This window comes from Bartonella silvatica, assembly GCF_040545155.1.
Taxonomy (GTDB): domain Bacteria; phylum Pseudomonadota; class Alphaproteobacteria; order Rhizobiales; family Rhizobiaceae; genus Bartonella; species Bartonella silvatica.
Genome location: NZ_JBEPLI010000009.1, coordinates 1 through 57,671, shown reverse-complemented (window position 1 = coordinate 57,671; position 57,671 = coordinate 1). Strand labels below are relative to the sequence as shown.

46 protein-coding genes and 1 tRNA gene (1 of these 47 running past the window's edge) are annotated in these 57,671 nt (G+C 37.4%); 16 read left to right on the top strand and 31 right to left on the bottom strand.

Annotated features, from left to right (window positions below; translation table 11 throughout):
* Together ABID23_RS04930 and ABID23_RS04925 are read right to left on the bottom strand one after the other, a co-directional pair.
* On the bottom strand, nt 1-195 hold the 5' portion of the coding sequence (locus ABID23_RS04930) for a hypothetical protein (protein ID WP_354189915.1). 138 nt of this gene lie to the left of the window's left edge; only the first 195 of its 333 coding nucleotides appear in the window; its start codon is at nt 193-195; its stop codon lies beyond the left edge, outside the window.
* Entirely contained in the window at nt 161-334 is a 174-nt protein-coding gene (locus ABID23_RS04925) for a hypothetical protein (protein WP_354189913.1), read from the bottom strand. Before ABID23_RS04925 ends, ABID23_RS04930 begins: the two co-directional genes overlap by 35 nt.
* Nucleotides 335-1,001: 667 nt before the next feature.
* Between ABID23_RS04925 and ABID23_RS04920 the strand changes: the two genes are divergently transcribed.
* From ABID23_RS04920 to parE, 5 genes are all read left to right on the top strand, one after another.
* Nucleotides 1,002-1,610, top strand: coding sequence for a fumarylacetoacetate hydrolase family protein (locus tag ABID23_RS04920; RefSeq protein ID WP_354189911.1), 609 nt, complete (start codon nt 1,002-1,004; stop codon nt 1,608-1,610).
* Nucleotides 1,611-2,854: 1,244 nt separating this feature from the next.
* The gene (locus ABID23_RS04915; protein WP_354189909.1) at nt 2,855-3,499 is read left to right on the top strand and encodes a LemA family protein; all 645 of its coding nucleotides are present in this window, start codon (nt 2,855-2,857) and stop codon (nt 3,497-3,499) included.
* Complete coding sequence (locus ABID23_RS04910) at nt 3,499-4,350, top strand: TPM domain-containing protein (RefSeq protein WP_354189907.1); 852 nt, start codon at nt 3,499-3,501, stop codon at nt 4,348-4,350. Before ABID23_RS04915 ends, ABID23_RS04910 begins: the two co-directional genes overlap by 1 nt.
* A 150-nt stretch (nt 4,351-4,500) precedes the next feature.
* Nucleotides 4,501-5,238, top strand: coding sequence for a lipoyl(octanoyl) transferase LipB (lipB, locus tag ABID23_RS04905; protein WP_354189905.1), 738 nt, complete (start codon nt 4,501-4,503; stop codon nt 5,236-5,238).
* A gap of 82 nt (nt 5,239-5,320) precedes the next feature.
* Complete coding sequence (gene parE / locus ABID23_RS04900; protein WP_354189903.1) at nt 5,321-7,387, top strand: DNA topoisomerase IV subunit B; 2,067 nt, start codon at nt 5,321-5,323, stop codon at nt 7,385-7,387.
* Nucleotides 7,388-7,406: 19 nt separating this feature from the next.
* On the opposite strand, the gene recJ is transcribed toward parE, so the two are convergent.
* Nucleotides 7,407-9,191, bottom strand: coding sequence for a single-stranded-DNA-specific exonuclease RecJ (gene recJ, locus ABID23_RS04895; RefSeq protein WP_354189901.1), 1,785 nt, complete (start codon nt 9,189-9,191; stop codon nt 7,407-7,409).
* Nucleotides 9,192-9,481: 290 nt separating this feature from the next.
* On the opposite strand from recJ, the gene rplM reads away from it, so the two are divergent.
* A complete protein-coding gene (gene rplM, locus ABID23_RS04890) occupies nt 9,482-9,946 on the top strand; it encodes a 50S ribosomal protein L13 (protein ID WP_354189899.1) in 465 nt (154 codons plus the stop codon).
* 2 nt (nt 9,947-9,948) lie between these two features.
* A complete protein-coding gene (gene rpsI, locus ABID23_RS04885) occupies nt 9,949-10,434 on the top strand; it encodes a 30S ribosomal protein S9 (protein ID WP_354189897.1) in 486 nt (161 codons plus the stop codon).
* Between the two features lie 300 nt (nt 10,435-10,734).
* Here the strand turns inward: rpsI and ABID23_RS04880 are convergent, their stop codons facing one another.
* Together ABID23_RS04880 and ABID23_RS04875 are read right to left on the bottom strand one after the other, a co-directional pair.
* A complete protein-coding gene (locus ABID23_RS04880; RefSeq protein WP_354189895.1) occupies nt 10,735-11,100 on the bottom strand; it encodes a response regulator in 366 nt (121 codons plus the stop codon).
* Between the two features lie 1,517 nt (nt 11,101-12,617).
* Nucleotides 12,618-15,365, bottom strand: a complete 2,748-nt coding sequence (locus ABID23_RS04875; RefSeq protein WP_354189893.1) for an autotransporter outer membrane beta-barrel domain-containing protein — start codon at nt 15,363-15,365, stop codon at nt 12,618-12,620.
* A 974-nt stretch (nt 15,366-16,339) separates the two neighbouring features.
* Here ABID23_RS04875 and ABID23_RS04870 point away from each other — a divergent pair.
* From ABID23_RS04870 to ABID23_RS04850, 5 genes are all read left to right on the top strand, one after another.
* Nucleotides 16,340-17,092 carry a transporter substrate-binding domain-containing protein gene (locus tag ABID23_RS04870; protein ID WP_354189891.1) on the top strand — a complete coding sequence of 251 codons (753 nt, stop codon included), beginning with the start codon at nt 16,340-16,342 and terminating at the stop codon, nt 17,090-17,092.
* Nucleotides 17,093-17,525: 433 nt separating this feature from the next.
* Nucleotides 17,526-18,275 (top strand): transporter substrate-binding domain-containing protein, encoded by a 750-nt coding sequence (locus tag ABID23_RS04865; RefSeq protein ID WP_354189889.1) that lies wholly within the window; start codon nt 17,526-17,528, stop codon nt 18,273-18,275.
* 76 nt (nt 18,276-18,351) lie between these two features.
* Nucleotides 18,352-19,074, top strand: a complete 723-nt coding sequence (locus ABID23_RS04860) for an ABC transporter permease (protein WP_354189887.1) — start codon at nt 18,352-18,354, stop codon at nt 19,072-19,074.
* Nucleotides 19,071-19,778, top strand: a complete 708-nt coding sequence (locus ABID23_RS04855; protein WP_354189885.1) for an ABC transporter permease — start codon at nt 19,071-19,073, stop codon at nt 19,776-19,778. The genes ABID23_RS04860 and ABID23_RS04855 overlap by 4 nt, the downstream gene beginning before the upstream one ends.
* A gap of 75 nt (nt 19,779-19,853) precedes the next feature.
* Nucleotides 19,854-20,627 (top strand): amino acid ABC transporter ATP-binding protein, encoded by a 774-nt coding sequence (locus tag ABID23_RS04850; RefSeq protein WP_354189883.1) that lies wholly within the window; start codon nt 19,854-19,856, stop codon nt 20,625-20,627.
* 28 nt (nt 20,628-20,655) lie between these two features.
* On the opposite strand, the gene lpxB is transcribed toward ABID23_RS04850, so the two are convergent.
* The 13 genes from lpxB to ABID23_RS04785 form a co-directional block, all read right to left on the bottom strand.
* The gene (lpxB, locus tag ABID23_RS04845) at nt 20,656-21,846 is read right to left on the bottom strand and encodes a lipid-A-disaccharide synthase (RefSeq protein WP_354189881.1); all 1,191 of its coding nucleotides are present in this window, start codon (nt 21,844-21,846) and stop codon (nt 20,656-20,658) included.
* Nucleotides 21,839-22,711, bottom strand: a complete 873-nt coding sequence (locus ABID23_RS04840; RefSeq protein ID WP_354189879.1) for an LpxI family protein — start codon at nt 22,709-22,711, stop codon at nt 21,839-21,841. The genes lpxB and ABID23_RS04840 overlap by 8 nt, the downstream gene beginning before the upstream one ends.
* 2 nt (nt 22,712-22,713) lie before the next feature.
* A complete protein-coding gene (gene lpxA, locus ABID23_RS04835) occupies nt 22,714-23,538 on the bottom strand; it encodes an acyl-ACP--UDP-N-acetylglucosamine O-acyltransferase (protein ID WP_354189877.1) in 825 nt (274 codons plus the stop codon).
* 23 nt (nt 23,539-23,561) lie between these two features.
* Complete coding sequence (gene fabZ / locus ABID23_RS04830) at nt 23,562-24,029, bottom strand: 3-hydroxyacyl-ACP dehydratase FabZ (RefSeq protein WP_354189875.1); 468 nt, start codon at nt 24,027-24,029, stop codon at nt 23,562-23,564.
* 1 nt (nt 24,030) lies between these two features.
* Complete coding sequence (gene lpxD / locus ABID23_RS04825) at nt 24,031-25,077, bottom strand: UDP-3-O-(3-hydroxymyristoyl)glucosamine N-acyltransferase (protein ID WP_354189873.1); 1,047 nt, start codon at nt 25,075-25,077, stop codon at nt 24,031-24,033.
* A gap of 63 nt (nt 25,078-25,140) precedes the next feature.
* Entirely contained in the window at nt 25,141-27,537 is a 2,397-nt protein-coding gene (bamA, locus tag ABID23_RS04820; RefSeq protein WP_354189871.1) for an outer membrane protein assembly factor BamA, read from the bottom strand.
* A 201-nt stretch (nt 27,538-27,738) separates the two neighbouring features.
* On the bottom strand, nt 27,739-28,890 hold the full coding sequence (gene rseP / locus ABID23_RS04815; RefSeq protein ID WP_354189869.1) for an RIP metalloprotease RseP: 1,152 nt from the start codon (nt 28,888-28,890) through the stop codon (nt 27,739-27,741).
* Nucleotides 28,891-28,905: 15 nt separating this feature from the next.
* Nucleotides 28,906-29,715: a phosphatidate cytidylyltransferase gene (locus ABID23_RS04810; RefSeq protein WP_354189867.1), complete on the bottom strand. Its 810-nt coding sequence runs from the start codon at nt 29,713-29,715 to the stop codon at nt 28,906-28,908.
* A 703-nt stretch (nt 29,716-30,418) separates the two neighbouring features.
* Nucleotides 30,419-30,979, bottom strand: coding sequence for a ribosome recycling factor (frr, locus tag ABID23_RS04805; protein WP_354189865.1), 561 nt, complete (start codon nt 30,977-30,979; stop codon nt 30,419-30,421).
* 37 nt (nt 30,980-31,016) lie between these two features.
* Nucleotides 31,017-31,736 carry a UMP kinase gene (gene pyrH / locus ABID23_RS04800; protein WP_354189863.1) on the bottom strand — a complete coding sequence of 240 codons (720 nt, stop codon included), beginning with the start codon at nt 31,734-31,736 and terminating at the stop codon, nt 31,017-31,019.
* 154 nt (nt 31,737-31,890) lie between these two features.
* Nucleotides 31,891-32,814 carry a translation elongation factor Ts gene (gene tsf, locus ABID23_RS04795; RefSeq protein WP_354189861.1) on the bottom strand — a complete coding sequence of 308 codons (924 nt, stop codon included), beginning with the start codon at nt 32,812-32,814 and terminating at the stop codon, nt 31,891-31,893.
* A gap of 106 nt (nt 32,815-32,920) precedes the next feature.
* Nucleotides 32,921-33,694, bottom strand: coding sequence for a 30S ribosomal protein S2 (rpsB, locus tag ABID23_RS04790; RefSeq protein ID WP_354189859.1), 774 nt, complete (start codon nt 33,692-33,694; stop codon nt 32,921-32,923).
* 159 nt (nt 33,695-33,853) lie between these two features.
* On the bottom strand, nt 33,854-34,678 hold the full coding sequence (locus ABID23_RS04785) for a cell envelope integrity EipB family protein (protein WP_354189857.1): 825 nt from the start codon (nt 34,676-34,678) through the stop codon (nt 33,854-33,856).
* A gap of 144 nt (nt 34,679-34,822) precedes the next feature.
* Between ABID23_RS04785 and ABID23_RS04780 the strand changes: the two genes are divergently transcribed.
* Both ABID23_RS04780 and ABID23_RS04775 read left to right on the top strand, forming a co-directional pair.
* Entirely contained in the window at nt 34,823-35,284 is a 462-nt protein-coding gene (locus ABID23_RS04780) for a RidA family protein (RefSeq protein ID WP_354189855.1), read from the top strand.
* 119 nt (nt 35,285-35,403) lie between these two features.
* Complete coding sequence (locus ABID23_RS04775) at nt 35,404-35,826, top strand: HIT family protein (RefSeq protein ID WP_354189853.1); 423 nt, start codon at nt 35,404-35,406, stop codon at nt 35,824-35,826.
* A 7-nt stretch (nt 35,827-35,833) separates the two neighbouring features.
* On the opposite strand, the gene clpA is transcribed toward ABID23_RS04775, so the two are convergent.
* Entirely contained in the window at nt 35,834-38,185 is a 2,352-nt protein-coding gene (clpA, locus tag ABID23_RS04770) for an ATP-dependent Clp protease ATP-binding subunit ClpA (RefSeq protein ID WP_354189851.1), read from the bottom strand.
* Between the two features lie 590 nt (nt 38,186-38,775).
* Here clpA and ABID23_RS04765 point away from each other — a divergent pair.
* A complete protein-coding gene (locus ABID23_RS04765) occupies nt 38,776-40,122 on the top strand; it encodes a D-alanyl-D-alanine carboxypeptidase (protein ID WP_354189849.1) in 1,347 nt (448 codons plus the stop codon).
* A gap of 31 nt (nt 40,123-40,153) precedes the next feature.
* On the top strand, nt 40,154-40,432 hold the full coding sequence (locus ABID23_RS04760) for a hypothetical protein (protein WP_354189847.1): 279 nt from the start codon (nt 40,154-40,156) through the stop codon (nt 40,430-40,432).
* Between the two features lie 1,035 nt (nt 40,433-41,467).
* On the opposite strand, the gene ABID23_RS04755 is transcribed toward ABID23_RS04760, so the two are convergent.
* The 12 genes from ABID23_RS04755 to ABID23_RS04700 all read right to left on the bottom strand — a co-directional run.
* Nucleotides 41,468-42,865: an L-serine ammonia-lyase gene (locus tag ABID23_RS04755; RefSeq protein ID WP_354189845.1), complete on the bottom strand. Its 1,398-nt coding sequence runs from the start codon at nt 42,863-42,865 to the stop codon at nt 41,468-41,470.
* Between the two features lie 351 nt (nt 42,866-43,216).
* On the bottom strand, nt 43,217-43,891 hold the full coding sequence (locus ABID23_RS04750) for a nitroreductase (protein WP_354189843.1): 675 nt from the start codon (nt 43,889-43,891) through the stop codon (nt 43,217-43,219).
* A gap of 1,122 nt (nt 43,892-45,013) precedes the next feature.
* Nucleotides 45,014-49,225, bottom strand: a complete 4,212-nt coding sequence (gene rpoC / locus ABID23_RS04745; protein ID WP_354189841.1) for a DNA-directed RNA polymerase subunit beta' — start codon at nt 49,223-49,225, stop codon at nt 45,014-45,016.
* Between the two features lie 176 nt (nt 49,226-49,401).
* Complete coding sequence (gene rpoB / locus ABID23_RS04740) at nt 49,402-53,550, bottom strand: DNA-directed RNA polymerase subunit beta (RefSeq protein ID WP_354189839.1); 4,149 nt, start codon at nt 53,548-53,550, stop codon at nt 49,402-49,404.
* A gap of 288 nt (nt 53,551-53,838) precedes the next feature.
* Nucleotides 53,839-54,210: a 50S ribosomal protein L7/L12 gene (rplL, locus tag ABID23_RS04735; protein ID WP_354189837.1), complete on the bottom strand. Its 372-nt coding sequence runs from the start codon at nt 54,208-54,210 to the stop codon at nt 53,839-53,841.
* 111 nt (nt 54,211-54,321) lie between these two features.
* On the bottom strand, nt 54,322-54,840 hold the full coding sequence (gene rplJ, locus ABID23_RS04730; protein WP_354189835.1) for a 50S ribosomal protein L10: 519 nt from the start codon (nt 54,838-54,840) through the stop codon (nt 54,322-54,324).
* 359 nt (nt 54,841-55,199) lie between these two features.
* A complete protein-coding gene (gene rplA / locus ABID23_RS04725; RefSeq protein WP_354189833.1) occupies nt 55,200-55,904 on the bottom strand; it encodes a 50S ribosomal protein L1 in 705 nt (234 codons plus the stop codon).
* A gap of 4 nt (nt 55,905-55,908) precedes the next feature.
* Nucleotides 55,909-56,337, bottom strand: a complete 429-nt coding sequence (gene rplK / locus ABID23_RS04720; RefSeq protein WP_354189831.1) for a 50S ribosomal protein L11 — start codon at nt 56,335-56,337, stop codon at nt 55,909-55,911.
* A 149-nt stretch (nt 56,338-56,486) separates the two neighbouring features.
* On the bottom strand, nt 56,487-57,017 hold the full coding sequence (gene nusG, locus ABID23_RS04715; RefSeq protein ID WP_354189829.1) for a transcription termination/antitermination protein NusG: 531 nt from the start codon (nt 57,015-57,017) through the stop codon (nt 56,487-56,489).
* A 20-nt stretch (nt 57,018-57,037) separates the two neighbouring features.
* A complete protein-coding gene (secE, locus tag ABID23_RS04710) occupies nt 57,038-57,250 on the bottom strand; it encodes a preprotein translocase subunit SecE (RefSeq protein WP_354189827.1) in 213 nt (70 codons plus the stop codon).
* A 212-nt stretch (nt 57,251-57,462) separates the two neighbouring features.
* Nucleotides 57,463-57,538, bottom strand: a tRNA-Trp gene (locus ABID23_RS04705).
* A 47-nt stretch (nt 57,539-57,585) separates the two neighbouring features.
* Nucleotides 57,586-57,671: EF-Tu C-terminal domain-related protein (locus ABID23_RS04700; protein WP_483416251.1), on the bottom strand; the 86-nt coding region annotated here is incomplete at its 5' end.

Sequence of the window (57,671 nt, the reverse complement as noted above, 5' to 3'; positions counted from 1 at the left end):
ATTATCCGCAAGAAAATTGCTAATAAAATTATTCATCTGAGTGGAAGGGATTTGCGGCAGCCACCCCTGTGTCTGTTTTAAAGCAGCAAGGTGATCAACCAAATCACTATAGCAAATTTCCTTACCCTCTAAAATACAAGCCTTTTTCCAATGATTCAGCCTAATACCATTGCCCCGATTTATCGCGCAACGCACCAAATTTCTTTTCAACATTCTCCTGTAGAAAAGATTTTGTTTCTTTATCACTAAGATAATTTATCGCTTGTGTCTCTAAAGCCAATCTATCACGAGTTCCGTTATTTTGTCTATTAGAAACAGCGGCTGGTAGCAGCATTGCAAAGCCAAACAAATGAGCTTTAATACGCTGCTCAAGTTCTTTTCTTCAAACTACCTACACGAATGCCTAATGATTTAGCGATCTCTCTAAGTTCTGTAGTATAAAAACATGTCCCATCAAACTCTTCTATCGTCATCTACTTATGAAATTTTTTCATCCCCTGCTCCTTATTGCTAATGATAAATAACAAGGATATCTAGCTAACAATAATACGAAGATGCCACCTCTTTTTTAAGAATCTTCCTATTAAAAAGTTATAAATACATGCGCGACACAAGATAATCATGAGAATAGTTCTTCAACTGTTCACAAATATATTATATTAATTTCTAGATAGATATTGAGCAATACTTGTCTCACAAAACAAAAACCCTTAAGCTTTATCATGCAATAATACGCGCAAGATGAAAGCTCTTTAATATACTCATTGATTTGAATTCCAATATGACATCCTCGTATACTCAGAAATATCTTTACGCTCACACAACCAACCAACATTATCTCTCTAAATTTTAATAAGAAGAGAGCTATCATCAAGGTTGATTATTAATCCACATAATGCAATTCTTTTCACCAAGCTTTCATATTGATACAAATATAGATACTATTTCAAACGTTATATTTTGCCTATACAAAAAGAAAATAAAAAATTGAGGGTTTCTCTATGATTAATAATATTTACTGCGTTGGGCGCAATTATGTGGAACATGCGCATGAACTTGGCAATATTGTTGAAAACGAGCCCATTATATTTAGCAAGCCGAACAGTTCGCTCATATTAGGAAGTCAAATCTATCTTCCCAATTTTTCCAAAGATATACATTTTGAAACTGAAATTGTGCTCAAAATATCAAAGGATACTTTTATGGTTAGTGAAGTGGAGGCTGTAGGATGCTACGATGCAGTAGCAATAGGTCTCGATCTAACAGCTAGAGATTTGCAAACAAAACTGAAAGAAAAAAAGCTTCCTTGGCTTTTATCTAAAGGATTTAAAGGAGCTGCATACGTTTCTGACTTCATAAACAAAGAAAAAGTAAATGATCCTATAACCTTTGAAATGAGACTGAATGGAAAAACGAGGCAACTTGGCAGTACGAGAGATATGATTTTTAGCTTTGGAAAAATAATATCATTCTTGAGCCGCTACATTCAGTTAAAAGTTGATGATATCATATATACGGGCACTCCACAGGGAGTAGGTAAACTTGCTCCATTGGATGAAATAGAATTATACATCGAAGATAAGTTAATTTCAAAAATAGAGATAAAATAAATCACGAACTACCCACCTTTTTGATAGTCTCATTGTTTTAATTATATCACTTTGATCAAACAGAGATCTTTACCATTGATATAAAAAGAGACTTAAAAAGAGTGTGCTTGCTAGTGTTCCATAGGTGTATGTACCGAAACAGATGCACATGGAGTATTTTCTATATGAGATGTATCAGCGGTTATTCTCAACAATAAAACGTTCTTTTTTAGTAAAACTTATGGGCGGTTGCTATTTATTATATATGGGAGTTAAATTACTTAAATCTGGTATCAATAGCTTAAATTTAAAAGAACACCGTATCAAAGAATGAAAATAATGCTAAGGGTCAATTAAAGATTTTAATCAGCGACATGACCGATTTGATGACATAAATACGAAATTTAAAAATATCGATATTTTATAAACAGCATTCCCTAAATTCTTATTTTTTTCGATGGCATTAAAAAGGAAATTGGATTTATAATAATACATTTTCTCAACATACTTACGTGGTTCACTTGGACGAATATTTATACATATTTTGTGAGCACCCTTTATATAAAAGGTAATGTTTAAAAAAATTATATTAATATAGAAAGAAGAACAATTTTATTTTTGGGGAGAATAAATTATACGATGAACAGAAAAATCCTTTAAGTGGGCTTCTCTGTTTCATCACTATTAATAACAATGCTTTCTCTTATACTAGAATCTATATTCTTACCAATACTTCCCCGTTTTTCTTTGTCGTTAAACTATGAGCTAAGCTCATATCTTTTAAAGCCTCATAAATTAAAATAAAATGCAGAAATCCCGCTTACTTATGCTATTCTTTCATAAAGATGATCATAACAAATTCTTCAATATCATCAGTCTAACACTGTCATAAAAAAGAGCTTTCACAGCTTTATAAGAAAAGTTCTTAAGAAGCCTAATATAGCATAATAATCTATAAATAAAATTTTAAGAAAAAATATATTCCTAAAAACTTTATATCTATCTCTAAAAATAAATAATATCCAAATTAAAAAGTGAAAAAAGAAACATTTATAAAAACAATAGTTAATATGAGTGTTTTATAAGTTTGCATGATAGTGCTAATAATATTTTAATATCAATTAGTCATTGAATAAGCATGATTTAAAAATTCAATATAGGTAATAATTTTTCTCACAAAGCATCTTTTTTATAAAATGAAAAATACCTTTAACAAAAAAGATAAATCCTATATAACATATAAAAACAGCTGTGGAGATATTTTTATGTTAAGTGTACGAACTGCTTCAATTAATCTCACTTATCCTATGGTTAAAATCTTGAGACAATTTTCATTCATTCTTTTCTTAGCATTTTTAATACCGTTTTTAAGTGGATGCGGGTTTAATACCATACCAACAAATGAGGAAAAAGCACAAGCGACATGGAGTGAAGTACTGAACCAATATCAACGTCGCGCAGATCTCATTCCTAACCTCGTGGAAACTGTCAAAGCCTATGCAGCCCATGAACAATCTGTTTTTACGAATGTCATTGAAGCACGCGCTAAAGCAACACAAATCAATATCAATGCAGATATGTTGAATAACCCAGAAATAATGAAACAATATCTCAACAATCAAGCAAATTTATCAAGTGCGCTTTCGCGTCTTATGGCTGTTGTCGAAAACTATCCTGATCTTAAAGCAAATCAGAATTTCCTTGCTCTACAATCGCAGTTAGAAGGAACTGAAAATCGTATCTCTGTTGCACGCCGTGATTATATTGAAGCAGTCCGTATCTACAATACTGCTCTCAAAACAATGCCAACCATGATTTGGGCAAAATTATGGTTTCGTGATGCGAAGCCTATGCCTACTTTTACCATCGATACAAACAGCCAACAAACACCAAAGGTTAATTTTAATTAATGAAATCGTTTCGGCATTTTATACAGCGTAGTGTTTTTCCATTCTTATGGGTCTTTTTGAACACTCTATATCTGATCATTGCGTTGGAAAATGCCACTTACGCGCAGACCAAATTCCCTCCCTTAACTGGTTATGTTAACGATGTAGCCTGCCTGCTTGATAATGAAACAAAGCAGAATCTAACAGAAAAACTGGCTAAACTCGAAGAGAAAGCTGGGGATCAAATTGTTATTGTAACTCTCCCTACTCTTTCAGGAAACGATATAGAGACATATAGCAATTCTCTTTTCCGCAGATGGAGATTAGGTCAAAAACAAATCAATAATGGTGTATTATTTATCATTGCACCCAATGAACGTGAAACACGCATTGAGGTAGGCTATGGTTTGGAAGGAGTATTAACAGACGCTCTTTCCGCAGTTATCGTTAATACTTTTGCTCTTCCTAATTTTCATGAAGGCAACTATCAAAAAGGGATTGTTGAAACAGTTCATGCAATTATCAAAATCATAACAGAAAGTGATTCTGATTTTTCTTTTAGAATCAGACAAAAAGCTAAGCTTGTTGAAGCACAGCGTCACCAAGCTGAAAAAGAAGAAATGATAGCCAATGCAATTATATTTTTAATCCTTTTTATAATGTTTGGTTTGCCTCTTCTCGCCATGATTTTTGGAAAAAAAGTAGGACCGCAGAAATATCTCTGGATGGGTATCATCTTTACACCTTGGTTTTTAAGTTTAAATGCGAGTAGCAGACATTCCGGCAGAATTTTTAGAAATAATTCTAAAGGAGGAGGATTTAGAGGCGGTGGTGGTTCATCTGGTGGTGGTGGTGCTACAGGAAGATGGTAAAATAAATGAAACTTTTTAAGTATAACAACTTCTCTTAAGAAAAAATCCGACAGCTATATTATCTTAATTTTAATAAACAAGTCCATATCTTTTTTGGTAGTTTTTTACTGAATTACAATAAAATCCAATTAAAAAATATAAATATAACGCATGACATCTGAAGTAAAACATATTGATCATAATCACACTCCCCATCAGTTTAAAACAGTTCTTGGGAGTTCCCCTGTTGAATGGAAAATAAGCAACAACTTAATTGAATACCCTGAAGCTCTACGTTATATGCAAGAGCATGTAGAAAAGATTCTAACAGAAAATGCACGTGAACAAGTTTGGCTTCTTGAACATCCTTCCCTTTATACAGCCGGAACAAGCGCAAATAAAAAAGATCTTTTAGATCCTCATTTATTTCCTGTTTATGAAGCAGGTCGTGGTGGTGAATTTACTTATCATGGTCCAGGGCAACGTATTGCTTATATTATGCTTGATCTAAAACGCCGAAAACAAGATATCCGTGCTTTTATTAGAGCATTAGAAGAATGGATCATACAAATGCTTGCAAAGTTTAATATTAAAGGTGAACGCCGTGTTGGTCGTGTTGGTGTCTGGATTAAAAGATCTCATAACGCATCAATACAAAATAATCTTTCTTCAGAAGATAAAATAGCAGCTATAGGCATTCGAGTCCGTAAATGGGTCAGTTTTCACGGAATCTCTATCAATGTTAATCCTAATTTAGCTCATTATTCAGGGATTATCCCCTGTGGAATTGCAAATCACGGTGTAACAAGTTTTTTTGATTTAGGTGTTCCTGTAAAAATGCATGATATTGATATTGCCCTAAAGCAAACATTTGAACAAATCTTTGGTCCAACAATTACTGTTTCCTGAATGCATTGATTTTTAAATAAAAAAAAGGCATAAAATCTATCTTTATTGAGATTTTATTTTATGATGTGGATTATAAAACGCTATGAGCGATAACAGCAAAGATCTTTTTAGTATTTTAAATAATGCTCAATCTCGGATAAACATAAAAGAAAAAAATACGCCATCCCCTGTGAGTTCAAAAGCAATAACTTCGGAAAAAAATACAAAAAGTACCCAAGAGGATGATTATAATGCTCTTTCTATTCGCGTACTTGAAGGCTTAGAGCCTGTGCGTTTGCGTCCAGGGATGTATATTGGTGGAACAGATAGCAAAGCACTTCACCATTTGTTTGCTGAAATTATTGACAATGCTATGGATGAAGCCGTTGCTGGCTACGCAGATTTAATCGACGTATCATTAGATAAGAACGGTTATTTAACAGTAACAGATAACGGACGTGGTATCCCTGTCGAAAATCATCCCAAAATGCCTGATAAATCTACTCTTGAAGTCATTATGACACAACTCCACTCAGGTGGAAAGTTTGATGGAAAAGCTTATCAAACCGCAGGGGGACTTCATGGAGTAGGTATTTCTGTTGTTAATGCTCTTTCTGATGATATGGAAGTCGAAGTAGCACGAGAAAGAAAGCTTTATAGACAACGCTTCTCACGTGGTGTCCCTCAATCTGGATTAGAGGATTTGGGTGATGTTTATAATCGTCGTGGTACACGTGTTCGCTTTCATCCTGATCATAAAATTTTTGGTGAAAAAGCAGCTTTTGATCCAGAAAAAGTTTATAAGATGACACGTTCCAAAGCCTATCTTTTTGGTGGTGTAAAAATTCGTTGGAATTGTGATCCTATCATACTCGAAGGAATCAAAAATATTCCTGAAAAAGCTGTTTTTCATTTCCCTGATGGTCTCAAAGATTATTTGCTTTCATCACTGAAGGATGAATATCAAGTGACGTCAGAGATTTTTTCCGGAAAAGTAAAAAACCATAATGGCCATGGCTCTGTTGAATGGGCTATTGCTTGGCATGGTGGTGATGCATATGTACAGTCTTACTGTAATACTATTCCTACCGGAGAAGGGGGAACACATGAACAAGGACTGCGTCAAGCTCTTTTACGGGGACTGAAGTCTTATGCTGAGTTAATAGGAAATAAACGTGCAACGATCATAACAACCGATGATGTTATGATTTCCACAGCCGCAATACTTTCGGTTTTCATCAAAAATCCTGAATTTGTTGGACAAACGAAAGATCGATTATCCACAATTGAAGCACAACGTATTGTTGAAAATGCAATACGTGATCCTTTCGATCACTGGTTAACGAATTCTCCACAAGAAGCAACAAAACTTCTTGATTGGGTTATTGAGCGTGCTGAAGAACGTATTAAACGACGCCAAAACAAAGAAATAAATCGAAAAACCGCCGTACGTAAATTACGTCTTCCTGGTAAGTTAGCAGACTGCAGCCAAAATTGTGCTGCTGGCGCTGAATTGTTTATTGTTGAAGGTGATTCTGCTGGTGGCTCCGCTAAACAGGCACGCAATAGAGAAAACCAAGCAATTTTACCTCTTCGGGGAAAAATTTTAAATGTAGCCAGTGCTGCATACGAAAAGATGAACTCCAGCCAAACAATTGGCGATCTTATACTTGCACTTGGATGTGGAACACGTTCTAAATACCGTGAAAAAGATCTCAGATATGAGCGTATTATCATTATGACTGATGCAGATGTTGATGGTGCTCATATTGCCTCACTGCTCATTACTTTCTTTTTTCAAGAAATGCCTGACCTTATTCGTCAAGGACATTTATACCTTGCAGTCCCTCCCCTTTACAGAATATCACAAGGAGGAAAAGTTGCTTATGCACGTGATGATACCCACAAAGATGAACTCCTAAAGACTGAATTCACCGGAAAGGCTAAAATTGAAATTGGGCGTTTTAAAGGGCTTGGTGAGATGCGTGCTGAACAGCTTAAAGAAACGACGATGCATCCTCAAAAACGCACATTGTTACGCATTTCTATTGATGCAATGGAAATGCAGGAAACGAAAAATATAGTAGAAAATCTTATGGGAACAAAACCAGAAGCACGATTTCGTTTCATACAAGAAAATTCTACTTTTGCTTCTCATCTCGATATCTAGTTCTCAAGAAATATTCCTCTCAAATCACCGCCGCTGCATCAATCACCCGCAATTGTGGAGTGATTGTTCCATTCCAATAATTCAAATTAAGATGTCCAGCCACATGGATCATTTCACCAACATTATGAGAAAGAAAATCACCAAGCGCTGTTCCCACAACGCGAAAAGCGATTGCTTGCAACTTTTTTCCTTCAATATCAGACATAACAAGTCGCAGATGCCCTTTTCCAACCTCATATAAATTCATTAACCGATGAGAAGGGAGAACAAAAACAGGTGTTGCATTGCCTGAACCAAAGGGCCCTGCTTTTTCAATCATATCAAAAAGCGCTTGATTAGCACCAGAAGCAGAAAGGCAACCATCTATACTAAGAGACTTTTTAGCACGCAGCTGTGACACCACTAAAGAGACTTTTTTTTCAAGCCACTCTCGAAAAGCTTCGATTTGTGTCGGATGAATTGTCATTCCTGCTGCCATACTGTGCCCTCCCCCTTTTTCTAATAAACCTAGTGTCACTGCCTCACGAACGAGTGCTCCTAAGTCTATACCACTAATTGAGCGTCCTGACCCGACACCACTTCCATCTTCTTTCAAAGCAATAGCAAAAACAGGACAAAAAAAACGCTCTTTTAAGCGGGATGCCAAAATACCAATAATTCCCGGATGCCACTCTTGATGAGCAATCACAAGTGATAAGGGGTTTTCTCGATCTTGATCAAGAGAATCAATATAAAATTCTGCTTGCGCTAATTGAATGCCTTCCATCTCTTGGCGTTCTTGATTCAGTTGATTCAATTGCTCTGCGATTCTGCTCGCTTCATCTTTATCCTCACAACTAAGCAAACGCGCACCCAAAGCCTGATCACCAATACGCCCTCCCGCATTAATTCTAGGGCCTAAAAGAAAACCTAAATGAAAACTATTAAGGGGCTCACCTAGCCGTGCGACCTTTGTTAAAGCGACCATCCCAGGATTATGCATAGCACGGGCAACTTGAAGCCCTTTAATCACAAAAGCACGATTAACACCTTGTAACGGAACAACATCACATATGGTCGCCAATGCAACAAGATCGAGCATACTGAGAAGATCAGGAAGTTTTCCTCCAAAACTTTTCTTCCGCAACAAATGATGAACCCATGCTAATGTGACAAAAACCACACCAGCTGCACATAAATGCCCTTGCCCAGAAAAGTCATCAGGGCGATTAGGATTAACAAGAGCAATAGCCTCTTGATGAACTTCTGACATTTGATGATGATCCAAAATCACAACATCAGCACCTGCAAGCCTAGCTGCTTTTACTGCATCTGGACTATTTGCACCACAATCGACCGTGATAATCAAACGGGCGCCTTCTTGTACTAACATCTTCATTGCTGGTTCATTTGGACCATATCCCTCAACAATACGATCGGGAATATAAATTTTTACTTCAACACCAAAATGACGGAGAAAACGCGCTATAAGCGCTGATGAACAAGCCCCATCAACATCATAATCACCAAAAACTGCAACCTTCTCTTGATTTAGAATAGCTTGAATAATGCGTTCTGCTGCGCATTGCATATCCATAAAACTTTTAGGATCCGGCATAAGCGTGCGCAATGTTGGATTAATAAAAGCAACAGCTTCAGATTCATCCACCTCTCGTGCTGAAAGAACGCGCGCTAACTGATCTGGAAAACCAAATCTTTGCGAAATAGCACGCGCATTATTCACCCCTTGAGCATTAAGAGCGTCCAACCACGCCTGACCACAAGCTGAAGATTCAATATTGAGAAAATAACGGGACCGCTGCATTAGCGTTTACCTTATAATGAAAACTGATAAAAGACAATCAAGAATTAAAGAAACCATATTCTTTTGCAGCATCACTTTTCACTTAAATTGTATATAGAAAACTTCTGATAAGGTATTATAACACCTCAATAATAAAGCACTGTTTTATAAGTTTTTATTTTCTCTTGACGTAAGTCACAAGACATTATATCAGAATAAATACGCGTTAAATATTTCGCTATAATAACAGTTTTCAAGGTAAAACAACAAAAATGTCCTCGTGTTTAAGAGGCTCAATAAAGGATACTTCTATGGCAACCTTTTCGCAAAAGCCAACTGAAGTGGTGAAAAAATGGGTTATTATCGACGCAGAAAACCTCGTTTTAGGTCGTCTTGCCACATTTGTTGCGAACCGCTTACGTGGTAAACATAAAGCTACATTTACGCCACATGTTGATGATGGTGATAATGTTATTGTGATCAATGCAGATAAAATATCTCTTACTGGTAAGAAATATACTGATAAAAAATATTATTGGCATACTGGATATATCGGTGGAATCAAAGAACGTACAGCGCGCCAAATTCTTGAAGGTCGTTTTCCTGAACGCGTTGTTGAAAAAGCTGTAGAACGTATGATTCCTCGTGGGCCTCTTGGACGTCGTCAACTAAAGAATCTACGTGTGTATACTGGAAGCCAACACCCGCATGCAGCGCAACAGCCCGAAGCTCTTGACGTCGGTGCCTTAAACCGCAAAAATAAAAGGATTGCTTAATTATGGCTGAAATTAATTCTCTTTCTGAGCTTAGTGTTGTGGTCGATATTACTGAAGCAAATGAAAATGCCGCTCCTGTTCACGTGCAAAAGCTTGATTCACAGGGGCGTGCATACGCGACAGGAAAACGTAAAGATGCTGTTGCTCGTGTATGGCTCAAACCAGGATCTGGGAAAATTACCATTAACAATAAAGAATTTGACAAGTATTTTGCTCGTCCTGTTCTTAGAATGATTCTTCGTCAACCAATCGTGGCAACAAACAGAGATACCCAATTTGACATTATTGCAACCGTTGCAGGTGGGGGGCTTTCTGGACAAGCTGGTGCAGTGCGTCATGGTATTTCCAAAGCTTTAACCTATTACGAACCAGAACTTCGCTCAATCTTGAAAAAGGGTGGGTTTCTTACCCGTGATAGCCGTGTTGTTGAACGTAAAAAATACGGTAAAGCAAAGGCACGTCGTTCTTTTCAATTCTCAAAGCGTTAATTTTTATGGAATATGGAAAGTCCCGTTTTCAACGGGGCTTTTTTGTCTTCTAAAACGGATTTTTAGAAAAACAAACATCTCGTTTATATCTTCTGGATAAGAACATAAAATCGTATATTTTTTAGATAAGCGCTAAGAAAAAATTAACTTGAGAACTCTGAAGTTTCGATTTTAATTTTTAAAGTCTCTACTCTGGTAATGTAAATATACCTTTATGCTGCCGCATAAAAATATTTGGGCATATTTTCAGTTATCTCGTTCATTTTTTTATTATTTTTTCCATAACCATTGAATAAAATTTCAGTCTAAAAAATGTTTTACCATTGTAATAAAACGAGGAACAGAGATAGGCTTTGACATGTATTCTTCGCATCCGCTTGCACGAATTCTTTCTTCATCCCCTTTCATAGCAAAAGCTGTTACGGCAACAATAGGGATAGATTTTAGTTCCTCATCCTCTTTTAATTGTTTAATGACATCGATCCCTGAAACCTCGGGTAGTTGTATATCCACAAGGATAAGAGAAGGCATTGATGAGCGAGCTAAATCCAATGCAACGAGACCATTACGTGTTTCAACCGTTTTATAGCCACTTGCCTCGATAAGATCACGGAATAATTTCATATTAAGTTCATTATCTTCCACGATCATGACTGTTTTTGACATTAATATGACTCCATCTTTTCAAAATATATAGATTCATGGAAATTACAGAACACTCCCTTTACTTAAAATAAAATGATAAAAAAAATTGTAAACAATAAAGGAACCAAATACCCTTTAATAGAAGCGTTTTTTACAAATATGTGGAGTGCTAATTGACTTATTCTTAAGTTTATAAGGAATAAAACCCATAATAGCTGTAAGTTTATGTTATTGCACACTTTTTATTATCGAGTAAAATGTCAATCGGGAAAATGAGACCAAATGTATATTTCTAAGACAAAAAATTTAAATAACTTTGATATGCATAGATTGTTTGCTAGCAAATAATGAGTGTTTTCTCTTTTAAATCAGATTATGCACTATTGTGATATTTTATTCGCTTAAACACTTTTATTATGCATCAGTATAACGCTATTCATTAAAAAATAAGATAAAGACCATTGATGGATTCAAAAATTCTGGAATATTATACTTGCAGTTAATTCATTTAAAAGTGCCAAGGCGTTCATTATAAATGTTCAATATCTCTTCCCCACTCATTTTTTCTGTTTTATTTTTGAAGCTTCGTAATAAAGATATAAATCGTATGCAAAAATTTTTCAGTCTTTCATGACCTCTATATCATAAATCGCATTCGTTTGATCACCGAGAAGCAATAATATATGTTGGATAGTGTCGATTTATTGTACAATATCAGATTAAAGTATCATTTTTGTTTATTGAAAAAAGACATGAAACCTTATGTTTCTCTTTGTTCTCTCATCTAAAATTGAAAAATAAGCTTATTAGTATTTATTATTCTATTGAACCTGTTCTTGTCGCTATTTGTTTTGTGTTTCCTTAATTTGGTAAAACCGTTTATTTTCAGGAGGCCATTGATCTCACCTTACTGTTTTAGCATATGCAGACAGCCTCTTTGTTTATTGCTGTTTAGCACAACTCTTATTGCACTATCGAGCATTTTGGAGATTTTTTAGATAATTGACTTATAATAAAATTTGAATGTCCCACTGCCTTACCGTTTTTAAAATTTTTTATGACCTATCTTACAACATGGGCAAGTAGAGAAATTACTTATATATGTTGTAAAAAGTTGATACAATTCATTAGGTTTTAAATGCATCAAAGTTCACGATTACCCTTAATTTACTGTATGAAAAATAATTTATATTGCAATATATTGATACAGCTTTCCCTCTACACTTCGAAAAGCCAGAAGAGTTCTAACATATGATTACTCTTCAAATACAAAACCAAAAATATCAACGATATGCTTTATCAGACTAGTTCCGTGGTTGTTTTGTAAAAAATAAAAATTCAATTATAAGTTAACGACTAAAAATTGATAAATATTCAAACAACACATTGATTATATTGAATATTATATAATAACTTAACCCGTAAAACAATATTATTGTAAAAACTCTTCAAAATAATCAACTAAAGAATATCCTTTTATGTGAGAATAATTCTTCCACCTTTTATCTTTTCCGTAACAGATCTTTTCTGAATCAATTTTAAAAACGATAACGCACCCCACCAGAAAAACGAATGCCAGAAAAACCAGCTTTTTTAAACTTATGCTGATAATTTAGATCACCGTGAAGTATAACTTTGGAAGACAATTGTGAATGAATACCCAAACCAGTTTCCAAGAAAGACCCAAAAGAACCTAACTGGAAAGTATCTTTAAAATATGCAACTTGCTTTTCTCCAAAACAATGAACAAAATGCATCTTACCATAAAAAGAAATGATACGATCTTTTTCAAATGCCTCAAAAGTCTTGGTTAAATGCCCTCCCACACGCATTACCCACTGATCAATTTTTCCTATATCAATATCAAATCCATTAATATCACGGCTTTTATAAAACTGAAGGTTTTGATAAATAAGATGAATTTGCGGATCAACAACAAGACCTTTATATTCAGTTACAAAGACTTTACCAGAAGACAATGAAACATTAAAAGGATTTCCTTTTAATGTTGCTGTTTTTCCCCGTGCATAGGTAAAAACATCACCCTTAAATAAACCATAGGATAAAAGACCATTTAAATAAAAACCAGTATTGTATCCTATACGACCGTAGGCTGAAATTGACCATTGATTAAATGTACTTTTTTGACTTTTCTCAACGCCTTGAGGTTGTAAAAAAAATTTTCCATAAGTTCCCGTAACCCCAAACGACATTCTATGATATACATTCTCTATTATTTCGAGAAAAAGAGCTGCCTCTAAAGCGTTATATTCAAGGTCACCTCCATATCCATACTCAAATTTAGAAAGATCTGAAACATAATGATAACTTCCGCCATAACCACTCATAGATAAAACTGGACTGTTATCAACGCTTGATAATCTATGAGAACCATTTCTCAATATTTTTGACTGTTGATTTTGATTGCTAATATTCACCAATCCAACTTGGAATAAGGCGTTTGGTAAAAGAAGATAAGTCGGAACTTGCGGAACAACATCTTTTACTTTGATCATAGAGTAATCCAAAGTAGTTTCATTCTGGATAGGTTGAATGTATTTACTTTCAAGGCGAAAATCCCAAAAGTCTCCATCACCTTTTATTAATCTTTGAGAAATCTTTGCGTTCCCACGCAGAGAACTTGGACCATATGCATGGAGATAATATTGGTAAGGTAAGCCTTCTAGTGCAATATAAGGAGTACTTAATTGAAAAGAATCTTCCGCCGCTTTCCCTGAAACTTGAATAAGTGAAATCCCTTGGGCTTTTATTTTATCTATTGTTTCCTTCTCGTTTCCCATAACAAGTTGTACATGAACTATCGTTTTTCCAAAAACATCACCATCTATTAAAATTCTATCCGTTTTTTGAGGATAAAACGAACCATCACTATTGAGATGTGTATTAAAATAAATATGTGCATGTCCCTGTGCGTCGTAAACTTTTTGTTTACCCTTCCCAACATAAAGGGTCTGATATTCTTGAAGTGTTGGGGGCACAAAAATAACAGAACTATCAGAAAGTTTTAAAAATGAAATTGATGAAATTAAACGATTCAGACTTTGCGAATTTGCCTCTTTCCTTTTGGTCAAAACCCATTGCGATCCTTCTGTTAAATAAAGTTCAGCAATAGAATCACGACTGACATGTGCGCCCCCTACAAGTGAAGAAGAAGCAGATAAAATTGCTACGGAGGCTTCATTTTCAGCTGTTAATAACAAATCACCAGAGATCTTTGTACTTTCCGTTACTCCAATATAAGAATGACTCCTACGACTATGAATAGCAGTGCCTTGAGGAACCTCAAAAGTTGTGTTTTTCAAAAAAATCATTGCTTGTCGGTTGCCCACATCCCCTTTCTCTATCTTCAATTGCATACCGTGTTTTTTACCTGTTACTATAATTTTTGAATCTTCTATATTAACCCGTGAAAGCACAATACCTTCTTCTTGCCCCACTCTTGGCTGCACGTTAGTCTCTAATCCAACCCCAAAACCGTGAGTATCAGTTACCGTAGCATTGGTCTTTTTTAAATAAATAGAGCCGTTCTGACTTACATTGAAGGCCACAAAGTTTCCTTCTTCACCTATACCCTTTCCCTCTGTTGTTCTCTGGTTTTTCGTAGTAATTATAACATCATCTAAAGTTATATTTCCCCTAACGCCTACACGGAGTGCAGCTGCATCTGTCACATCAATTGATCCACCCGTCATTTTAATAACCGCATCAGCCACACTAAAAAGTGCTGACTTTTGACCAGGATCTTGTCCCTCTATCTTAATTTTTGTATCCGCTAAAATAACAGATGTTGCTTGACTTTCAGCATGAATACCTACCTGAATTGCCTCAACTGATCCACGATGAACTTCCATTGTTCCACTATCCACCATGAAACCTGTTGACACATCTTTAAAGCTTGAATCAGTTAAGATAATTTTTCCCCCTTTCGATGCAACAGCACCATAAACACCTTTTACACCATCAATACCCTTAACTTGTACGCGCACTCCCTCAATAACCGTATTTTCCTCTTGTGCTCCTATGACAGAAGACGATATGAGAGAATACTCTTTTTTGCTCTCTTCTCCAGAGAGGTTAATAATTTGATACATTTTGTCATTAATGATATGCGTTGTGCCATCACTACATCTATAATACGATTTGTTTTTTTCACTGCATAATGTCAACGAACGAGAGCGTGCCTCAACATTTACACTCGACAAAAAGGGGAAAATAGCAGCTGTAAAAACGCACGAATATAAGCTGTTCTTAGATACTCTAATCATTATTCCTCTTTAAACTTTCTTTTTTCAGTAAAAAATGCAGAAAAAAAACAAACGACAGGATAAAATACATTAAGTACAAAATATATAAGAAGAATCTTGCAAAATTTTAATAAGTCATTTTAATATAATTTGTTATGAGTTTTATGTAAAGCATGAACAAAAATAATGAGTCATAACTCACATGCATGCCCTAAAAAATAAAATGAAAAAACTCAAAATAATAATACAATCTACCACCCCAAATGCTTTTAATAAACTCATAATCATAAAAAGCTTATAAAGCTGGCTCTTAAAACATAGAGTCTTAAAATAATTTTCAGGAGAATAAAAAAATCAAAATATATTTTTATATATAAATTCTTTATTACTATTAAAAATAATAACTTAAAATTTAATAATATATTTTTATTGTAACAAATTTAAGTAAATTACCAAGTAAAGTATTAAACTAAAATCCAAATAAACTTCCTTATATAATACTATGAGCATTTAGAAAGAAATCAAGATACCGTGATATATTCGTATTCTAAAAACAATGGAAGCTATAAAAATAGATATTTCTTATATTATATTAAGAATAATGCAATAGAAATCGCTGAATACCAATTCGAATTGAGACGAGAAATAATATAGCGTAAGTCTGAACTCTGACAGATTTCATTTCTTACAGGCAAAACATCCGTACTTATCAAAAAATTATGAATGTGTTGTATTTATAAATACATCAACCTATCACAATATGAATAATAATCTTCTTCCCTTATCTTTCTAAGAGAAAAAATCTTTTTATATTTATTTTAAGTAGTCTTTTATAAAAAATAAATTCTGTATTTTTTGAGTTAAATGATCAAAAAACATTTCGTAAAAGAGTAAAGTAAACACGCATAAATTTTTGCATTGCCTTAAAAAAGCTTACAGATTATAAAAACATATAAAGTTTTCGTATTTTTCCGCTTATCCAATAGGAGAACACAATGAAATTATTCGCGAGAGCTCTTATAATAAGCGCAACGCTATTCACTCAATTTTCCAATGCCCAAACGCTAAAAATTGCGAGTGATCCTTCCTATCCACCCTTTAGTTATATTGACTCAAATAATGAGCTTAAAGGCTTTGATATCGATATATCTTACGCTCTTTGTAAAAAGATGAATGTCGAGTGTACAATTATCACCCAAGATTTTGAGGGAATGATTCCAGGACTTCTTGCCCAAAAATACGACGCAATCATTTCTTCTTTAGCTCCTACACCAGAACGCCTAAAAAAGATTGATTTTACAGACCCCTATTACAACACAGCTCTTGCTATAATTGTTACAAAAGATTCAGAAATTAAAGAAATATCAGCAGAAGCTTTTAAAGGAAAAAGTCTTGGTGTGCAATCAAATACAACACAAGCTGCCTACGCAGAAGATCATTATACTCTCAAAGGCGTTAATATTAAGCTATACCCTACAGTTGTAGAAGTTCATCGTGATCTTTTAAGTCATCGACTTGATTTGGTAATCAGTGATAAAATACAAGCTCTAAACTGGCTTGAAAATGATGGGAAAAACTGCTGCAAATTGCTAGGAATTCTTGCTGAAATAAAATTTCCTATTGCTATTGCACTCCGTCAAAATAACAATGACCTTAAAAATAAATTCAATGAAGCATTAAAAGGAATTCGTCTAGACGGAACTTATGATAAAATTGTGAAAAAATATTTTACATTTGATATTTATTGAGTCTTAGTCTGAAGCTAAAATAGAAATAATTTTTTATTTCTCATAATAAGCACCTGCATTTATAAAAAGGTTGTTTTTTCTATGTTTTCAATATCGAAATATCTTTCTAATTGCTAAGAAAAAACAATGCTTTATGTTTTTCTTGATTTTTAAATTAACAATTCAATAAGATAGTTCTCTTCACAATTGAGCTTTGTATAAAATAATGAAGAAATAATTTTATTGTCAATCATCACCAATATAAATAAGCAATGAGATAGTGATGCTTTTTGTATGCATATCGAATAAAGTGAAACATTTTTTCATTGATATTACTTAGAATAATGCTAACAAATGAAAAGAAATAAAATTTTGCATTGCACCTTGAAAAGCTTACAGATTATAAAATACATAATGACCTCATATTTTCCCGCTTATTCAACAGGAGAACATAATGAAATTATTAGCAGTCGCTCTTATAATAAGCACAACACTATTCACGCTATTAGCCAATGCTCAAACATTAAAAATTGCAAGTGAGGGGTCTTATCCTCCGTTTAGTTATGTTGATTCAAATAATAAACTTCAAGGATTTGATATTGATATATCTTATGCACTTTGTAAAAAAATGAATGTTGAGTGTATTGTGAGTATTCAAGACTTTGAGGGAATGATTCCGGGGCTTCTTGCAAAAAAGTACGATGCTCTCATTGCTTCCCTTGCTATCACACAAGAGCGCCTACAAAAGGTTGACTTTACAGACCCTTACTATGATACAGAGCTCGTTGTAATTGTGAACAAAGATTCAGGCATTCAAGAACTCTCAACAGAATCCCTGAAAGGTAAGACTTTTGGTGCACAATCAAATACAATACAAGCTACCTATACAGAAGATTACTATGTCTCTGGGGGTAATATTAAACTCTACCCTACAATCATAGAAGTTCGTCGCGACCTTTTAAACCATCGTATTGATGCTGCTATCTTTGATAAACTGCAAGCGTTAAACTGGCTTAAAAATGAAGGAAAAGATTGCTGCAAACTTTTAAGAACTCTGAAAAAAACAAATTTTCCTATTGCAATTGCACTACGCAAAAATAATAATGACCTTAAAAATAAGTTCAACAAAGCGCTAAAAGAAATTCGTCTAGATGGAACTTATGAAAAAATTATGAAAAAATATTTTACATCTGATATTTATTAAATATCAATCTGAACTAAAATTGGACAAATTGTTTATTTCTAACAACATTATCTAACTCTTTATGAGGAATGCAGTGATGATTGAAAACTTAGCGTTGCTATCATTTAGCAATGGTGGATGGGGTGTGGTTATATTCTCAAGTGCAGTGATGACATTATCATTGGCTCTGTGCTGTGGACTTATAGGACTTCCTTTAGGTCTTTTTACTGCTTTGATGATTCGATCTGATATTAAAGTAGCAAGAGCCATAGCAACCCTCTTTTCATCTGTGTTCCGTGCATTACCAGAGCTTTTAACCTTATTTCTAGTTTACTATGGTTTACAAAATATTATCCAAATTATTCTTGATTATCTTAATATTGATATAATATTTAATATTAATGCTTTTGTTGCTGGCATTCTTGCACTCAGTGTGGTTCTTGCAGCCTTTTCTTGCGAAGTTTGGCTTGGAGCATTCAATGTCTTTGATAAAGGTCAGTATGAAGCAGCTAAGGTTTTAGGGCTTTCACGATTTACTACATTTTTTCGTGTTGTCTTTCCTCAGCTCATTCAAAATGCTTTGCCAGGGCTTTCTAATAATTGGCTTACCTTACTTAAAGATACCTCCCTTGTATCAACCATTTCACTTGTTGATCTTATGCGACAAACAAATCTGGCAGTTGCGGCTACAAATAAACCTATGCTGTTTTATCTTGTGGCTTGCTTACTCTATTTGTTATTCTCAGCGTTCTTTTCTGTAATACTAAATTATCTGCAAACATACACTCAAATGGAATATCGAAAGGTATTAAACTCATGATTCCTGAGTGGCTTTATTTTCTTTTTGATCCTACTCTTTTAGACCGTTATGGACCTAAATTTATTGAAGGCCTTATCATAACTATTGAGCTTGTTTCTATTGCATGCTCTGTTGGTTTTTTTCTTGGGATGCTTATTGCATTTGCACGTTTGTCAAATAATAGGTTCTTACAATCTTTGGCGTGTATGTATGTCTATTTTTTCCGCGGATCTCCTTTATTAGCACAACTTTTTCTTTTTTATTATGGACTTGGTTCCATGAACAACTTCTGGCAACAAATTGGCTTATGGTGGTTTTTTCAAAATGCATGGTATTGTTGCCTTTTTATTTTTTCACTTAATTCTGCTGCCTATCAATCGGAAATTTTTAAAGGGAGCTTTTTATCTGTAAAAACTGGTCAACGTGAAGCTTCAAAAGCACTTGGATTAAGCAATTCTATCACATTTTTTAGAATAATTCTTCCACAAGCAATGGTTGTCGCATTACGCCCCTTAGGAAATGAAGTCATTTTAATGATTAAGTCTAGTGCCATTGCCTCACTTATTACTGTTTATGATTTAATGGGGATTGCTAAACTGACTTATTCACGAACATTTAATTTTCAAGTTTACGTTTGGGCTGTTCTTATTTATCTTATTATGGTTGAGCTTATTCATCGTTTTATTATTTTTATTGAATATCGTTTCACCCGATATTTACGCTAAATAAAGTAAATAAAAAAACCACCAAATCAAAATGTTAAGTGAATGAACCTATTTATCAATGAGAGAATATAAAAGATGAATTTGAAAAATAATAAATTTATTCATACAGATCAAAATTCAGTGGTTTCTATTCGGAATTTGAATAAATGGTATGGAGATTTTCAGGTGCTCCATGATATTAACTTCGATGTTAAAGCTGGTGAACGAGTCGTTATCTGTGGACCTTCAGGATCAGGAAAATCAACTTTAATTCGTTGTATTAATCAATTGGAAAAAGCACAAAATGGTTCAATTTGCATTCACAATGTTGATATCCATACCGCTCCTCCACAACAGCAAAAAAGTGTTCTCCGTAAAATAGGGATGGTTTTTCAAAATTTTAATTTGTTTCCCCATATGAACGTTATGCAAAATTGTATTTTAGCACCTATGGCGGTCCAAGGACTTTCTAAACAAAAAGCGAAGGAACGAGCAATTCGTTATCTTACAGATGTTGGGATTGAAAAACACTGTAACAAATATCCTTTGCAACTTTCTGGTGGGCAGCAACAGCGTGTCGCAATTGCTCGTGCACTTTGTATGGAACCTGAAGTGATGCTTTTTGATGAACCAACATCAGCGCTTGATCCAGAAAGTGTAGGAGAAGTTTTGGAAGTGATGGTTCAATTGGCAAATACAGGGATTACAATGCTCTGCGTAACCCATGAAATGGGTTTTGCACGTGAAGTTTCAGAAAGAATACTCTTCCTAGAAAGTGGAAAAATCATTGAAGACACAACATCTGAAACATTTTTTACTAACCCTAAAAGCCAACGTGCCCGTGATTTTCTTACTAAAATAAAACATTAATCATCAATATTGTTGTATTGTACAATTCTTAGCATTCTCTTTTTTCAAGAAGATTCATAAGCGTTTGGGCACCAATAACTCCTGCTGGTACGTTCATTTTCATTTTCTCTTCAACCACTTCAAAAGAATCAATTTGTGCTTGTCGTAATAAAGGGTTATACAGGAGTTGTTCTATCTTTCTTGCTAACATACCAGGACGTAAAAACTCATTAAAATACTCTGGCACGATAGGCATATCAGAAATAATATTGGGAAGAGCAGCACTCCATAACATCACTTTAGAAAAAATGAATAATTTAGAGAAATAATCAAGCTTATAACAAAGAACCATGGGAATTTTTGCTAATGCTAATTCAAGTGAAACTGTCCCATGTGCCGCAAGAGCAACATCTGCTTGTGCAAAAGCACGCCACTTTTCATCCTCACCAATAACAATCTCCACTTTGCTCTTCCATCCTTGTACAAAATTACGAACTTCATCCACCAAATGTGGCAAGGTGGGTAAAATAATCTGTAAATGAGGAATTCGTTGTGTAAGAATTTCTACTGTCTCTTTAAAAATAGGCATTAAATAGCGAATTTCTAAATTGCGTGACCCTGGCAAAATCACCAATGTAGAGGGTGATGCCTTTTTAGTATGTAAAGCTTCTTTTTTTAATTGACCTTTCTTTTCTAACTGAACAGCCAAAAGCGGAGGATATGTTGAAAGGCGATGCCCAACATAAGTGGTCGCTGGACCTTCCAAATCCTGCATGACCTGTTGTTCAAAAGGAAAAACAGCAAAAACGTGGTCAATAAATTCGCACATAGCTTTTGCGCGCTCCGGCCGCCACGCCCAAACGGTCGGTGCAATATATTTAATAATTGGAATAGAAGGCGCTAAAATACGTACCTTTTTTGCAACACGATGGGTAAAATCAGGGCTATCGATAATAATTAAACAATCGGGGCGTTCCTGTGCGATAAATTTAGACAATTTGCGAATATGCATGAACAGTAACGGTAGTTTTCTTAAAACTGCACCTAAACCTATAAGTGAAATATCGTGAAAATCAAAAAAGCTTTTTAAACCAAGTGCCTTTAAGTGTCTTCCCCCCACACCAATTAAATGAATACTGCGCTCTGTCTGCTGTGATAAGCAAGAAATCAAGTCTGCTCCAAGAGAATCACCTGATTCTTCGCCTGCAACAACAGCAATTTTTAAAGGGTTATCATTCATTATCAAACCTTTCAAAGGTTTCTATAAACAGGGAATATTTATTAGCGCTCTCTATTGTTTTCTTCATTGATAATATAAGGGTTTTATTTGCCTCCACTGCAATACCAGACAATCCACTTTTTGCAACATTCGTAATTGTTGTAGGTCCAATTGATGGCAAATCAACACGATGATCCTGTTGTGGTTTCACGCATTTAACAAGAACACCACCTTTAGGCGGAATTTGTCCTCTTTCTCGCATTTCACAAACTCGCCATAGCATATTATCGGTTCCCTCTGCTCCCTCAACAGCAACCACTCTTCCATTAACAGCTACAGCTGCCTGCCCAATATCTAATTGACCTAAAAGCTTTACCGCTCCTGCAGCTAAAAAAATATCTTTTTTCTCTTTTTGAGTCGCGCGCCGTGATGTTAAATTAAACTCTATTGGTGCTAAAAGGTCTGGCACGATTTCATGGGAACCAATAACACAGAAGCCATATGCCTCGATAACACTTATAAAAGCTTTTAATAATGCATCATCCCCTCGTCCCAAAGCCCCGATTAATTTAGGTAGTGCTAAAAATGTTGTCCAATCAAAGCGTAATTGCATCAGAGAGGGACGTTTTGTTACACCACCTGCCAAAACAATATTACAAATTTTAGCCGTTTTTAAAATTTTAACAAGTCGAGCCAACTCCACAATCGATAACTCGCAATTCTCATAGCGGGAAAGCACAGCGTCTGCCTCGCCACGCAAAAGCACAAGAAAAGGATTTTCTCCATTTCTCTCAAGCTCTTGAGCAACAGTGACTGGTAGAACACCATTTCCTGCTATAATAGCAGTACGGCCCGAAAAAAGACTTCTGGCACAAGAGACAGGCATTTTTAATCCTTATTTTCTTTTATTCCATCACCTTCAAATTTGGGTGTACAATAAAAACGTTTTCCTTGTTCTTTAATAAAATTAATAACATCAAGAACAGATTGAGACGTAGAATAGAAAGAGGCCACATCATTGACGCGCTCCTTAAATGGTTTACTATGATCAAAAAGCATAGAAACCGCATGACGTAATGCATGAATGTCTTTACGCTCAAGGCCTGCACGCTTCATACCAATAATGTTTAATCCAGCAAGTTTTGCCTGCACACCAACAGCTGTTCCGTAAGGAATAAGATCACCAACCAATGCAGAAACACCGCCAATAAATGCATGATGTCCAACACGAACAAACTGATGAACAGCAGCTCCACCACCAATAATAACATAATCACCAACGCTTACATGGCCAGCGATCATAACATTATTTGCAAATGTTACATGATCCCCCACATGACAATCATGAGCAACATGCGCATAACAAAAGAATTGGCAATTATTGCCAATAACCGTCATTCCCGTACTCGAATCAGAGCCTCTATGCATTGTTACGCCTTCACGAATCGTACAATTTTTACCAATAGAAAGAGTCGTACTCCCCCCTTTATGCCTATTATTTTGCGGTTCTGCCCCTAAAATGACATGTGAAAATACCTTACTATTGGCTCCTAATGTTGTTTTCCCCATTACCACAACGTGACTCATCAAATCACATTCATCGCCAATAACAACCTCTGAACCAATATGACAAAACGGCCCAATTCGTACATTCTCACCAAGCTGCGCTCCTTTCTCTACAAGAGCAGTTGGATGGATTTGTGTACCGGACATTTTTTAATCCCCATTAATATCGTTTACTCTTCTTCGATAATCATCGCAGCAATGTCTGCTTCAGCAACGCGAACATCCTCTACTTTTGCAATACATGAAAAACGCCTCATACCAGATCTCTTTTTCAAAAGCTGTACATAAATTTTCAGCTGATCACCAGGCATAACAGGCTTACGAAATTTAGCATTATCAACAGTCATAAGATAAACTAAATTTGTTTTCTTATTTCCTAAACTTAAAAGCGAAATCGCTCCTGCTGTTTGTGCCATAGCCTCTAAAATCAATACCCCAGGCATAACCGGTTTTGCAGGAAAATGTCCCATAAAATGTGGCTCATTAACCGTGACATTTTTAATACCGGTAGCTTCTTGCTCACCATTAATCTCAATAATACGATCAATCAATAAAAATGGATAACGATGCGGTAATATTGATAACAACTTTTCAATATCTACAGCTTCTAAATTTTTAACCTCTCCGGTATTGAGCATATTAGCGTCTCTCCTTTTTAACTTTGCCAATATTACGCAACGCCGCTACTTCTCGGAACCACTGCTTGAATGGTCGCGCTGGACTTCCACCCCATTTTTCGCCATCTGGAATGTCATTCATCACACCGCTACCAGCAGCAATCTGAACAGATTTACCAATTACAATATGATCAGCGACCCCAACACTCCCACCAAGTTGAGACATATCGCCTATTGATGTACTTCCAGCAATCCCACATTGCGCCGCAATAAGACAATAGCGCCCAATTTTTACATTATGTGCAATCTGGACGAGGTTGTCGATTTTGCTTCCTTCACCAATAATGGTATCTTCAAACGTCCCACGATCAACTGTCGTATTCGCACCAATTTCTACACCATCCTCGATGATAACACGACCAATCTGCGGAATTTTTTCAATTCCCGAAATGCTCCCAACATAACCGAATCCATCTTGCCCAATACAAACGCCAGGATAAAGCTGAACCCTATCGCCTATTAAAGAATACTGAACTGTTACTTTGGGCGCAATATAACAATCACACCCAATACGACAATTTTCACCAATTACTGCATTGGCTGAAATAAGAGTTCCTGCACCAATCTCAACATTCCTGCCAATAACAGCTCCCGCTTCAATACACACATCATGCGCAAACTTAGCACTTGGATGAATATATGCATGCGGTGAAATTTCCCTCTGTCCAAACCATGGCATAGGTTTAACAGCATCAGGAAATAAAATACGTCCGATCTGAGAAAAATCACGTTGCGGTGTCGATGTTACTAAAATTGCCATAGTGTCAGGAACTTTTAAAACAATTTCATTTGTACAAAAAACAGCAACAGCAGAACTCCCCACTAGAGCATCAGCAAACTTCCGATGCTCCACAAACACCAAAGACCCCTCCACAGCATTCTCAAGTGAAGAAAGAGTATTTATAACTGTATTAGAGAACTCTGGATTAAGAAGTTTTGCACCTGTCAACTCTGCAACATTCGCAACTGTTAACCGCCGGGACGGCGTAAAAAAAAACGTATCCGCCATCAAAACACTTTCTCTCCCAGCTTATCCCGTTCCCTTAAGTTTTTCCTCTAAAGAAAACTTGAATCAGAACTTAGTAGAAATACCAAAGTTCAATTTTTGCAAACGATCACCTTCCTGTTTCATTAGTGGCCAAGCATAGTCAAAACGTAAAGGACCAAATGGTGAATCCCACATTAAACTTACACCCGCAGATGAACGCCAAGCACTTTTGGTATGTGTAACAGGTGTTTCACCATCAAAAACAGGGCGATAATTATTTCCATAGAGTGTTGCAATATCCGCGAATAAAGCACCACGCAACCCTAATCCCTCAGGAACAACAGGTATAGGAAACTGCAATTCAGCAGTGGCATTTATATACGTTGTTCCCCCCAAGAAATAGACTTCACCTTTATTAGAAATTTGACGTGGACCTATTCCATTGTACTTGAAGCCTCGGATCATATCAGAATTTACCTTAAACATATCAAAGATACGAACACCATCCTGACCTATTTCATGAAGATATCCACCCCCAAAAGAGAATAAACCAACAAGATCCATCTGCTCTGAAAGCGTTTTATACATCATCGCCTTACCAGTGGTCTTCAAGAATTTTGCACTTCCACCAAGACCTGCATACTCCTGAAGAAAACGCACATACCATCCATCGTGCGGATTTTTCATATCGTCAATCGTATTATAAGTTAAACCATAACTAATTGATGAACGCTTCCAAGGACTGTGCTTTGCAGCTTGCACAATCGCACCAGAATATTTTCCATACAATTCTTTGATATCAGATTCTTTGCCTAAGTCATAATCTCCACCAAAGTCATATTCTTCTTGCACATAAGAATAGGCAACATTCGCAGACAATTGGTCATTAATAGGTAGCGCAAACCGAAGAGATCCCCCTGTCTGTCGTACATCGTACGCTTTGTCAGCACGGTAAGTACTCCGAAAAATATCAACACCAGCTGACAAACGGTACCCCAAGAAATAAGGATCAACAAACGACAGATTATAATTACGAGACTTTTCTTGTCCAGCCCCAACCCCCAAACGAATATACTGACCACGTCCTCCAAGGTTACGCTCGGTAACAGATACCTCAAGTGACATACCAGGGCTCGTACCACCCGTTGTATATCCCCCAGATAAAGAAAGATCTCCTGTCGATGCTTCAACAACATCTACAACTAAATTAATCTGATCAGGCTGATCTGTCGGAACCATTGAAATGTTAACGCCTTTGAAAAAGCCCAAACTTTCCAGACGACGCTTTGCCCGTTGCACTAAAGTTTGATTGTAAGCATCCCCTTCATTTAAATCCAGCTCACGGCGGATGACATAATCCCGTGTCTTTTCATTGCCGCGTATTTCAATACGCTGAATATAAGCCCGTGGACCTTGTTCAATGTTATACACAATCGAAATTGTATGATTTTTTAAATTACGATTTCCCCGTGGCTCAACTTTAGCAAAAGCATATCCCGAATCAGCAACCTTATTATTGATAATTGCCACAGACTGTTCAATATTCTCTGCATTATACAGATCACCCGGCTGGGTTTTAAGTATTCCTTTTACAGATTGAACATTAATCCCATCAATATCACTTTCAACCTGAATATCGCTAATTTTATAGCGCGCGCCCTCATCAAGTACAAAATAAATTTTATAGATATTATTTTTTTCGTCAAAAACCGCCTTAGAGGAAATAACACGAAAATCCGCATATCCACGATTATAATAAAAGCGGCGTAAAGCCTCTTCATCAAAAGCTAAACGTTCTTCACTATAAACATCCCCCCCCAGCAATAATGAAAACATCCCTGAGCGTTTTGTTGTAATCACATCATATAAACGGCGACTTCCAAATGCATGATTCCCTGTAAAAATGATATCAGTAACTTTTGTTTTTCGACCTTCAGTGATATTAAAGACTACATTAACACGCCCTTTTCCTAAGTTAATAGTTTGAACGCTCACAGAGACATTATTACGGCCAAGGGTCTTATAAGCTTCACGAATAGTTTTAACATCCGTTGAGAGCTTTGCAGAATTAAAAGTCTCATTCGGTTTTAAAGAAATGAATCGTTTAAGATCAGGATCTTTGAAAGATTTATTCCCCTGAAATAACACTTGGTTAACCACCTCATATTCTTTGACAAACACCACCAACTTATCGCCAACTTGATTTATTTTTACATCATAAAACAAGCCTAACCCGAAAAGACGCTTCACCGCAGCATCGATATCGCCACTGGAAAAACTTTGTCCAACTTTAATGCCCATATTATCTCGAACTGCTTGGGCACTCACAAATTTATTCCCGCGAACCTCAACAGAACGAACAACAGAGGCCTGCACTTCTCCAACCATTGCGACTGACATAAACGCCACTGCTGGAACACTTACTCCTGCGCCTAACACCAAAACAGATGCTGTATTTAAAAACTTCAAACTCGTAGTCATTGGCTTCTTTTACCTTATCTTATTCCCTCGACATGATGCCTAAAAAAGCTAACCGCCATAACAACTCTTTTTTTCACAGCGAGACTTTTTACTCTTTAATTACCAATTATAGCAAACGATGCCACAACATTTTGCGGACATGGTAAACAACCTTTAATTTTTTCTCTATTATTATCTAATTTGTAAAATGTTTTCCATAATTTATTCGCTAAACCAACAAAAATAATCATTCAAAAGCGCAAAAACCATAAACAAAAGAACAACAAAAAAACCTAAGCGAAAAATAAACTCCTGCATTTTAATAGATACAGGCTTCCCAGTAAGAGCTTCAGTAATGTGAAATAATAAATGCCCACCATCTAGTGGTGGAAGAGGAAAAAGGTTAATAATCCCAATACCTATGGAAAGAAAAGCAGCAAATCCTAATAAAGAGACAAAACCTGTTTCACTCACTTTCCAAGCCATTTTAACAGTCTTAGAAGGACCACTTAAACGGCAACGATCCTCTTTTCCCCCCATAAGACGGCTTATAAAAAAAACTGTTTGTGTAACAATAAACGTAGTACGCTCTGATGCTTCTTTCACAGCTTCCAAAAAATTATAATGAATATGCTTTACATAGGCTCTATCTAAACGTGTAGGATTATTTGGATCAACAGGAGCACCTACACCTATCATACCACTTTGAACCTGGTTACCAAACCCATCATCTCGCTCGATCATTTTTGGCGTGATCACCGTTGTAAATATCCGCCCCATACGCTCTATTTTGAACTCCACGGGATCTCCACCATTAAAACTCACATAGTTCATCAAACCTTCAAAACTTTCAACACGCCTACCATCCATTTCAATAAAACGATCACCTAATTCCAAACCGGCCTGAAAAGCAGGAGAATTTTGTACTATAGAACCAACAACAGGCTCAGTGACAACACGACCATAAATAAAGAAAAAAAGGGTTAGAATGATCACAGTGAAAAGCGCATTAAACAAAGGACCCGCAAAAACAGTGGCTGCTTTTTTCCAAGCATGCGCGCTTGCAAACGAACCATCAACAGCCAAAGACGACTGAGCTGATGGCATACTTGCCCCCTCTTCATCGCCAACAAATCTTACATACCCCCCTAAGGGGATAAGTGCTAAACGCCACTGTGTACCATGTTTATCTGTACGCCCCAATAATTGAGGACCAAACCCAAGTGAGAAAACAGAGGCCTTAATACCACACCAGCGACCAACAAGATAGTGCCCTATTTCATGCACAAAAATAATAATGATAACAACAAAAAGAACACCTAAACTTCTTGATAGAACATCACTAACGGTGATCATATGATTTAAAAGCTCCAAAACATTTCCTCCCAATTAAACCAAAAAGAGATTAAAAGGTGAATCCATACTAGACATAAATGAACTAATTAAATAAAGAAGAAAAGCAGCCCCAACCAACCCATCCAGACGGTCCATAAAACCACCATGTCCAGGCAATAAAGAACTGGAATCTTTCACAGAAAACTGCCTTTTTAGCCATGATTGCCCTAAGTCACTTAATTGCGAAAAAATTGATAAAATGAAAGCAAGAAAGGGCGCAAAAAGATTTGCAAAATGTACATTAAAAAACTGACATGCAATTACACCACTCAGAACTCCGACGACTGTCCCACCAATCGCTCCTGACCATGTTTTATTAGGAGAAAATCGTGGTGCTAATTTTGGTCCACCAAATAAACGCCCACAAAAATACCCTGCAATATCTGTCCCCCAAACTATTGCAAATAAAAATAATACAGTCTGCAGCCCTAACGTTTCATGCCCCCGTAAAAATGATAAAGCTACAGCTGGAAGAGATGCATATAAAAAACCAAAAGGAACCCAATAACTTTTTCTCATAGGGCTAATTGCTAACACTGCTGCTAAAACTACTAAAACACAAAAAATGAATAAAGCAGAGCCCTTTAACAGCAAAAAACAACCAAAAATAAAATAAAATATACTCGCCAATATTTTTTGTGAAATACACCACTTCTCTTTAGTAATGCTAATCCATTCGTAAAGAATAAAACCACCCATTATCCATACAAATAAAAAAAATAGAGTTCCTCCAAACCATGTTAGATATAAAGTAATAATACCGAAAACAAAAGCCGTCAAAATACGATAAACAAGATTAGACAAAATAACATCCACACAATAAAAATAGAAAATACAAGCTCGAAAACTGGCGCAAGATAAAAATTTTTACACAAAATATCTTTATATTCATGCTTTTGTAGACTTTTTTATAATCTTCCACGCTTGTAGTTTATCATAAATAATCCTAAAGACCAATATAGGATTATAAGATTATAAATTAGAGAAACCCAACCTAAGAATCTGTATTTAGAAACATCGCTATCAACTTCAAAACTGAGAAAACTGTTTATAAAAAATTAAAAAATCCAAACCTGAGAGTTATTTTGCATAAAATAACTCTCTATAAAGCAGCCGGTCAGCTAGAAATAAAGAAAGCTTACCTCAGAATACAAAACTTTCTACAGTGAAAATCAAAACAAGACTAAGACCCCCCCTTTTTGCGGTATACTCTTCTTCTCATAATGAGTTATGAAATATTTGAAGGTCTTTAACAATGAAAATAATTTCATCATAAAACGCGATGAAAACTTTTCATCGACTCTCTATAAAAAACTATATCCTAATATAGAACCCCATCCACTATATTAGCTTACTCCCCGACACCTTCACTTCGAATTCACTTGGTTTTCAAAATACACAAATACCATCAATATGCCCCCTATTTTCTGCTGTCATTTGCTTATTCCCACCTAAAAGGATATCACAAAACACAGATAACTCTTCTTCTACGAATGATTAAATTACCTTAAACATGCATAATTTCAGCTTCTTTTAAAGCTAAAACTTTATCAATATCAGCAATTGTCTCATCTGTAAGTTTTTGAACTTTCTCAGAGAAACTATGTGCTTCATCTTGAGCAATTTCCCCCTCTTTTTCTAATTTTTTCAAATGATCCATACCATCTCGACGAACATGGCGGGCTGCTATACGCGCTTGCTCTGCATATTGATGTGCAATTTTTACAAGTTCTTTACGGCGCTCTTCATTTAACTCAGGCAGAGGAATCCGTAAATTCATACCATCAGTGATAGGATTCAAACCAAGACCAGAATCACGAATGGCACGCTCTACAGCCCCTACCATCGTTTTATCCCATACAGATACAGAAAGCATTCTCGATTCTGGAACAGAAATATTTGCAACCTGATTTATATGCACAATAGAGCCATATGCCTCAACTGTTAAAGGCTCTAATAAACTAACCGAAGCCCGCCCAGTCCTCAAGCCTCCTAATTCATGTTTAAAAGCGGAAATAGCACCATCCATGCGACGTTTTAGATCACTCATAAGCGACGTAACACTCATATCTCTGTCTCCTTCAATTGCTCCTTGAAGCTTATCCTTATTCCGATACTATTGTAAACTGTCCTGTTCCATTTAACACCTTCGCCAATCCACCTTTTTCATGAATAGAGTACACAATAATCGGCACATTGTTCTCACGTGCTAAAGTAACCGCCGTTGTATCCATAACAGATAAACCCCATTGCAAAATCTCTACATGTGTCAATTGATCAAAACGCTTGGCTGTTGGATCTATTTTGGGATCTGCAGAATAAATACCATCCACTTGCGTTCCTTTTAAAAGAACATCTGCACCAATTTCTGCTGCACGTAAAGTAGCCGCAGAATCAGTGGTAAAAAATGGATTGCCCGTACCTCCAGCAAAAATAACGACTTTTCCTTGATTCATATACCCCACCGCTTTACGCTGTGAAAAACTCTCACAAATCTGTGGCATAGAAATCGCAGACAATACAACGGCTTCAACCCCTAACTTTGTCAATGATGTTCGCAACGCTAAAGAATTAATAGCAGTTGCAAGCATTCCCATGTGATCACCGGTCACACGATCCCCACCATGCGAAGCGACAGCAACTCCACGAAAAATATTTCCCCCACCGATAACAATCGCAACCTCTACCCCTAGTGCCCGTACTTCAGCAATATCAGCCGCGATGCGATCGACAACGGAAACATCAATTCCAAAGCTCTGTCCCCCCATAAGTGCTTCACCAGAAACCTTTAAAAGGATGCGTTTATACTGTCGCTTTATTGTCATGGATCATCTCCCAAAAGCACATTTATCTTTTGCTTTTGACACACCAAAGGCACCACTTTATCACGTGACACCCTTTTCACAATCATATCTTTTACACCAAAAACTTTACAATCAGTAATACGATTCCAAACTTCTGATGATAATCAACAGAGTACTATCCTTTTGCAGCGGCTGCGACCTCTGCTGCAAAATCAGTTTCTTCTTTTTCGACACCTTCTCCAAGTGCAAAACGAATAAAACCTGCAATTTTTGCGGGTGCCCCGATCGACTTTTCAGCATCTTTTAAAGCTGCTTCAACAGTTATATCAGGATTCATAACAAAAGCCTGAGAAAGCAAAACAACCTCTTCGAAAAACTTACGCATACGCCCTTCCACCATTTTTTCAATGATATTTTCAGGCTTTCCAGATTGACGTGCCTGATCTGAAAAAATTGCTTTTTCACGTTCAATAGCACTCGCATCAACATCTTCTGCTGTAAGTGCCAATGGATTCGTTGCAGCAATATGCATTGCAACCTGCCGACCCAAAACAGCTGCAACCTCCTTATCTCCTGTCGTTTCAATAGCAACTAAAACACCAAGCTTTCCAAGTCCATCAGCAACACTATTGTGCATATAAGCAGCGACAACACCGCTTTCAACAGAGAGTTTAGCTGAACGTCGAAACGTCATATTTTCGCCAATTGTACCAATCGCATCTTTAATCGTAGCCTCTACAGTCTTTTCAGAACCAGGATAAAGAGAGTTGGAAACATCCTTAACATTCCCCTGCGTATTCAAAGCAGCTGTCGCCACGTTATGTACAATATCTTGGAATACATCGTTGCGCGCTACAAAATCCGTCTCAGAATTAATCTCAACCAAAACTGCACTTGAATCATTTGACGCAAGTCCGATTAATCCCTCAGCCGCTGTCCGACCAGCTTTTTTATCTGCTTTCGCTATCCCTTTTTTACGCAACCAATCAACAGCAGCTTCCATATCACCATGTGTCTCCGCCAGCGCTGCCTTGCAGTCCATCATACCAGCGCCTGATAATTCCCGAAGTTCTTTTACTTGTGCAGCCGTAATACTCATATTTGCCTCTTTGTTCTATAACAATGAAAGCGCGCAAAAAGAAAACTTTCCACACGCCTATAACTTCTTCTCTTAGAAAAAATACCCTAACAGGCGTTTTTTAATACTATTCAGAAACCACAACTACATTTTCTAAAGTGGGTTCTACAGGCGCTTCAGCCTGAGCTCCTAAATCAACTCCCATTGCACCTTGTTGACGTGCAATACCATCAAGAGCAGCACGAGCAAAAAGGTCACAATAAAGAGAAATTGCACGTGAAGCATCGTCATTACCCGGTATCGGATGCGTAACATTATCGGGATCACAATTCGTATCAATAATAGCAATAACTGGAATACCTAACCGTTTTGCTTCTTGAAGCGCGATATTCTCTTTATTGGTATCAATAACGAACATAAGATCAGGAACAGAGCCCATATCCCGAATACCACCAAGTGCACGGTTAAGCTTTTCACGGTCACGTTCAAGGTTTAGACGCTCTTTCTTGGTAAAACCTTGTGCTTCAGCAGCGAGAATTTTGTCTAACTTACGCAAACGATGTATTGAATGAGAAATCGTTTTCCAGTTTGTAAGCATACCGCCAAGCCAACGGGCATTAACGTAATACTGTGCCGAGCGATTCGCTGCGTCAGCAATGATATCAGATGCCTGTCGCTTCGTACCAACAAAAAGAACGCGCCCACCACGTGCAACTGTATCAGAAACAAGCTTGAGTGCTTGATGTAAAAGAGGAACAGTTTGAGCAAGATCAATAATATGAATATTGTTACGCTGACCATAAATATAGGGACCCATCTTAGGATTCCAACGATGAGTCTGATGTCCAAAGTGTACACCCGCTTCTAAAAGCTGATGCATAGTAAAATCTGGTAGTGCCATAGTTTATCCTTTCCGGTTTAGCCTCCGCGGAAAAAGTAGAGAAATCTACTACCGGCGGACATTTGCTAAGTTTTCTTTGCAAATACCCAAAACTCCGCGTGTGGAATGACGCAAACATACTAATATTTGATTCTTTTTCAAGTTATTTTCTGCAATCTTTTAATGTTTACATTGATTAAAATTTTTCTTACCTTCAAGGAACTCGAGACTGTTTAATGTAGCACGCACTGCAAAAGTCCCATAGTTTAAACGAAGATCCCGCATAACACCATTTTCATATAAGAGGAAACTGGTGTTATAAACCGGCAAACCATCCTTTTTCTCTTCATCATCAAAATAAGAGATTGTAACAGGCCAATACGCTTTCCCAGCTAATTTTCCCATTTTTTTTGTTTCATCATCAAAGGAATGTGTTTTCTTTTCTCCTATAACGACACTTTCTTGTACAGCCTTTTCCGCTTTATCTGTTCCATCAAATACACGAACATGGTAAAAGTGATTGCCTGCTCTTGCATGGCGAATAATGTTTTTGAGTTGCATAATCGGAAACTCAGCAGTCTCAAGTTTGTATTCTTTTTCCTTTGGTTTCTTTAATTTTACGATAATGCCTTCCTGAACACGTTCCGCGACTCCTTCAGCACTATGTCTAACTTCTTGCCCAACCTGATCTGTAACATTAAAGCGGAATATACGACTGTCACCTGTCTCATAACTCGTCGTCTGTTGATCCGTGATACGGACCGGCATATCTTCAATATACATACGACTGATAAAGCGAAAACGCGTGCTATACCCTTCACATACCGAACCAGTTAACTCATAAACCATTCGTCCTGACATCCCCGAGATTGTCATTTCATGAGAAACACTATCGAGTTGAAAATCATAAATTGCTCGATGAGGTGCAATAAAAATAGAGTTTTCAGCTTTCGCCATCGATAAAAAAGCAACATATAAAGTTATTACAAATAATGATCTGATCATTCCCAAATTCCAATTCTATCCCCGTGGCATAACATCATACCATAAGGCAAAAAAGGGTTGTTTCTTAATTAACCACACATTTTCTTAAATTGAAAAATGGTTTATACAATGAGTGGATTTATAAAAAACTCTGGAGTTTAAATTATGACTAACGCGATTGAAGTTCACCTAAAAAAACTTGGTGTCACCCTTCCTGAAGCCGCACAGCCCATTGCCAATTATGTCACAGCCTTACAAAGCGGTAACCAACTCTTTATTTCTGGACAATTGCCCCTTTGTGATGGAAAGCCAATAGCAATCGGTAAAGTTGGTGCAACCGTTAGTGCCGAACAAGCCAAAAAAGCAGCTGAAATGTGTGCTCTCAATATTCTCTCACAAATCAAAGCAAATTTCAGTGATTTAAATAGAATAAAACGCGTGGTAAAAATCACTGTTTTTGTTGCTGTTGCCCCCCATTTTACCGATATTCCTCTTATCGCCAATGGCGCTTCTGACTTATTCGTCAATATTTTTGGCGACGCTGGAAAGCATGCTCGTTCCGCTATTGGTGTTACTTCCCTGCCTATGGACGCTCCAGTAGAAATTGAAGCTATCATAGAAGTCTAAACGTGATCAATGGCGATGATATCTAAAGGAAATTGAAAGCAAAATTTTTCTTTTTTCAATACTCTATTTATCTTTGCCTTTTTCAGTTTTAAATAAAAACGGTATAAGGAGCTATTTATATGAAACAAACTTATGACGATAACAATATCTTTGCTAAACTGATTCGAAATGAAGTCCCTTCTGTTCGTGTTTATGAAAATGATGATATCATTGCATTCATGGATATCATGCCACAAGCCCCAGGTCATACATTGGTAATTCCTCGAAAAGGCTCTAGAAATCTGCTGGACGCAGATACTGAAACATTATTTCTAGTTATTAAGGCAGTGCAAAAAATTGCCAAAGCTGTCAAAAAAGCTTTTCAAGCAGATGGTATAACCGTCATGCAATTTAACGAAGCAGCAAGTCATCAAACCGTTTATCATCTGCATTTCCATATTATACCACGTATGGAAGGAGTAGAGCTGACTCCCCATAGTAGCATAATAACACCTACAGAAATACTGGAAGAAAATGCAAAAAAAATCCGCGCCGCCCTTTAAAACACTCTTAAAATGTTGAGCTTTTTTTCTTTACGTGTTTTTTTGTAGGATTTACTGTTTTTTTACTCTTTGAACCAACAAATATAACGGAATCTGAAATCTTTAATTGCAGTTTTTCTTTTCCTCCATTGGTTTTTTGTGTCGATATGCGAACCATGCCACCATTGCGCAACTTACCAAATAAAATTTCATCGGCTAATGGCTTCTTAATATGTTCTTGTATAACGCGACCCAATGGACGTGCTCCCATATGAGAATCGTATCCTTTATTAGCAAGCCAAATCACTGCAGAAGGACTTAATTCAACACAAATGCCCCGGTCTGCCAATTGCGCTTCAAGTTGAAAGATAAACTTTTGCACGATCTGATTGATAATTAACTGAGACAAAGGAGCAAATGGAATGATCGCATCTAGCCGATTACGAAACTCCGGTGTAAAAAGCCGATTAATTGCTTCCATATCATCACCATCGCGACGCACTTTGCCAAATCCGATAGCTGACTTCGCCATATCTGAAGCACCAGCATTGGTTGTCATAATCAAAATAATGTTACGGAAATCAATTTTTTTACCATTATGATCCGTTAGTCTTCCATAATCCATTACCTGTAATAAAATATTAAATAATTCTGGGTGCGCTTTTTCAATTTCATCCAGCAATAAGACAGCATGAGGATTCTGATCAACGGCATCTGTAAGAAGACCTCCTTGATCAAATCCTATATAACCTGGAGGAGCTCCAATTAAGCGTGCTACGGTATGCCGTTCCATATATTCTGACATATCAAAACGCAACAATTCAACACCTAGAGAGGATGCAAGCTGTTTTGCAACTTCAGTTTTTCCGACACCTGTTGGTCCTGAAAATAAATAACTCCCTATTGGTTTATCTAATTCGCGTAACCCTGCTCGCGCCAATTTAATCGATGACACTAATGCAGAAATGGATTGATCTTGACCATAAACAACATTTTTAAGTTCTCTTTCAAGTTTACTAAGCATCTTCTGATCATCACCAGAAACTGTTTTTTGTGGAATCCTTGCCATAGAAGCAACAATCGCCTCAATTTCTTTAACACCTATACTTTTTTTCCGTTGTTTTTTTGGTAAAAGCTTTTGTGCTGCACCACTTTCATCAACAATATCAATCGCTTTATCGGGCAACCTGCGCTCGATCATATAGCGTGACGATAATTCTACGGATGCTTTCATCGCTTGATCTGTATATTTAATCTGATGGAAATCCTCAAAATAGGGTTTTAAACCTTGCAAAATTTTAATTGCTTCGGCGATAGAAGGTTCATTAACATCAATCTTTTGAAAACGGCGCTCTAAAGCACGATCTTGTTCAAAAATTTTGCGATACTCTCTGTAAGTTGTTGAACCAATACATCGAATAACTCCTGAAGATAATGCTGGTTTTAAAAGATTTGCCGCATCCATATTTCCCCCTAATGTAGCCCCTGCTCCAATCAAAGTATGAATTTCATCAATAAATAAAACAGCGTCTGGATACTGCTCAAACTCTTTTATAACTTGTTTTAACCGTTCTTCAAAATCACCACGATAGCGTGTTCCAGCAACAAGTGATCCCATATCAAGTGAAAGTATCGTTACATTTGATAAAACTTCAGGAACACGCCTATCAATAATGCGTTTTGCTAACCCCTCAATTATAGCCGTTTTGCCGACTCCAGGATCACCAACTAAAAGCGGATTGTTTTTTGATCTTCGACACAAAATCTGAATCATGCGTGAAATTTCTGCTTCACGACCAATTAATAAATCAACTTTTCCATTACGTGCTTTACAATTGAGATCAGTACAATAATTTGTCAGTGCACTCGTGATCTTTTCATCATTGTCTGAAATCTGGTGATCTAATTGCTCCTCAAGCCCCTCAAGCAGCATGGATAATCCATCATCCGGTGTGATGCCATGTGAAATAAAACGCACAGCGTCATAGCGTGTCATTCCCATCTCTTGGAGAAAATATGCCGCATGACTTTCATGTTCAGAAAAAATGGCTACAAGGACATTTGCTCCCGACACTTCATCTTTTCCAGCTGATTGAGCATGTATTACTGCACGTTGGATAACACGCTGAAAAAACGTTGTTGGTTTTGTATCCTTATCAGCTCTCATCTGCATATTCAATTCTGACTGGATATAATTGGTCAAGCGCTTTCGCAACTCCTCTACATCAACCTGACAAGCCTGAATAACTAAGCTTGCATCGGCATCATCTAGCAAAGCAAGCAGAAGATGCTCTAATGTTGCATATTCATGCCGCGCTTGTGTTGCAATTGTTAAAGCGCGATGCAAAACTTCTTCAAGACTGGGTGTAAAAGATGGCATAATCCCTCACTTCCATTTCATTATACATCAAAGTGAATGTTGATTTTGACACGGAAACTCCCTAACTTTTGTTCTCTATTTTGGTAACTTCATAATTATAAGTTCTACATTCACCTCATTCCATTCTAATAAATACTCATATAATATCTGTTACCTCTTCAGAACTAAAAAAAATCAAGATAAACACAATAAAATCTGTAGAGGAAAAATCATCATTCAATAAAAACACGCCATAGAGCTTAACCTGTTGAAATTTTTGTCTAATATTTCTTATCATAATAGCATTATGTCTGCTTTTATCCCAATTTTTGCCCTTTTCATCGTGCATAATATATACATGGGATTTGTTATCTATTTTTTTACCATCATCATTTCCAAGGGGGAAGCTTCCATTAATTTTAAGTTCTTTCGTAACTATTGCAATAGCTGTTTGTACAAAGAAGAGGACTTTCTTTAACTACTCAATTAATATAGGAACGCATAAAATAATTTCTGTAAACAAATTGGTAATATCATTCGTCTAGAATGTATCAATAAGCTGTAAATAAAGAGGCTTTACAAAATTTTCGTGGAGAAATAGGATATCACTAGTGTATATTAATTGTCTAAAAATCATACGTTGCTATAGAGTGATGGCAATTGTTTTTCTTATTTTAGCTCATTCTTACTCCTGTGCAGCGGCTACTCCGCATGGAGCATATCCTGATAAGTATGCTGCTATTGTTATAGATGCAAATACAGGAAAAACTCTTTTTCAAGCCAATGCAATGCTAAAACGCTACCCTGCTTCTTTGACAAAAATGATGACACTATACATACTCTTTGAAGCTATGAATATGCGTCGTGTGACACCTAATACTCCAATCCCTATATCCCACCGTGCAGCAGCGCGTCCACCAACAAAACTTGGAATTAAAGCAGGACAAACAATTTCTGCAGAAGCTGCTGCTAAAGCGCTTATAACAAGATCAGCAAATGATGTTGCTACTGCTATCGCCGAATATCTTGGTGGCAATGAAAAAAAGTTTGCTCGAATAATGACGGCTAAAGCCCGCAAACTCGGAATGAAGCATACACACTTTGCAAATGCTTCAGGACTACCGGATGTACACAATTATTCCACGGCACGGGATATGGCCACTCTATCATTAGCCTTGCGAAAACATTTCCCAAAACAGTATAAGTTATTTAAAATAAAGAGTTTTTCTTTTCATGGGCATACAATTAGCAGCCACAATAAACTCGTCAAAATAATGAAAGGAGTCGATGGAATAAAAACAGGCTATACACAAATGTCAGGTTCTAACTTAGCAACTTCGATGCGTCTTAATGGACGTTCCATTGTTGCTGTTGTTATGGGAGGCAAATCTTCTACTGCGCGTGATGCGCATATGGCTAGCTTATTAAGCCAATATTTGCCACAAGCAAGTCAAATGAAAAATAATGGACATTTAGTAGCTTCTGCACACTATAATTTACCCACTGGGGCAAACGCCCCTATACCGATCGTTAAAGCTGAGCCAACCAATTCAGATGATGAAATTTCCCCTCTGTTGACAGCATTTGCAGAGCAACCTAAAAACTCCAATATGGCTATAGCTGCTGTAAATAAAGTCATTATACCAATTCCCAACCCTCATAAAACCACACCTGATGAGACGAAAATTATGACAGCTTCTTTATTCACAAACACTGGATGGGCTATCCAAATTGGTTCTCTACCAGGTAAAGAACAAGCAAAAACTTTGCTTTTAAAAGCGAAAAATACAGCTTATTCTGCTTTAAAGAATGCATCTTCGCATATGCAAATATTTGAAAAAAGTGGACGACGTTATTACCGTGCGCGATTTATTGGTTTCCAATCAAAAAAAGCCGCACTCAATGTTTGTTCTGCATTAAAGAAAGCAAATTTTAACTGCTATACTGTAGCTTACTGAGAGTTTTTGGATTCGCGTTAAGGATAGTACCATGACCCACAATGCTTTTGCTTCTTCCCCTAAAAAAGAAAAAAACTTGAAGCAATCGTCTTTCCTTTCATTGCGCTCTCTTCACGATGCTGTCATAAAATTAGCTTCTTTAAAATCGACTCCAGCAACATTAGATACACAGTCTTTTGTCAACCTTCTTATTTGTCAAACAACGCGGAATCGTCGGATTATAATGCCTCCTGTACGTATTCATTTACGTGTTGTAAGCCAAACTGGTAATGTACCTATTAAAATTCATCTCGGTGCAACCAATCTTTAACTCCATAGGTATTTTTTTGAGATTCTTTTGTTTATTAAAAATAATTCATATTTTTCTTATGATTTTTAAACCCTCTTTGGAAGAGAGCTTATCTTATTTAGATTAGTAAAAACAATATTGATAATTTTTTGTCCAACTCTTAGAGAGGACTTTAATGTCCTCTTTTTTATATGAAAAGTATCAAATGTTGATTTATTTTTGGATCTAATATTAAAAAATATCCTTATTTTTGATAAAAAACAGAACTTGAATTGAATACATAACTTGCTCATTGGGGAGAGTACTACCATAAAAACTCAATGAAAAAAATTCAATAATGTAAAAAACTGTCTTTACTACACATATTGTACAAAATTTTTGAAATCATTTTCTAAAATTATGTACTTTTTAAATTATAAAATAACTTAAAAATAAAACTCTTTATAACTTCGCCTTTCATTTCTCATTACCGTCCATTAAGCTTAAGTACAACACGTATTTAATCCTTGTATTTTATTAGCTAAAAACTGTCATCATCTCTATTGAATAGATACTCATATGCCACCATGATTGTTACGCTTAAATAATTTTCAAACATAGTAATCCATCCTTCACAATAGCATAAATAAATTCAGCTGATTATTTATACTAGTGAAAAAAATAGGAATATATCGCCATATAAAATAGTTTGATGTGGTATAAAAATGATAACTTGTGAACAAATATCCAATTATCAAACCTTATTGAATACACCTTATAAAGACAGTTCGCCATTTTATAATTTGAACGAGCATATCAAATACAGACATATTCTTTCATTTCAAACCTTTTTACAATAAATCAGTAAAAAATACCTTCTTCTATAAGTGAAAAAGCTATGTGAATAAAAACTCGCTTTAAGAAAGCGACTAAAACACCTTTTATGCTTCATCTTAACCAAAAACAACTGATAGATAATATTAGAAACTGCCAAATATCATAGTGATACCTTCTGCATCTTTATAAGTGATAAAATATCTCATAAAAATTTACTAGATTAAATGTCCATTGCACATTTTAACAAGAGATAGCGTTCACTGCGAGGCCTGCTTTACTTGTTTCTTTATAGTGTTCACTCATATCATGCCCAGTTTGGCGCATTGTTTTTATACAAGCATCGAGAGAAACAAAATGATCTCCATTACTATGTAAAGCAAGAGAAGAAGCTGTCACCGCCTTAACAGCACCCATTGCATTACGTTCAATGCAAGGAACCTGTACAAGACCAGCAACCGGATCACATGTCATCCCCAAATGATGCTCAAGTGCAATCTCTGCGGCATTTTCAATTTGAGCTGGTGTACCCCCTAATGCAGCTGTCAACCCTGCAGCTGCCATTGAAGATGCTGTTCCAACTTCACCTTGACACCCTACTTCTGCACCGGAAATAGAAGCATTATGTTTGATGACACCACCAATAGCTGCTGCTGTTAACAAAAAATTATGTATCCCTTCTCGACCTGAATCATCACAAAACTGAAGATAATAACGCAAAACTGCAGGTACAACACCGGCCGCTCCATTCGTTGGAGCTGTAACAATACGTCCTCCAGCCGCGTTTTCTTCATTCACAGCCATAGCATATACTGAAAGCCAATCATTTGCCCAAAGTGGGTAACTGCGATTTTTCTTTTGATTCTCTAAAAGAATTTCATGCAATTTTTTAGCACGCCTTGGGATCCGCAAACCACCTGGTAACTCACCTTCTTGCGAAAGCCCCCTATCAATACAATTTGTCATAGCTGAAAAGATTTCATCGAGCCCTCTATCAAGAGAAGAGTGGTTCATCTTTGTTTCTTCGTTGAGACGCTTCATGTCAGCAATTGAAATACCTGACTTTTCTGCCATTGATAACATTATACGTGCAGTATCAAAGGGATATGGAATCTCAGACGTTTCTTGTTGTAGACCATTATTCATATGGTCTAACTCATCCTCAGTCACAACAAAACCACCACCGATAGAGTAATAAACCTGCCGCAAAAGAACATTTCCATCAGAATCGAGGCCTTCAAACGCAAGTCCATTCGCATGCCCCGATAAAATTTTTTTTCGTTCAAAAATAAGATCCTTTTGCAAATCAAATTGGTAAGTAGGATGGCCTTCTGGTTGCACCTTTTTTTCATGTGTAACCTTTTCTAATAAAAATTCCATACGATTAGGATCAACAGTAGAAGCTTTTTCTCCTAACAGTCCTAGTACAACCGCCCTATCTGTAGCATGGCCCACTCCCGTAAAAGCCAAAGAACCATGAAGATAAACACGTATACGAGAAACTTTAGCTTCAGATAATTGGGAACTCTTTTTTACAAGAATCTCTTGCAAAAACATATTAGCTGCAGTCATTGGCCCCATTGTATGAGAGCTTGAAGGACCAATACCAATCTTAAAAAGTTCAAAAACAGATAAAAACACACATCACCCCCAAACGACATATAGTCTAAGTATATGCTTTTTTATTACACTTGTCTTTCTTAAAATTAAATTGTGAGATAAACTAAAAAAATAATGGCAATAAATACGAATGTTGCCCGTCTTGCGACGACCCAACACTTCCCCTCTATAGCGTTTCCCATAGCCAACCTTCAAAATGGACAATGATTCTAGAGTCACTACTCCTTTGATATCCCGAACGTAATAAAATAACTCTTGGCATGCAACATTAAAATTAGAAAAGAATGAGAAATCCTCGTAAAAATATTTATATAGTCCCTCAGACTCTTTAAAAATCGCGCTTATTTACATAAATAATACTCTCTGTAATTGTCAAATAAAGCGTACAAAATTGTCGATTGGTTCGCGTTCAGTCTCAAAGTTGTTTTCTGGAGCACTCCTGTCGCAATAGCCAAGTGCCATACCACATATAATTTTCCGATCAGAAGGTACTGACAAAAGAGTCCGAATTTGTTGATGATAATCAGCAAAAGCTGCCTGAGGACAAGTATCTAATCCAAATCCACGCGCTGCTAACATAATAGTCTGCATAAACATGCCCAAATCAAGCCAGCTTCCAATTTCCATATCGTGATCCATTGTAAACAAAAAACCTACAGGTGCACCAAAAAATGAAAAATTACGCGCCTTCTGATGAAGCATTTTTTCTTCATCACCTTTTTGAATTCCAAGACTCTGATAAAGATCTAAACCAACTTTTCGGCGCCTTGAAAGATAAGGTTCACGCCATTGAAGAGGATAATAATGATACTCACGCTCTCCTTGTACACCTGAGAGTACCAACTGTGAAAGTTCTTCTCCTACTTTCTGCAATACTTTCCCCGTCAAAACAATAACTTGCCATGGCTGAATATTTGTTCCAGATGGTGCACGTGCTGCAAGCCTTAAAATTTCTTTGACCGTTTCTTGTGGAACTGGCTGATCCGTAAAAGCGCGAATTGATTTACGTGATAGGATAGATTGAAAAATATTAGAAGAAACTGTCATTATTTTTACTTTCTCTTTGAAAACTAAACTTGAATATCGTTATTTACTTATTCAAACCCAATGTATTTCTAAAAAACTTCGCAGCTTTTCTTGTCGACTTATTTTTGTGCGTAGTCCCCACATCAAACTACACAGCCAATAGGCTGTTCATAAGAATAGCAAACACAACCTCTCATCTCTTTTAACAACAAGCAAAACACAAAAAGGTAGTGAACACAACACACTTACAGAACAAACAACGCCTATTTCAGATGGCTAAACTCTGGAAAAAACTTCTTCAAGGCATTCCAAATTATATAGAAATATCAGTATCTCACTGTATTTATTATAAACTAGCTCGTTTTATCATCCCTTGCCATTAATCTTCTTAAGCCTTTTTGTCATCAGATTCTTTTTCAACCATATATAAAATAAGGAAAGTTTTACTCTTTTAGCGCATAGTATCTGTTTTAATTTATAACGACTCGTTTTCTTACAAAAACCTACCCCTCCGTACCAAAAAATATATAGAATCTTTCTTTTCATAAGAAAGCGAAACCTGAGCCGTTATCAAAAAATCACGTCTCAATCGACCAATTAAATAATATTGGTACATTTTATTATTCTGTTTTATGGTTGACATCACCAGAAATATATCGCTTTTTAAAAAGCTTTAGTGTATACTATAACCACTATTTTTCTAAATTATTAAATATAAAACTTTTTTAGCGTGAAAAATGATATAATAGGAAATCAATTATTTTTCAGATTACAAAAAATTTGTGGGTGTTCATTATAACGCCTATTTACCCTTTATAAAGACTACTCATTAAATAAGCTTTAAAACCTGCTATTGCCCATTTTCAGATAATCTATCCTTTTTCCTGAAAATACCATGAACTATTATCTTAAACAATTTTCAACTTTGAGTGCCTTGAAAATCTCCTCTATCTAACTGTAATAAATAAAAATATGAATATCATTATAAAATAAACGACCCAAAATACTTAAAATAGTAATCATCTTATAGTTTTTACATTTACATAATGTAAAGCATACCAACACCTTGCATTTTAAGATAAAAAACGTCCGAATTCTAAATTCGGACGCTCTCACATTACTCTTTTTTGGCATATATTTAAGTTATTCAGTCGCCGCTTCTGCTGTCATATTTGTCAACATAGCCTTAGCTGTTTCATTATTGCTTGCTTTACGCCGCTCATCAACAATTAAATCATCACGAACTGCCGCAATACGGCGGATTTGCGCAATAGTTCCCCCAGTGCCTGCAGGAATAAGACGACCAACAATAACATTCTCTTTAAGCCCTTGCAAAGTATCAATTTTACCAGAAACTGCTGCCTCAGTAAGAACTCTCGTTGTTTCTTGAAACGATGCTGCAGAAATAAAGGAAGGCGTTTGAAGAGATGCCTTCGTAATTCCAAGAAGAATAGGCGTGCCAGATGCCGGCCTCTTTCCTTCTGCAATCAAGTTATCATTAATTTCCTCAAGCTCAATACGATCAACATTATCGCCTGGAATATAACCGGAATCTCCCGATTCAGTAATTTCAACTTTTTGCAACATTTGACGAACAATAACTTCAATGTGCTTATCATTGATTAAAACCCCCTGTAAACGGTAAACCTCTTGAATTTCATTAACAAGATAAGATGCCAAAGCTTCAACACCTTTAATCGCTAAGATATCATGAGGCGCTGGATTACCATCAAGGATATAATCTCCTTTTTCAATTTGATCACCTTCTTGGAAGTGGAATAACTTACCCTTTGGAATCAAATATTCTACAGGCTCAAGAGTTTCATCATTTGGTTCAATAATAATACGACGCTTATTCTTGTACCCACGACCAAATCGAATTGTACCACTGACTTCAGCAATAATTGCATGGTCCTTTGGACGCCGCGCTTCAAAAAGCTCAGCCACACGTGGCAGACCACCTGTAATATCTTTTGTCTTGGCACTTTCCATTGGCAAACGAGCAATAACGTCACCCGCCTTAACATGAGCACCAGGTTCAACAGGTAAAATGGTTTCCACAGACATCATGTAACGGGCTTCTCCCCCCTTATACAGTTTAGCAATGGCCTCTCCACTTTTATCTGCGTGAATAACAATAGCTGGTTTTAGATCAGCCCCCCTCGGATTAGCACGCCAATCTGTCACCAAGCGCTTTGTAATACCTGTAGATTCATCAGCGGTTTCAATCACTGATAAACCATCAATCATATCTTCAAATCCTACATATCCTTCAACTTCAGTTAAGATTGGACGTGTATAAGGATCCCACTCCGCTATACGCTGTCCACATTTAACGACATCACCATCATCAACAAAAATATGCGCACCATAGCTGACACGATGCACCACACGTTCTTTCCCAGCATCATCTTTGATAAGAATAGCCATATTACGCCCCATAACCACCAAATGCCCCTCAGAATTACGGACTACATTGCGATTACGAATCTCTACTGTACCTTCATAAGATGCTTCTAAATGAGACGTATCAACAACCTGCGCGGTTCCTCCTAAGTGAAAAGTACGCATAGTCAACTGAGTCCCTGGCTCACCAATAGATTGAGCAGCAATAACACCAACTGCTTCACCCTGATTAACCGGAGTCCCACGGGCCAAATCACGACCATAACACTTGGCACAAACACCAAGGCGTGTCTCACATGTTAAAGCAGAACGGATTTGAACAGACTGAATACCAGCTTCTTCAATCTTAGCAACATCCGCTTCCTCGATCATAGTCCCCCCTTCAAGGATCACTTCTCCGGAAACTGGATGCAAAATATCAACCAATGCTGTACGACCAAGAATTCTTTGTCCAAGAGATGCAACAATTTGTCCTGCATCAACAATTGGTTGCATGGTAAGCCCTTTTACCGTGCCACAATCGACCGCTGAAATAATGGCATCTTGTGCAACATCAACAAGACGCCGTGTTAAATAGCCAGAGTTGGCCGTTTTTAATGCAGTATCAGCAAGTCCTTTACGTGCACCATGGGTCGAGTTAAAATACTCGTTAACGGTTAGACCTTCCTTAAAGTTTGAAATAATTGGTGTTTCAATAATTTCACCCGATGGCTTTGCCATTAATCCACGCATCCCAGCCAACTGCTTCATCTGGTTAGAGGATCCACGTGCTCCGGAATGTGACATCATATAAATCGAGTTCATGGGCCGCTGACGACCTGTTTTAGGATCAAACTCAACAGCCTGAATACGTCTCATCATTTCATCAGCAACGCGATCTGTACATTTACCCCAAGCATCTACAACTTTGTTATATTTCTCACCTTGCGTAATGAGACCATCATTATATTGCTGCTCGTATTCTTTAGCTAAAGTTTCTGTCTCTTCAACCAAACGCGACTTACTATCAGGAATAACCATATCATCCTTACCGAATGAAATTCCTGCACGACAAGCATAAGAAAAACCAAGCTGCATGATACGGTCACAAAAAATAACCGTCTCTTTTTGTCCACAATGACGATAAACTTGGTCAATCATTTTAGAAATATTCTTTTTCGTCATTTCTTGATTGACGATATCAAACGATATATCCGGATTCTTTGGTAAAAGCTCTCCAATAATCAAGCGACCAGGTGTGGTATCATAAAGTTTAGCAACTTCTTTCCCATCTCTCCTCATATTTTTAACACGACCTTTAATTTTTGTATGAAGAGTCACAACCTTATTTTCCAAAGCATGATGCAATTCACCTATATCGGCAAAAGCCATTCCCTCACCAGGTTCTTTTTCAGAAACAATCGAAAGATAGTAAAGACCAAGAACCATATCTTGTGATGGAACAATAATGGGCGCCCCATTGGCTGGATGAAGAATATTATTGGTTGACATCATTAAAACACGCGCCTCAAGCTGTGCTTCAAGCGAAAGCGGAACATGAACCGCCATCTGATCACCATCAAAATCAGCATTAAAAGCGGTACAGACCAATGGATGAAGTTGAATAGCTTTTCCTTCAATCAGGATAGGTTCAAAGGCCTGAATTCCCAAACGGTGTAATGTTGGTGCACGATTAAGTAAAACAGGATGCTCACGGATAACCTCATCTAGAATATCCCAAACTTCCGGATGTTCTTTTTCAACAAGCTTCTTTGCTTGCTTTACCGTTGATGAATACCCTTTTGCATCAAGCCGTGCATAAATAAATGGTTTAAATAATTCCAATGCCATTTTTTTGGGAAGACCGCATTGGTGCAATTTTAATTCAGGTCCCGTCACAATAACAGAACGTCCTGAGTAATCAACACGCTTCCCAAGCAGATTTTGACGGAAACGCCCTTGTTTACCCTTTAGCATATCTGAAAGAGACTTTAGCGGACGTTTATTTGCTCCAGTAATCACACGCCCACGCCGACCATTATCAAATAATGCATCAACAGCTTCTTGCACCATACGCTTCTCATTGCGTACAATAATCCCAGGAGCGCGTAATTCAATCAACCTCTTTAAGCGATTATTACGATTGATGACACGCCGGTAAAGATCATTCAAATCTGATGTCGCAAAACGACCACCATCAAGCGGAACCAGTGGGCGTAAATCAGGTGGAATGACTGGAATAGTCTTCATAATCATCCATTCTGGTTTATTGCCAGACTCCAAGAAATTCTCAACAATTTTAAGCCTTTTAATCAGCTTTTTCTGCTTTAATTCTGAAGTTGTTTCGGATAACTCTGCACGTAAGTCATTCGCGATTTTTTCTAAATCCATACTTGCCAGAAGCTCATAAATAGCCTCAGCACCAATCATAGCTGTAAACTGATCCTCCCCGAATTCATCAACAGCAAGCGCATATTCCTCTTCAGAAAGAAGCTGATGAAACTTAAGAGACGTCAATCCTGGTTCCGTTACAATATAATTTTCAAAATAGAGAACACGCTCAATATCCTTCAAAGTTAAATCTAAAAGTGTAGAAATACGCCCTGGCAAAGATTTAAGGAACCAAATATGAGCAACCGGTGCAGCAAGTTCAATATGCCCCATACGTTCACGACGCACGCGCGAAAGAGTGACTTCCACACCACACTTCTCACAGATAATACCTTTATATTTCATGCGTTTATACTTACCGCATAAACACTCATAATCCTTAATAGGGCCAAATATACGTGCACAAAAAAGACCATCACGCTCTGGCTTAAAAGTCCGATAATTAATAGTCTCAGGCTTCTTAATCTCACCGTATGACCAAGACAAAATCTTTTCAGGACTCGCAATGGAAATACGAATAGAATCAAATGTCTGCGCTGGCGCTTGAGGATTGAAAAGATTCATGACCTCGTGGTTCATGCCGTTCTCCTTCAAAGATTTTTAGAACCTGTTATAATATCTTAAATAACTTTATCACAGATCTTATTTAAAACCTATTTCTACCTTTTAAATTGCCTGTACTCTCAATAAAAGTTTTTTTATTGGCTTTTCAAGGCAATCAAAGCGCACTCTTTCCAGTGCGCTCCTTAATCTTCTTACTCTGTTGTATCAGACAATTCCCGCTGTGCAATCAGTTCACGTGCATCATCAAGCTCTACATTAAGAGCGAGTGAACGCATTTCTTTTACTAACACGTTAAAGCTTTCTGGTATACCAGCCTCAAATGTATCATCACCACGTACAATTGCTTCATAAACCTTTGTTCGACCAGCAACATCATCCGACTTTACAGTCAACATTTCCTGCAAAGTATATGCGGCACCGTAAGCTTCTAGTGCCCAAACCTCCATTTCACCAAAACGTTGACCACCAAACTGGGCCTTACCACCCAATGGCTGTTGTGTAACAAGTGAATATGGACCAATAGAGCGCGCATGAATCTTATCATCAACAAGGTGATGTAACTTCAGCATATAAATATACCCCACTGTTACCGGACGATCAAAAGGCTCCCCAGTACGACCATCGTAAAGCGTAACCTGCCCTGAACTATCTAGGCCCGCATCCTCCAGCATCATATTGATATCGGTTTCATGAGCTCCATCAAAAACAGGCGTCGCAATTGAAACCCCTTTCCTCATCTGCTGGGCTAATTTGTAAAGACTTTCATTATCATACTGACGTACCGGTTCATTACGATTATTATCAGGCATAAAATTCTCGATACGCTGACGCAAAGGAAGTATATCCCCAGTCTCTTTATATAATTCTAGCAAATCTCCAATTTTTTTACCCATGCCGGCACATGCCCACCCAAGGTGGGTTTCAAGGATTTGCCCAACATTCATACGACTAGGAACACCAAGCGGATTTAATACGATATCAGCATGCGTTCCATCCTCAAGAAACGGCATATCTTCTACCGGAAGAATACGTGACACGACTCCCTTATTACCATGACGCCCAGCCATTTTATCACCTGGTTGAATTTTGCGTTTCACAGCCACAAAAACCTTTACCATTTTCATGACACCAGGAGGCATTTCATCGCCTCTTTGAACCTTTTCAACTTTATCCATAAAACGACGTTGTAAAGCTTCCTTTGATTCATCATACTGCTTACGCAAAGTTTCAATTTCATTCTGAAGCTTTTCATCGTCAACAGCAAATAACCACCATTGTGAGCGCGGATATTGCCCCATTATTGTACTGTCAAGCTTCTGACCACTTGAAAAACCTTTTGGTCCCTCGATAGCCACTTTGCCTATCAACATATCTGTAAGACGTGTATAAACATTGCGGTCAAGAATCGATTGCTCATCATCACGATCTTTAGCTAAACGTTCAATTTCCTCACGCTCAATTGCCATTGCACGTTCATCTTTTTCCACACCGTGACGGTTAAAGACACGAACTTCAACAACAGTTCCAAAAGTCCCAGGAGGCATCCGCATAGAAGTATCACGAACATCTGAAGCTTTTTCTCCAAAAATTGCACGCAAAAGCTTCTCTTCCGGTGTCATAGGGCTTTCACCTTTTGGGGTAATTTTACCAACCAAAATATCACCAGGTTGAACTTCAGCACCAATATAGATAATACCAGCCTCATCAAGATTTCTTAAAGCTTCTTCTGCAACGTTAGGAATATCACGTGTAATCTCTTCAGGACCAAGCTTTGTATCACGCGCCGCCACTTCAAATTCTTCAATATGAATTGAAGTAAAAACATCATCGGCAACGATGCGTTCGGATAACAAGATAGAATCTTCATAGTTGTACCCATTCCAAGGCATAAATGCCACAAGAACATTCCGCCCAAGAGCTAAATCACCAAGATCCGTAGATGGACCATCTGCGATAATGTCCCCCTTCTCTACTCGATCACCAACATGCACGAGAGGACGCTGATTAATACAGGTAGACTGATTAGAACGCTGGAATTTCTGTAAACGATAAATATCAACGCCAGATTTTGAAGAGTCTACCTCTTCTGTCGCACGGATAACAATACGTGTTGCATCCACTTGATCAACAATACCACCACGCTTCGCACTAACCGCAGCACCAGAATCACGCGCAACAACCGATTCCATTCCAGTACCAACAAATGGCGCTTCAGAGCGCATAAGAGGAACCGCCTGACGCTGCATGTTCGATCCCATCAACGCACGATTGGCATCATCATTTTCTAAAAATGGAATAAGGGCTGCTGCAACTGAAACCAACTGTTTTGGTGAAACATCCATCAAATCCACATTTTCACGGGGAGCCATCAAAACTTCACCTGCATGACGACAAACAACAAACTCTTCTATAAAACGCCCTTCAGAATCCAACGAAGAATTAGCTTGAGCAACATAATGCTTTGATTCTTCCATAGCTGATAGATAAATAACTTCTGTTGTTACTTTACCATCAATAATTTTACGATATGGACTTTCAATAAAACCATATTTATTAACACGTGCAAATGTCGCTAAAGAATTAATCAAACCAATATTAGGACCTTCTGGTGTTTCAATCGGACAAATACGACCATAATGTGTAGGATGTACATCACGAACCTCAAACCCTGCACGTTCACGCGTTAAACCACCTGGACCAAGAGCAGAAAGGCGCCGTTTATGGGTAATTTCTGACAATGGATTGGTTTGATCCATAAACTGTGATAACTGTGAAGACCCAAAAAACTCGCGAACAGCTGCTGCTGCAGGCTTCGCGTTGATCAAATCCTGTGGCATGACTGTATCAATTTCAACCGACGACATACGCTCTTTTATCGCACGCTCCATACGAAGTAAACCAATGCGATACTGATTTTCCATCAACTCTCCAACTGAACGAACACGTCGATTGCCAAGATTATCAATATCATCAATTTCTCCGCGACCATCACGCAATTCAACCAACATCTTCACGACAGCAAGAATATCTTCTTGGCGCAAAACGCGAACGGTATCTGGACAATCAAGATCCATACGCAAATTCATCTTAACACGCCCAACCGCCGAAAGATCATAACGCTCTGGATCAAAAAATAAGGAATGGAACATAGCCTCTGCTGTATCCATTGTCGGCGGCTCACCTGGACGCATCACCCGATAAATATCAAACAATGCATCTTGCCGACTTTCATTTTTATCTACTTTTAAAGTATTGCGGATATAAGCCCCGACATTCATGTGATCAATATCAAGGATATTAATTTGATCAATATTAACATCAAACAAAATCTTTAGTGTCTTTTCATCAATTTCATCACCAGCTTCAAGATAAATTTCACCTGTTTGATAGTTAACTATATCTTCTGCGAGATAGCATCCTAATAAATCATCTTCACTGACTTTAACCGCTTTAAGACCTTTTTCAGCTAAAGACTTTGCAATACGAGCTGTTAATTTTTTACCAGCTTCAAGGACAACTTCACCACTGTCAGCATCCACAAGGTCAGAAATAAGCTTCATTCCTTTAAAGCGATCAACAGAATAAGGTGTACGCCAACCATTTCCATCCCGCTCATAAGCAATCTTATTATAAAATGTTGACAAAATATCTGACGCATCCATGCCCAATGCCATCAAAAAACTTGTCACAGGAATTTTACGTCTCCGGTCAATCCGAGCATAAATGATATCCTTAGCATCAAACTCAATATCAAGCCAAGAACCACGATAAGGAATAACACGAGCAGCAAAAAGAAACTTTCCCGACGAATGTGATTTCCCTTTATCATGATCAAAAAAGACACCCGGAGAACGGTGCATCTGCGAAACAATAACACGCTCCGTACCATTCACGATAAAGGTCCCATTCGCCGTCATTAAAGGCATATCACCCATATAAACGCCTTGCTCTTTAATATCTTTGATATCCTTTGACCCAGTATCCTCATCAACATCAAAAACAATTAAACGCAAGATCACCTTTAACGGCGCAGCATAGGTCAAATCACGCTGACGGCACTCTTCAACATCAAATTTTGGTAAATCAAATTCATAACCAACAAACTCAAGCATAGCTGTACCGGAAAAATCCGAAATAGGAAACACCGATTTAAAAACAGCTTGTAAACCTTCATCTGGTCGTCCACCTTCTGGTTCCTCAACCATAAGAAACTGATCGTATGACGCTTTTTGAACCTCAATAAGATTCGGCATCTCTGCCACTTCAGGAATCTTACCAAAAAATTTGCGCACGCGCTTACGACCATTGAATTGAGACATCATTGCTAGGGTCTGAGCCATCGTCGCTCCTTGATTTCTACTCTTCAAGGTAGACTAAACCTTGAAAGCTTTATGCCATTAACCTGCACACGCAGACCAGTTCATTTGATACCCGATACAAAGGCACCACTAACTTATCCCATCATACCAGCCATTTATTTACCTAGCTCTACGATGAGAGACTAAAAGAAAAAACCACCCCATGACAGAAATTACTGAATTCATTGGGAAAAGGTATCCTTTTATCATCTACCTTCTTTTTACAGAAAGGAAATCGGCGAACATAATTGTTCGCCGATTAAGATAAAATTACTTAAGCTCAACTTTCGCACCAGCAGCTTCAAGTTGAGATTTAATTTTCTCTGCTTCTTCCTTAGAAGCCCCCTCTTTAATAGGTTTAGGCGCACCCTCAACCAAATCCTTGGCTTCCTTAAGACCAAGCCCTGTGAGAGCACGAACTTCTTTAATAACATTAATTTTCTGCGCACCACCTTCAACAAGAATAACATCAAATTCCGTTTTTTCTTCAGCAGCTGGAGCGGCAGCACCACCAACAGCAGCAACAGCTACAGGAGCAGCAGCAGAAACGCCCCACTTTTCTTCAAGTAGCTTAGAAAGCTCAGCAGCCTCCAAAAGGGTTAGGTTAGAAAGCTCTTCTACGATCTTCGCTAGATCAGCCATTTTTAAATTCCTTCAATTAAAAGATTTGAACTATTATTTAAACATTTACAACTTATTCAAAAAAATAAAAAAGCACCAAAGCTCTTCTATAGAAATGAATATAAAACAGCCCTAAGCCGCCTTATCCTCCTGAGCATATGCCCCAATGACGCGTGCAACTTGACCAGCAGGCCCATTAACAATTTGCGCAATACGAGTTGCAGGTGTAGAAACCATACCCACAAGTTTTGCACGCAACTCGTTCAATGAAGGCAATGAAGCCAATGACTCCACCGCATCTACACTCAAACTGGTTGCACCCATTGAGCCACCAAGGATGACAAATTTGTCATTGTTTTTTGCAAAATCAACAGCAACTTTTGGTGCTGCAATTGGATCTTCTGAATAAGCAATAAGTGTTTGTCCAGTAAACAACCCCATTATTGATTCAGATTCCGTGCCCTGAAGAGCGATTTTAGCAAGACGGTTTTTAGCAACTTTAATAGCACCGCCAGCTTCACCCATTTTTGAACGAAGGTCATTCATCTGTGAAACTGTCAGACCAGAATAATGTGCAACAATAACAGAACCGGACTTCCGAAAAGCCTGGTTCAGCCACGTAACAAATTCGCGTTTTTCCGCTCTATTCACTGTCTCTCTCCATTTAACAGATTTGCTTAAAACAAATCTGTTTATTACCTTTGATAACATAAAATACTTCATGCCATCGGCGAGGATCCTGTCCCCTTTTCACGCACAACGATCAAAGGCAACTCTGGCTCAAACCCTTTAAGTTTCTTAACTCTCAGTTTTCACTCCAGTCTCATGCAGGTTTTTTTTGATTAAGATACTCAAACAGCACCACCCACAATCTCGGACAGGATATTCCGGAATTTCTTCCGGCACAACCCAGACTCGTTAAAGCCTAGATAACCCAATATCAATTAATATGATCCCCTCAAATACAATTCAGTATATTCACACACCTCAAAACAAAACTATATATACTTCTAAGCCTGCTCGGAACGAATTGTTGTAGGATCGACCTTAATACCGACCCCCATCGTTGAAGAAACTGCAACACGCTTGATATATTCACCCTTTGCACCTTGCGGCTTAGCTTTAATCACAGCACCGGCAAAAGCTTTAATGTTCTCTACAATTTTCTCAACACCAAAAGAAGCCTTCCCGATACCAGCGTGCACAATACCAGCTTTCTCAACACGAAACTCAACAGCACCACCTTTAGAAGCTTCGACAGCACTCGCAACATCAAGCGTCACAGTACCGACCTTTGGATTTGGCATCAAACTCCGTGGACCAAGAATCTTACCAAGACGACCGACAAGAGGCATCATATCTGGTGTCGCAATACAACGATCAAAATTAATACTGCCACCATTAATGCTTTCAAACAAATCTTCAGCTCCCACAATGTCAGCACCAGCAGCCTTAGCTTCTTCAGCCTTATCTCCACGTGCAAAAACGGCAACACGAATATTCCGCCCTGTTCCATTAGGTAAGTGAGCAACACCTCGAACCATTTGATCGGCATGACGCGGATCAACACCCAAGTTCATTGAAATTTCAATTGTTTCATCAAATTTAGCAACTGCACGCTCTTTTACCATCGAAACGGCATCTTTTAATGCATAAACTCCGCCAAAATCAACGCCTTTGCGGATATTCTTTATTCTTTTCGTTAATTTTGCCATAACACTAGCCCACCACTTCTAAGCCCATAGAACGAGCAGAACCTTCAACCATGCGCATTGCCGACTCAATATCATTCGCATTGAGATCTTTCATCTTCGCTTCTGCAATTGAACGAATTTTATCACGAGAAATACTACCTACAGAAACTTTACCAGGCTCTTTTGAACCAGATTTCAAATTTGCCTCTTTTTTCAAAAAAAACGATACAGGAGGCGTTTTTAAAGAAAAAGTGAAAGACTTATCTTGATAATAAGTGATGATTACCGGAATTGGCGCCCCCTTCTCCATCTCCTGCGTAGCAGCATTAAATGCCTTACAGAATTCCATAATATTAATACCACGCTGCCCAAGAGCTGGACCAATCGGTGGAGAGGGAGTAGCAGCTCCTGCAGGAACCTGCAACTTGAGCTGACCTATACTTTTTTTTGCCATAACAACCTGCCTTCAATCTTACCGGTACACCAGCAACTTAAGCTGCCGCACCCTACTGCAGCCAAGTGGTCCGGATCATTAAGCTGACAAAAGCTACAAATCACCTTCCACCAGTTAATTTAAAGCGATTAAAATCACTCTAAATTTAATCAGAGTTTCTCAACTTGATCAAAGTCCAAATCAACAGGCGTAGGACGCCCGAAAATGAGTACTTCCACCTTAAGGCGAGAACGCTCCTCTTCAACCTCTTGAACAACCCCATTAAACGAAACAAATGGACCATCCGCAACACGAACCTGTTCTCCAACCTCAAACAATATGGAGGATTTTGGAGCTTCAACACCTTCCTGAACCTGCTTAAGAATTTGTTCAACTTCCCAATCGGAAATAGGAACAGGACGCGAATCCGATCCCAAAAAGCCTGTTACTTTAGGAGTTTTCTTAATAAGGTGATAAACTTCATCCGTCAATTCAGCACGAATAAGAACATAACCAGGAAAAAACTTTCGCTCAGCATCAACCTTACGACCACGACGAATTTCCACGACACGCTCCGTTGGAACAAAAATTTTCTCAAATAAGTGATCAAGTCCTTTTTGCTTTGCTTCCTTATCGATAGCTTCAGCTACCTTCTTTTCAAAATTTGAATATGCTTGAACAATATACCAACGAGCAGCCACAGTCACACTTCCTTGCATTATCAACTAAAAAGATACTTTAGAAGATCAACACCCCGCCAAACACCAAAATGCATAACCTGATCTACAATAAAAAAGAAAGCTGAAGCCAATGCAGTTACAAATAACACCATAACAGTTGAAATCACTGTCTCACGACGTGTAGGCCACTTCACCTTAACTGTTTCTGCATAGACTTGCTTTAAAAAGGTAATTGGATTGCTCTTAGATGCCATCAGTCACACTACACTCTTTCTTTTTAACTTTACTTGTGATTACACAATAAAAACACATATGACAAAACTCAAAAAGCTAACCATCAGCTCTATACAGCTTCCCCATTGTTCTACTCAATACCGCTTCATAAACAAAAAAACAAGCCCCACACAAAGAAAAAGCGAAGAAGACAGCTAAAAAACACCTTCTCACAAAAGAACCCCAACCTCTTTGGCAGGGGCAGCAGGGCTCGAACCCGCGACCTGCGGTTTTGGAGACCGCCGCTCTACCAACTGAGCTATACCCCTACTAACTATCAAAAATTATACCTTCAACAGTCCTCAATAACCACTATTTACTCAATGATCTTAGAAACGATACCTGCACCAACAGTACGACCACCTTCACGAATAGCGAAACGGAGTTTCTCTTCCATAGCAA

What these genes read in the sequence shown, in the direction of transcription:
- rpoB (WP_354189839.1), bottom strand. Translation starts at nt 53,550, where the DNA reads ATGGCTCAGACCCTAGCAATGATGTCTCAATTCAATGGTCGTAAGCGC.
- lpxD (WP_354189873.1), bottom strand. Translation starts at nt 25,077, where the DNA reads ATGGCGGATACGTTTTTTTTTACGCCGTCCCGGCGGTTAACAGTTGCG.
- ABID23_RS04870 (WP_354189891.1), top strand. Translation starts at nt 16,340, where the DNA reads ATGAAATTATTCGCGAGAGCTCTTATAATAAGCGCAACGCTATTCACT.
- ABID23_RS04855 (WP_354189885.1), top strand. Translation starts at nt 19,071, where the DNA reads ATGATTCCTGAGTGGCTTTATTTTCTTTTTGATCCTACTCTTTTAGAC.
- frr (WP_354189865.1), bottom strand. Translation starts at nt 30,979, where the DNA reads ATGAGTGTTACGTCGCTTATGAGTGATCTAAAACGTCGCATGGATGGT.
- ABID23_RS04785 (WP_354189857.1), bottom strand. Translation starts at nt 34,678, where the DNA reads ATGATCAGATCATTATTTGTAATAACTTTATATGTTGCTTTTTTATCG.
- parE (WP_354189903.1), top strand. Translation starts at nt 5,321, where the DNA reads ATGAGCGATAACAGCAAAGATCTTTTTAGTATTTTAAATAATGCTCAA.
- ABID23_RS04840 (WP_354189879.1), bottom strand. Translation starts at nt 22,711, where the DNA reads ATGCCTGTCTCTTGTGCCAGAAGTCTTTTTTCGGGCCGTACTGCTATT.
- rplA (WP_354189833.1), bottom strand. Translation starts at nt 55,904, where the DNA reads ATGGCAAAATTAACGAAAAGAATAAAGAATATCCGCAAAGGCGTTGAT.
- ABID23_RS04850 (WP_354189883.1), top strand. Translation starts at nt 19,854, where the DNA reads ATGAATTTGAAAAATAATAAATTTATTCATACAGATCAAAATTCAGTG.
- rpoC (WP_354189841.1), bottom strand. Translation starts at nt 49,225, where the DNA reads ATGAACCACGAGGTCATGAATCTTTTCAATCCTCAAGCGCCAGCGCAG.
- ABID23_RS04860 (WP_354189887.1), top strand. Translation starts at nt 18,352, where the DNA reads ATGATTGAAAACTTAGCGTTGCTATCATTTAGCAATGGTGGATGGGGT.
- recJ (WP_354189901.1), bottom strand. Translation starts at nt 9,191, where the DNA reads ATGCAGCGGTCCCGTTATTTTCTCAATATTGAATCTTCAGCTTGTGGT.
- secE (WP_354189827.1), bottom strand. Translation starts at nt 57,250, where the DNA reads ATGGCATCTAAGAGCAATCCAATTACCTTTTTAAAGCAAGTCTATGCA.
- bamA (WP_354189871.1), bottom strand. Translation starts at nt 27,537, where the DNA reads ATGACTACGAGTTTGAAGTTTTTAAATACAGCATCTGTTTTGGTGTTA.
- ABID23_RS04775 (WP_354189853.1), top strand. Translation starts at nt 35,404, where the DNA reads ATGAAACAAACTTATGACGATAACAATATCTTTGCTAAACTGATTCGA.
- ABID23_RS04925 (WP_354189913.1), bottom strand. Translation starts at nt 334, where the DNA reads ATGCTGCTACCAGCCGCTGTTTCTAATAGACAAAATAACGGAACTCGT.
- fabZ (WP_354189875.1), bottom strand. Translation starts at nt 24,029, where the DNA reads ATGCTCAATACCGGAGAGGTTAAAAATTTAGAAGCTGTAGATATTGAA.
- lpxA (WP_354189877.1), bottom strand. Translation starts at nt 23,538, where the DNA reads ATGTCCGGTACACAAATCCATCCAACTGCTCTTGTAGAGAAAGGAGCG.
- ABID23_RS04760 (WP_354189847.1), top strand. Translation starts at nt 40,154, where the DNA reads ATGACCCACAATGCTTTTGCTTCTTCCCCTAAAAAAGAAAAAAACTTG.
- clpA (WP_354189851.1), bottom strand. Translation starts at nt 38,185, where the DNA reads ATGCCATCTTTTACACCCAGTCTTGAAGAAGTTTTGCATCGCGCTTTA.
- ABID23_RS04910 (WP_354189907.1), top strand. Translation starts at nt 3,499, where the DNA reads ATGAAATCGTTTCGGCATTTTATACAGCGTAGTGTTTTTCCATTCTTA.
- ABID23_RS04875 (WP_354189893.1), bottom strand. Translation starts at nt 15,365, where the DNA reads ATGATTAGAGTATCTAAGAACAGCTTATATTCGTGCGTTTTTACAGCT.
- ABID23_RS04750 (WP_354189843.1), bottom strand. Translation starts at nt 43,891, where the DNA reads ATGACAGTTTCTTCTAATATTTTTCAATCTATCCTATCACGTAAATCA.
- ABID23_RS04880 (WP_354189895.1), bottom strand. Translation starts at nt 11,100, where the DNA reads ATGTCAAAAACAGTCATGATCGTGGAAGATAATGAACTTAATATGAAA.
- ABID23_RS04865 (WP_354189889.1), top strand. Translation starts at nt 17,526, where the DNA reads ATGAAATTATTAGCAGTCGCTCTTATAATAAGCACAACACTATTCACG.
- rplM (WP_354189899.1), top strand. Translation starts at nt 9,482, where the DNA reads ATGGCAACCTTTTCGCAAAAGCCAACTGAAGTGGTGAAAAAATGGGTT.
- ABID23_RS04780 (WP_354189855.1), top strand. Translation starts at nt 34,823, where the DNA reads ATGACTAACGCGATTGAAGTTCACCTAAAAAAACTTGGTGTCACCCTT.
- lipB (WP_354189905.1), top strand. Translation starts at nt 4,501, where the DNA reads ATGACATCTGAAGTAAAACATATTGATCATAATCACACTCCCCATCAG.
- ABID23_RS04920 (WP_354189911.1), top strand. Translation starts at nt 1,002, where the DNA reads ATGATTAATAATATTTACTGCGTTGGGCGCAATTATGTGGAACATGCG.
- rplK (WP_354189831.1), bottom strand. Translation starts at nt 56,337, where the DNA reads ATGGCAAAAAAAAGTATAGGTCAGCTCAAGTTGCAGGTTCCTGCAGGA.
- lpxB (WP_354189881.1), bottom strand. Translation starts at nt 21,846, where the DNA reads ATGAATGATAACCCTTTAAAAATTGCTGTTGTTGCAGGCGAAGAATCA.
- rplL (WP_354189837.1), bottom strand. Translation starts at nt 54,210, where the DNA reads ATGGCTGATCTAGCGAAGATCGTAGAAGAGCTTTCTAACCTAACCCTT.
- tsf (WP_354189861.1), bottom strand. Translation starts at nt 32,814, where the DNA reads ATGAGTATTACGGCTGCACAAGTAAAAGAACTTCGGGAATTATCAGGC.
- rpsI (WP_354189897.1), top strand. Translation starts at nt 9,949, where the DNA reads ATGGCTGAAATTAATTCTCTTTCTGAGCTTAGTGTTGTGGTCGATATT.
- pyrH (WP_354189863.1), bottom strand. Translation starts at nt 31,736, where the DNA reads ATGACAATAAAGCGACAGTATAAACGCATCCTTTTAAAGGTTTCTGGT.
- rpsB (WP_354189859.1), bottom strand. Translation starts at nt 33,694, where the DNA reads ATGGCACTACCAGATTTTACTATGCATCAGCTTTTAGAAGCGGGTGTA.
- ABID23_RS04915 (WP_354189909.1), top strand. Translation starts at nt 2,855, where the DNA reads ATGTTAAGTGTACGAACTGCTTCAATTAATCTCACTTATCCTATGGTT.